Here is a 57,671-nt window from a genome sequence, read left to right as displayed (position 1 = left end):
TCTGGTGGATGAACTGAAAAAAGCACTACCAGAAAAAAACTTTGACCATCTGTTAAAACAACGCGGTATGTTTAGTTACACAGGCTTCTCAAAAGAGCAGGTTGCGCGTTTGAAAGATGAGTTTGCTGTCTACTTAGTGGGTACGGGGCGTGTTTGTATGGCTGGTGTAAACCGTCATAATGTTCAACGTATTGTTGAAGCGTTCGCTGCTGTAAGCAAATAATTCGTGAATTATTGATTAAAAAACGCGGGTTTTGCCCTAATGCTTGCCAGTTAAGTCATTAATATCGCCGTAACGGATACCGTTGCGGCTTTTTCTTTACTGCTCGGGGTAATGCCTTTGTCGCCTACTAGGTAGTACAAAACTTCCAGCCATAGCCAATATCATCATTGATGAATTTCGGTATTTTCCCCGGAGCGACTGCGGGAAGTAGGCTTAGTTGAGCACTCAGGTATAGCGCAGTTTGTTTAAATCCTATCTGATACGGTTCTGTATCTTTCAGGCTGTATGCCATCTGTGCCATCATAAATCGCAGTAAGTTATACGCGAGTACTATTCCCCATAATTCTTGATTTACCAATGCTGGCTTTTTGCTCCTCAATGTGAGTTCATTATTCAACATATGCTGCTTCATTTCCCTGAAGCCATGCTCTATTTCCCAACGATGCCTATAAAGGTCTGCAATATCGGCTTTGGGGTATCGAAGTGGCTCACTCATTGATGTTAATATCTGAACCCCCTTTCCATTGATATTTTTTGTTATCAATCGGGCTTTCAATGTCATTGGGGAGTTAGCCCACTTTTTGCGTGCTTGGGGTGTAAAAGGGTTAAAGCAATCTGGCACAGGGATATTTGAAGAGAGTTATACACCAATGAGAACGCAGTATCCGATCGAACGAGAAGAGGCGTTCACGGTGCCTGTTTCATTCCTGAATTATTTGGATGGTAAGAAGGATAATTTTAATAAGTTTGATGTCATTGAAGTCACAAGTGATTTCCATAAACAGTATCCAAATATCGACAATCTCACGCCATCAGATAAAGGGACTATGATTCTATTTTTTGAATTTGCCACATCGTCAGCGAAAATAGGCGGAGAGGCAACAAGTTTTGATGGTGGTGAAATGGGTGGCGATGTCTTGGGTAGCACTTATGATAAATAGAACGTTTTTAAGATGGTTTTTGACTATTTTGTTGGTTTTATTATTTTATTTAGGCTTGGGCATTTTTGAATTCGGGTTTAGTTCAAGCTTTACATACAACTACACAGTGATAGGTAATGATGATCCAGTTACCGTTTGGCGCGCTTTCGTAGAGAGTTTGCGAATGAATCATGACACTGCAATGGCTTATGTTATTTTTGGCACTCCTATTTTGCTAATATTGTTATTTCTCATTCATAAAAAGATAAGATAGCAACTGTCATGACAGCTTTGGTGAGGGGTCACCCTCATCGGTATCGTTCGACCGCATTGAACCGTTTGATCAGGTCCGGTAACGATTCAGTAAGCCCATGATAGGCAATGGCCTTTTCACTTGCAGTTTTCCCCATTATCCCACTTTCCACAACGAGAAAAGCCACTGTTCCGCGTATATCGTTAACTGAAATGCGCAGGAATATCTCTGGAGCCGTGGAGTATGCGCTCTATGCGCACTTCAGCTTCCAGTACGCGGAAAAATAACAGGTATCGGCCATAAGCACAGCTTCTCAAGCCTGGCAAAATTTCTGGGCGTTCAGCATAGAGGGTCGGAGAGTCTGCAATAAGAAGACATTTTTGATACAGCTCTTCAATAAAACTCAGGGCCCTAATGGGATTATCCTTTGCTATCCAGTCACCGATCGATTCTAAATCCTGTCTGCCAGCGGTGATATACCCAATTTCATTTGCTACCGTTATCCTCAGCCAATGTGGCATACTTACTTGATAAACGGCTAAATACCGCGCTCGCATCTTTACTTTCACCGCTATTAATACCGTCAACTATTGCCGTTTGAAGTGCGGCAAGTTTTAATTGATTTTCCTGCTCTTCTAAAGCGCGAAGTCCTGCACGGATCACTTCACTTGTATTATTATATCGCCCGCTCTTAATCTGACTTTGGATAAATTCCTCAAAGTAAGGGCTTAAAGCTACACTCGTTGACATGGTTAAAATCCCTACTAGTTACCAACTATTATTAACTATGAGTATAAACCCGTTCTTATTTTTATCAATATCGAACAATCAACAATACCGTTCACCTGCATTATAACGGCGGATAAGATCTGGCAAGGACGTTTCCAAACCATAATAGGTGACCGTATGCGCACTGGCGGTCTGGCGCATAAAACCGTTCTCAACAGCAACGAATGCACTGATACGTGCAAAAATGGCGTTTTCGTCATGGTTAACTTCGACGAGAATGCCAGGTTCGATCAGCACACGTCGTTTCTTTCCCGTTTTACGACTCGTTGAACAGTGCTCGCCTTTAACGGTACTGGCACTCCTCGGCATAAATTGACCACCTTTGTAATACTCGCCATTGACGCCTAATTCCCCTCCTTTCTTTGCTTGGCCTTTCATTGGAACCCCCTTATTAAAGAAAGCCGGGGTTAGCCCGTAATGCTTGTCAGTTGAGTCATTAATATTGCCGTAACGGATACCGTTACGGCTTTTTCTTTACTGCTCGAGAGTAATGCCTTTGTCGCCTACTAGGTAGTACAAAACTTCCAACCATAGCCAATATCTCATTGATGAATTTCGGTATTTTCCCCGGAGCTACTGCGGAAAGTAGGCTTAGACTTGAGCCATGGAAAGAGAACGAAAAAGAGAGATTTCCATTACAGCCCATACCATTATTCCCATCGGAAGACGGCGTTTTCTTATTGTAACAGCCCCAGTATCCACGAGACATTCGTCAATGAGTTCAGCGGAAAGGAGCTCAGAAAGGGCTGTAAATTATTTTGGCGAGAAAGCCTGAACAGTCTTGAGAGCTTGACTAAGTAACATAAAAAAATCCGTAATCTTGGGATGATTACGGATTTTTACAGCACTGTAGGATCGTTCAACCTATTATTGAGTTCTTAACTGACTGATCGGCATTAGGGTTTTGCCCGCGTTTTTCGATTTCAAAATAAGGCGCTGTCACGCTTGTGGTTAGTAGCCTCGTGCTAAGATGGGTTTTAAGAAACGAGCAGTATGCGATTTTTCACATTCAGCCACTTCTTCAGGTGTACCAGAAATCAAGATTTCACCGCCACCACTTCCCCCTTCAGGGCCTAAATCAACAATCCAATCAGCGGTTTTGATCACATCTAAGTTATGTTCAATGACGACAATCGTATTGCCTTGGTCACGTAATTGATGCAGTACCGTCAAAAGCTGCTGAATATCGGCAAAATGCAGCCCAGTGGTTGGCTCATCAAGGATATAGATGGTTTGCCCAGTACCGCGTTTCGATAGCTCACGAGCCAGTTTCACACGTTGTGCTTCACCACCGGATAAGGTCGTCGCTGATTGGCCTAAGCGGATATAGGATAACCCCACATCCATCAAGGTTTGCAGCTTACGAGCCAGTGCTGGCACAGCATCAAAGAAATCACGAGCCTCTTCGATAGTCATATCAAGCACTTCGTGGATACTTTTGCCTTTATATTTTATCTCTAATGTTTCGCGGTTATAGCGCTTACCTTTACATTGATCACAGGGCACATAAACGTCAGGTAAGAAGTGCATTTCAACTTTGATAACACCATCACCTTGGCAGGCTTCACAGCGCCCCCCTTTAACGTTAAAGCTAAAACGACCTGGATTGTAGCCACGAGTACGAGATTCCGGTACACCAGCAAATAACTCACGAATCGGTGTAAACACCCCTGTATAAGTCGCTGGATTTGAGCGAGGCGTTCGCCCGATAGGGCTTTGGTCGATATCGATGACTTTGTCAAAGTGTTCAAGCCCTTCAACATCAAGATAAGGTGCTGGTGTAATTGTGGTGGCACCATTCAATTGACGTTGTGCGATAGGGAATAAGGTATCGTTGATCAATGTGGATTTCCCTGAACCCGATACCCCAGTGATACAGGTAAATAGGCCAACAGGAAGCTTTAAGGTCACATTTTTCAGGTTATTCCCTTTAGCGCCAAACAGTTTGAGCATCTTGTCTTTATTGACGGGAACCCGTTTTTTAGGGATATCAATGCGCCGTTCGCCACTTAGGAACTTGCCTGTTAAAGAGTCTGTATTGGCGACAATATCTTCTAAGGTGCCTTGTGCAACGATTTGACCACCATGGACGCCAGCCCCCGGACCAATATCAATGATATGATCTGCGGCGCGAATAGCATCTTCATCGTGCTCTACCACAATAACGGTATTACCTAGATTGCGTAGATGAATGAGGGTTTCCAACAAGCGATCATTATCGCGTTGATGGAGACCGATTGACGGTTCATCCAGAACATACATGACCCCGACAAGGCCTGCACCAATTTGACTAGCGAGACGGATACGTTGCGCCTCACCGCCCGATAAAGTATCTGCCGAACGAGAAAGCGTTAAGTAATTAAGACCAACATTCACCAAAAATTTTAATCGGTCACTAATTTCTTTAAGGACTTTTTCTGCAATTTTTGCCCGTTGCCCGCTGAGTTTAAGATTTTGGAAAAACGCCATCGCATGACCAATACTGTAGTCAGCAATTTCAGGCAACGTGGTATTTTCGACAAAAACAAAACGCGCCTCTTTACGTAAACGTGTTCCGTGACATGTCACACAAGGGCGATTGCTAATGTATTTGGCGAGTTCTTCCCGTACCGCCGTTGATTCCGTTTCTTTATAGCGGCGTTCCATGTTATTGAGCACCCCTTCAAAAGGGTGGTGACGAACCGTAATATCGCCGCGATCATTACGATATTTGAACTCAATCGTCTCTTTACCTGAGCCGTACAGAATAATTTTCTGAATGGAAGGACTCAGAGAATCATAAGGGGCTTCAACATCAAATTTATAATGCTCAGCAAGGGATTGCAGCATTTGGAAGTAGTAGAAGTTCCGGCGATCCCAGCCGCGAATAGCCCCACCTGCGAGTGATATCTCGGTATTTTGGATCACCCTTTCAGGATCAAAAAATTGTTGAACACCAAGGCCATCACAGCTCGGACATGCCCCGGCGGGGTTATTAAAGGAGAATAAGCGAGGCTCTAATTCCACCATGCTATAGCCGCATACCGAGCAGGCAAAATTGGCTGAAAACACTAACTCTTCTGCGTCGGGATCATCCATATCGGCAACAATCGCGGTACCGCCGGATAGCTCAAGAGCGGTTTCGAAAGATTCAGCGAGGCGCTGTGCGATATCATCACGGATCTTAAAGCGGTCAACCACAACTTCAATGGTATGCTTCTTTTGTAACTCCAACGTTGGAGGATCGGACAGATCACACACTTCACCGTCGATACGTGCACGAATATAGCCCTGAGAGGCCAAGTTATCTAACAATTTGACATGTTCACCTTTGCGGTCTTTCACGACAGGGGCTAATAACATCATGCGACGATCAACAGGCTGTGCTAGCACGTTATCGACCATTTGACTCACGGTTTGAGCCGCTAGCGGAATATCGTGATCTGGGCAGCGTGGTTCACCTACACGGGCAAATAATAAACGTAAGTAGTCATGGATTTCGGTGATTGTGCCCACCGTTGACCTTGGGTTATGAGAGGTGGATTTTTGTTCAATCGAAATAGCGGGTGATAACCCTTCTATATGATCAACATCGGGTTTCTCCATCAATGAGAGAAATTGCCTTGCATAGGCGGATAAGGACTCTACATAGCGCCGTTGACCTTCTGCATAGAGTGTGTCAAAAGCTAATGATGATTTCCCTGAACCTGACAACCCCGTAATAACTATCAGTTTGTCTCGGGGGATGATGAGATTGATGTTTTTCAGATTATGAGTGCGGGCACCGCGTACTTCGATATTATCCATTTACCACTTCCCGGATGATTTGATAGTGAACAATCATAAGTGAATCATTATCGCACAATTCAGACTGAATGAATATACAGTGTTTTATTAAAAAACAGATTATAATCATGTGATCTTGAGTTGTCGCGTTGTTGATTATATTCATTCGCACTGAACAAGGCTGGTGTTTGCATTGTCGAATTATTAATGTATCGCGTAGCTGCACAGTAAATTATTCAGGTTGTCAGTTTGTGAACCTTCAAGAACGATACAATTTAAATTTTCAAAGCTGCTCGCAACTTGAGCAAGCTACATCTATTTTAGTATGCAATTCGTATGCATTATGGGTTGGTCGTGCTAAACTTCACGACTAATACAGAGATTAAATTTAATGGATCAGGAGTGTTTAAATGGCCAGCAGAGGCGTAAATAAAGTAATTCTTATCGGTAACTTAGGGCAAGATCCTGAAATCCGTTACATGCCTAACGGTGGTGCTGTTGCAAACCTGACTCTGGCAACTTCTGAAAGCTGGCGCGATAAGCAAACTGGTGAAATGCGTGAGAAAACAGAATGGCATCGTGTCGTGATTTTCGGCAAATTAGCTGAAGTTGCTGGTGAATATCTGAAAAAAGGTTCTCAAGTCTATATTGAAGGTTCTTTGCAGACTCGCAAATGGCAAGACCAAAGTGGTCAAGACCGTTACACCACTGAAGTTGTGGTTAACATCGGTGGCTCAATGCAAATGTTAGGCGGTCGTGGCGGCGAATCATCAGGCCAAAGCCAAGGTGGTCAAAGCGGTTGGGGTCAGCCTCAGCAACCAGCGGCTCAGCAATTCAGTGGTGGCGGCGCCCCAGCGCGTTCACCAGCACCTGCACCACAAAGCAGCGAACCACCAATGGACTTCGATGACGATATTCCGTTCTGATTGGAATAAAAATCGAATTAAAGTAGATCTGAGGTTTTTTTAGCCGTCTGATTTACAAAGTGCAGAAAACAAACTTCAGCCTTCTAAGTGTGAGAGCATTTAGAAGGTTTTTTGTTTTAGACAAATGTTGGGTGTTGAATAAATACTAAAAATATTATTTTTTATTTAGGTAAATAGTGGTCGTTCCCTCTCTTTTCACCAATCAGAATCATTCCATTAGACTGAAAGATAATTCCCTAAAAGAAGCTATATGTAATGGCTAACAATACGGAAAGAGTGTTTGTGCTTTTACCAAATGAATTTATTGTTTCAGAAGCATTTTAATATCAATAAATTGAACAGAAATTTGAGAACGTTCGCAGTTTTTTACCTCCGGCTGGAAAAGGTAAAATGTGGCTTTATTATGCAGTTCATGAAGCGAGAAAATAATAATGGAAGTCGTGCTATTGCCTTTAAATATAAATAATATTAATGCAGTTGATATTTTTTGTTTCCTATTAGCTTGAATGAATACACGTGATATTCAGGTTGAAAATCGATGCTCTAAATTATCAGGCTGTTTGAATATAGCGAACATTATGCAATTTCACGACTTGTTGCTACCCAAACTTATCAACGGTGAACTTACCGAATAAACTAAGGAGTAATAATGAACCGTGCCGAAGCCCTACAACTACTAAGAACCGCTCTAGCTAGCCCTACTGCTGAATTTCGAGATGGTCAGTGGGAAGCGATTGATACACTAGTAAATCATCGACAGAAGTTACTCGTTGTACAGCGAACAGGTTGGGGGAAGAGTTCGGTTTATTTTATCAGTACGAAGATTTTCCGCGATAGAGGTATGGGGCCAACGATTATTGTATCGCCATTGTTGGCCTTGATGCGCAACCAAATTGAATCAGCGGAACGTTTGGGGATTGTGGCTGAGACGATGAACTCAACTAACCAAGATGATTGGCAAAGTGTTACGCAGCGTATTCACAATAATCAAATTGATTGTTTGTTGATTTCACCTGAACGGTTAGCTAATGATAGTTTTATTGAAACAGTACTTCAGCCTATTGCAGATCGTATCGCTTTGATGGTGATTGATGAAACTCATTGTATTTCCGATTGGGGGCATGATTTCCGCCCTGACTACCGTCGCATTGTGAATATTTTGCGTCAGTTACCTGCAAACACCCCAGTATTAGGCACCACTGCGACGGCTAATAATCGTGTCGTCGATGATATTCAGGCCTTACTTGGTCATATCCGGATCCAGCGTGGTTCATTGATCCGAGAGAGCCTTGCATTGCAAACCATGGTTCTGCCCGATCAAAGTTCTCGTCTAGCATGGCTAGCTCAGGTAATTCCCAATTTGCCGGGTACAGGCATCGTTTACACATTAACAGTACGTGATGCTGAACAAGTTGCTGAATGGCTAAATCGTAACGGTATCGATGCGAAGGCTTATCATAGCAGCGTTGAAAGTGATGATTTTGAAAATAGTAATGTTTACCGTCAACATTTAGAGGAATTACTATTTAATAATCAATTAAAGGTGTTGGTGGCGACGACCGCGTTAGGCATGGGTTATGATAAACCCGACCTAAGTTTCGTCATTCACTATCAAGCTCCGGGGTCTATTGTCGCTTATTATCAGCAAGTAGGGCGTGCTGGCCGTGGTATTGACCATGCAGTAGGCGTATTAATGTCTGGTGTAGAGGATCGGGACATTCATGAATTTTTCTGGGGCTCAGCGTTTCCATCTGAAATGCAAGTCAATGAGGTTTTACAGGCGCTAGAACAGGGTGATGGTTTATCAATACGTAATATCGAGGAGAAAACTAACCTGCGCTACGGGCAGATTGAGAAGGTACTTAAATTATTGAGCGTGGAAAACCCGGCGCCCGTCATTAAAAATGGCAGCCGCTGGGTAAGGACGCCTGTACATTACCAAATGGATCATGCGCGTATTGAACATTTAACAGGACAGCGCGTTCAAGAGTGGCAAGAAGTACAGGCCTATTTGAAAGACAGTGGATGCAAGATGACCTTTCTGCGCAAAGCTCTAGACGACCATGACCCGACTCCTTGCGGTAAGTGTGCATCCTGTATAGCACGCCCAGTTGTTAACCAAGCCATCGACCCCGCTTTGGTTCATCGGGCGGGAACTTTTCTTAAGCACGCCGAGATGGCGATTAAACCTAAAGCACAGGTTGCCGCTAATGCTTTCTTGGAGTATGGCTTTAAAGGTAGTCTGCCACAAAATCTCCGTGCTCAAGAAGGACGGGTTTTATCACGTTGGGGGGATGCTGGTTGGGGGCGTTTAGTTGCAAACAACAAATATGCTGGGTATTTTAGTGATGAATTAGTCGAAGCGATGGCAGAAATGATCCAAAACCGCTGGAAACCAACCCCTGCACCACAATGGGTCTGTTGTGTAGCATCGCGAAACCATCCAGAATTAGTACCAAGTTTTGCTCGCCGTTTAGCCTCGCGACTAGGCTTGCCATTTGTGAATTCTGTGAGCAAAATTAAAGATAACCAGCCACAAAAAAGTCAGCAAAATCGTTTCCACCAGTGCCAGAATTTGGATGGCGCATTTGCTATTACAGAATTATTATGTGGGCAGCCCGTACTTTTGGTCGATGACATTGTGGACTCCGGCTGGACGCTAACAGTCATCGCGGCATTATTACAGCAGGCAGGCAGTGGTATGGTATATCCAGTTGCACTTGCCTCTTCTTCGGTAAAAGACTCATGAATGTATCTAGCTCATTGTCACCAACAGCGCAAGCGACTTTATTGCTAACTAGCTATTTTTCCAAGGCGAGTAGTGAAGCCGTCAAGCCGCTCACTAATACGGAGTGGGGGCGGTTTGCGTTATGGTTGAAAGAAAAATCAACGACACCAGCAGACCTTTTAGTCTCTGATCCGAAGGCACTACTCAGTGGGTGGCACGATGCTCGTATTAGTACAGAACGGATTGTGGAGCTATTGAACCGTGGGCATAGCCTTGCTCTTGCCATAGAGAAATGGCAACGGGCGGGTTTGTGGGTGGTTACGCGTTCTGATCCTGAATACCCAAAACGTTTAAAACAGCGGTTAAAAACAGATTCTCCCCCCGTGTTATTTGGTTGTGGGAATAAAGCGTTATTGAATATGGGGGGATTAGCCGTTATTGGTTCACGTAATGCAAGTGTGTCTGATCTCACTTATACAGACCAAATTGGTGCTAAAGCAGCATCCGATAATGTCGCGATTATTTCAGGGGCAGCACGTGGTGTCGATGAAACGGCAATGTTAGGCGCTATGCGGCAAGGTGGCGTAATTATTGGTGTGGTGGCGGATAATTTACTAAAAGCCGCAACGAGTAGTAAATGGCGTAAAGGGCTAATGGAGGGGCATGCGGTATTAGTATCACCTTTTTATCCAGAAGCGGGTTTTAGCACCGGTAATGCGATGGCTCGCAATAAGTATATTTACTGTTTAGCAGATAGCGCTCTTGTGATCCATTCAGGTAAAAAAGGGGGCACGTTAAGTGGTGCTGAAGAAAATCTAAAAAAAATGTGGGTGCCTCTATGGGTCAAGCCGACAATTGACAAAAGTGCTGCTAATGCTGATTTGGTCGCTAAAGGCGCGCGCTGGTTAACGGATGATGTGCAACACTCTAATATTGCAGAACTTATTAGAAATGACGTCAATAGTGTTGAGCAGGTAAAAGAAGAACAGCCTGATCTTTTTTCATCTGCCGTTCCTGAACAACCAGAATTATTTGCAGAGCCTAATCCAATATTAGAAGCCAACCTGCCAGAGATAGAGAGCAATGTATCAAGTGGTGTGGAGCAAACAGACAGTTTGGTCGTTTCAAAGCAGTCTATAGAGATTGAGGAGCTGCGTTCAACACCTGTGGATTTTTATCAATTATTCACAATGGAACTTCAAGGGTTGGCTAAAGAACCAATTTCACTTGATGAACTTATTGCAAAGACAGAATTACACAAATCACAATTAAATGAGTGGTTGAAGCGCGCAGAAAAAGATGGCTTAGTAAAAAAACTCAAACGGCCAGTCCGTTATCAAGCGGTAATTGAGAAAGAGCAGGGCTAAATACCACGTAGTGGAACAAGGATGTTTTACTTAATTGGTAACAATTGAACGAGTGATGGCAGAGTAAGGGGGATTTATAGCATTGATAAACAATATCGCCTAATATGCCGATGATCTAATGGGGGAAGCTATTACAATATAGGAGATTAATACTGAGTATCATATTATTGTGATTTGAATGTAGAAAATGACACTAATATTATCACCGTATGCAATAGGTTTAGAAAAATACCTAAATATAAAAAGTTTCTAATTAATATGGTTTTTTATTTAACCTAATAATGAAAATTTGTCTTTTTATATCAATTATAAAATATTTATCGAGGATGAACATTAAGGGTTTCTTAATATTCAATCAAAAGGAAAAAGGATAACAAATGGATTTAAATAAAAATAAAGCTCCAGCAAGTATTATTACTAGGAGCTTATTAGTCAGTAATACAGTAATGCGTCAAATTTCGATGTCTTTTCATATTCAATGGTTAAGCGACCTTAGGCTCTAGCAACAAGAGGTCATTATAACCAGTGTCGGAAAGACGATATAAAGAAGGTGAAATACCTAAATAAGCCTTAAACCTTTTGGCAAAGGATTGTTGGGAGTCAAATTGGTATTTCAATGCAATATCAATTACTTGAAGGTTTGTGGTTTGTAGCTCTTTTGCCGCTTCACAGATCCGTCGACGGCGTATATATTCCCCTAAAGGCATACCGACAATTTTACGAAATACCCGTTGCAAGTGCCATTTGGTATATCCAGAATATTGTGCAATATCATCTAATGATAATCGATTAGTAAGGTTTCCTTCTATCCAAACTAGGATTTCAGAGATAATAGAGGACTGAAATTGAGTATGTTTTCTGCTATATGAAATGGGTAATTTATTATACATAATACATTTCCTATTTGTTAGATTATAAGCATATTACTCATCGGATAGCTTTTGAATAAATAAAACTTAAACAGGTTATAATACAGTGTATTCCACTATGGCAGACGACGATTACACCTGTATATATAAAATTAAATACCTATCTTATTGTTTAATTCATTGCGTAATATGTTTTTTTAAAGCAATACAAAAAACAAGAATGAAAATTGAAATGACCATTGACAGGACATTCATCAATTGCCAACCGAGCGAGAAAAATAACACACCGGCTGCAAGGCTACCTAAAGCACCAAAAGAATAAATAAGAAAATCTGTCATACCTTGCACTTTTGCTCTTTCGTGATCTTCATAGCCGAGAGGCAATAGTTGGGTGGTACTGATTAAAATAAAATTCCACGCGACACCAACGAATATGCCTGATAGTAGATAGTGATAAAATTGGCTTCCCAGCAGGTTTATTGTGGCAGAGAGAAACAGCAACAAAATACCGATAACGATGATCTTTTTTGTTCCAATACGATGAATAAGGTGCCCTGTAAAAAAAGAGGGTGCGAACATACCGAGTACATGGCACTGGAATACAAGAGCTATTAAAGAGAAGGGGAAATTGTGTTGTTTCATAGAGAGTGGAATGGAAGCGAAAGTCAATACCACTAACGCATAGCCAACCGCACTTACGATAGTAATTAATTTTAATATCGGTTGTGAATACAGTTGTTTATAACTACGTTTCGCTTTGCTATGGTTTTGCCTTTGTTGTTCGACTTTTTTCAAAGGCACTCTTAATAATAAAATAAAAGCGATAACATAGATGAGCGTTAATGCACTAAAGGGGCCAGCAAAAGGGTATTCAGTGAAAAAGCGCTGTGTCATAACGGCCAACGTTGGGCCGATTAAGGCGGCTGCAATTCCTCCACTCATCACTAACCCAACCGCTTTAGCATGTAAAGCTTTAGGAGCTTCTTCGAGCGCTGTAAAACGAAATTGTTGTGCTGTACCAATGGCAATTCCTGTAAAGAATAGGCCAATTGAGAAATAGGTTAAGTTGTAATAAATAATACCAACAATGGATAGAATGGCTCCGATCATCCCAGAAAAACTCCCCAGTATAAAGCCGAGTTTTCTTGAGTATTTCTGCATTAAATATGCAATAGGAATGGTTGCCATAATTAAACCAATATATTGGCTCAGGAGTGGAACCGTAGAGTAAGTCGGATCTACGGAAAGTTTCTCGCCGATCACGACTGCCACTGAAAGTACAATAGCATTCCCCGTTGTAAACAGTGCTAATGCGATAGCTAACCACCAAACATTTTTAGGCATAATACCCTCTAAAAATCAAATAAACTAATAGAAATAATCAGTTAAGCTGAGTTTGCTTTGCCAGTTTATTGTTGTGAAATACAGGAAATGTGCAGCTTACAACTTCAAGTCAACTTGAAGTCAAGAGGGAATATCAGTCAATTTAAGAGCCTGGTTGTTATCTCGGTTTAACGAGAGGATAAAACCAAAAAATAACTAATTGCCAGTTAAATGCTCTGGTAAGTTAGTAGTGTGATATTGATCGCGTTTTAAATGTGAGATGAATAAAAATGGAAAAAATGATTGTCATTGTGAACAAGATGTGTTTTCTTAAATGCACTTACACAAAATAATGATTAATAATTTAAACCAAATTAATATCGACAGACAGGAATAACCCGTGAACATGACTCTTCATCATTCAAACCTACTACTAACCGCGCCACGTGCCGCGGTGGTCGTGCGTGTGGTGGTGGTCGTGGGCTTAGCGCCGTAACGGGAACAATCAACGCAGATTAAAAACCCCGCCGGCGCAAACCGAGCGGGGTTTTTTTATGAATCGCCGCTCGAATCTCACCGGCTAGTGTGAAGGATAAGATTATGAGCGAATCGGGTACAACATCATCAGATAAAACCTGCTACACAGGTGCAGAACTGATAGTCCATTTGTTAGAAAAACATGGCATTACCATTGTTTCAGGGATCCCTGGCGGTGCAGCCCTCCCTTTTTATGATGCTTTAGGTAAAAGTAAGCAAATCCGCCATATTTTGGCGCGTCATGAGCAAGGTGCTGGCTTTATTGCACAAGGTATTGCGCGTACAACCGGAAAAGCGGCAGTGTGTATTTCATCGAGTGGCCCAGGGGCAACGAATTTAGTCACGGCCATTGCGGACGCTAAGCTTGACTCTATTCCACTGGTTTGTATTACAGGCCAAGTTCCTTCTTCAATGATTGGCACCGATGCTTTTCAGGAAGTTGATACTTATGGGATTTCTATTCCTGTCACAAAACACAACTATTTAGTTCGTAACATCAATGAATTACCGCAAGTAATTTGTGACGCCTTCCGAATCGCAGAGTCCGGTCGTCCCGGCCCAGTATGGATTGATATTCCTAAAGATGTGCAGACGGCAACGATCGAATTAGACGCATTGCCAGATATTCAGCCAAAAGATAAGGCGCCGAACTTTGAGATGGAAAAAGTGATCCAAGCGGCGGAAATGATTAATCAGTCGAAACGTCCTGTACTTTATTTTGGAGGCGGCGTGATTAGTTCAGGCTCCACAGAAACGGCGATTGCGTTTGCAGAGAAAGCGACATTACCAACGACGATGACACTGATGGCATTAGGGACTATTCCTATGCGCCACCCGCTCTACTTGGGAATGTTGGGAATGCATGCGGCGCGTAGCACGAATATGGTGATGGAAGAAGCTGATTTGCTAATTGTTATCGGTGCTCGCTTTGATGACCGAGCGATAGGTCGTGCAGAAAAATTCTGTCCTAATGCCAAAATTATTCATGTAGATATTGATAAAGCAGAGATCAGTAAAATTAAACGACCTGATATTGCTATCAATGCAGATGCAGGGCAAATTCTCGAGTTATTACTGCCGTTAGTTGAAAAAAATCAACGTGAAGAGTGGATGACAAGAGTTAATCAATTAAAGCAGGACTACCCATTAAATTTAAGCGAAGCCGATAATCCATTAAGCCATTACGGCTTAGTGCTTGCTGCTGCAAGAGCCGCGGGCGAAGAAGCGATAGTGACCACTGACGTTGGGCAGCATCAAATGTGGGCGGCACAGGTTTATCCGCTATCACGTCCTCGCCAGTGGTTAACATCTGGCGGTTTAGGCACGATGGGCTTTGGCCTTCCTGCCGCGATTGGTGCGGCATTGGCGAACCCAGAGCAAACCATCGTATGTTTCTCTGGTGACGGCAGCTTGATGATGAATATTCAAGAGCTTGCCACCGCAGTTGAGCACCAATTAAATATCAAAATTGTTCTGATGAATAACCAAGCATTGGGGATGGTGTATCAGCAACAAGAGCTGTTTTTTGATAACCGCATATATGCCGCAGCTTATCCATATCAAACAGATTTTATTAAAATTGCGGCGGGGTTTGGTTTGAAAACCTGTGATTTAAATACGGAAGCGGATCCTGAAATGGCATTAGAAGCGATTATGAACACGAAAGGTCCTTGCTTAATTCATGCCCTGATCGATGTGAATCAAAAGGTTTATCCAATGGTTCCACCGGGTGCAGCAAATATTGATATGATCGGAGCGTAATTATGGTTTTTGAACATCACCCAATTGCATTAGAACTTATTGTCCGCAACCATCCTGGTGTTATGTCGCATATTTGTGGCCTGTTTGCGCGTCGTGCTTTTAATGTGGACGGCATTTTATGTATGCCAATAAAAGATAAAGATGAAAGCCGAATTTGGCTATTAGTACAAAAAGATGAGCGCTTGTCACAAATGGTGAATCAAGTTGAAAAACTAGAAGATGTTAGGGAAGTCCGTTTTAGTGATGACCTAAGACTATTTGAGACAATGCAAAACTATTTGCAATAACATTGCATCGCCACTGGCTCTCTATATTCAACCTACATTTATCCTGTAGGTTGAATTTTTTATTTGGTTTGAACGCACAATTTAAGCACATTTGTTTGTTTTAATGTTCTATTGTTTCTTAAAGTGAACAATGGTGATATAACAAACTCAGCATTACGCTGTAAAGCATCAACAAATAAGTGGGGCATTTTATGCAGAATAATATTTATCTGACTGATACTTATCGCTATGAAATTCAAACAACTGTATTTGAAAAAGGCCAAGATGATGAGGGGCAATGGGTTGCGCTAAGGGATAATATTTTTCATCCACAAGGCGGAGGTCAACCAGCCGATGCCGGGTGGATCAATGATCAGCCTGTTCGTATTAAGAAACACCCAAATGGCTGGATAATTGCTTATTTAGCGCCGGATCAGAATTTGAATGTTGGTGATGCTGTCAGTGCGAAAATTGATAAGGCACAGCGCCAATATCATGCGGCTTTGCATACGACGGGGCACTTATTAAGTTGGGAAATGGCTTGTTTTGGATGGAAGGGGCAAAAAGGGCACCATTTTCCGAATGAGTCACGAGTAGAGTTTAGTGCAATTAGTGATAACCCCACCCCCATTGAACAACTAGATGAAAGGGAAATAGAAGCTTTAGTCAATCAACGCTTGCACGGTGACTATCCTGTATCTGTTGAGCAACGAGGAGAGTTACGCCTTTGTCGCGTTTCTGAAGGTGATGAGGTGCCTTGTGGCGGCACTCATGTTGATTCACTCGGTAAAATTTGCCAGTTTGTGATTAAGTCGATGAAATATAAAAAAGGGGTCTTGCGGATCAGTTATGATGCGAAGCATGTCGAAGTTTAGATACTGTCACTAAGATGCGAGTACGTCATCACGACTGTTGCATTTAATTCCCCCTCCATGCAGAGATAGGAGTGGGGAAAATCACAACTAAAGGCATAAAAATCCCCTTCTTCTAATAACACGGTTTGTTCATCTTTTAAGCGTAACATCAATGAACCAGTATGCAGCATGATATGTTCATGAGTTCCGCTCATATGTGCGGGGCTATTAATAATGGCGCCTCGTTTCATATTCAACTGCCATATTTCAGAAATATTGCCCATATTGATACGAAATTTAAATTGTTGTGAATAATCCCCTTGCTGAGGAGCTGACTTCACAAAGTAGGGGTAGGCTTCATGCTGTAATGTAAATAGATCACTCAATGGGAAGCGTAATGCGATGGCGATGGCTTCTAAGGTATCAACTCTTGGGTTTGAATCGCCAGACTCCAGTTTAGAAAGAGCCGCTTTTGAGATCCCTGATAAACGTGCTAGTTCATTCAAGGAGAGGTTCCTTGCTTGCCGGAGTAAGCGTACTTTTTGACCAATTTTAATGTTGATTTTTTTATCCACCCTGTGTCTTCCTTGAAAGTTAAATTATGCTGCTAATTCTACCATCATAACAACGTTATGTCAGAAACGTACTGATAAAGGCATAATATTTCGACAATGGAAGAAAATGAAGATGGCAACCTGATTTAATAATCAATCCGTTCACTTAGGTAATAAAAACAGGGCTTTTTTATTTATTCAGAAAAAATTATAGTGAACAAAAATACTCCCTGTAAGGGCTAATTATGCCGTTTGATTTTTTCTCGCTAGAAATGGCGATCTGTTTTTTTACACTACTGTGCGCTTATTTAGTTTTTGGGATGGCTGGGTTTGGATCCGCTTTGATAGCCACGCCTGTATTAGCAATGTATCTTCCTTTAAATATGATCGTGCCTATATTAGCACTGATTGATTTAACGGCGGCGCTGATCAATCTAGTAAAAGATGGTAAAAACGCGGATTATCAAGAAATAAAATGGATTATTCCACTCATGGTTGTGGGGAGTTTAATTGGTGCGGCTATCTTACTAAAAACACGCCCAGATATTCTGATTTTATTACTTGGTATATTTGTGATTTTTTATGTCATGAACGTCTTTTTTTCAAAGAAAGGCCAATCGCATTTTTCTAAGATATTAGTTGTTCCTTTCAGCTTGATCGGCGGTATTTTTAGTGCGTTATTTGGTAGCGGTGGCTTTATTTATGCTATGTACTTATCAAGCCGCATAGCCGATAAACAGCGCTTTCGCATCACCCAAATGACATTAATAGGCTTTAGCACGTTAACGCGTGTCACAATCTTTTTAGTGATGGGTGTCTATGTGAATGTCGATATTCTGCTGATGGCATTAGCGTTCTCACCCGCAATGTTGATTGGTATTTGGGCTGGGCGCCATATTACCTTGAAAATATCGCGAGAATCTTTCCTGAAAATTATCAATATTATTATTTTAATTTCAGGTATTGCCTTGCTATATCGTTATTTTTTTATTTTGTAACTCACGTCACTGTTAAAGATTTATCAGTATAAAATATAAAGCATGATACAATTACCTTTCGTCATCTCCGGTAATTCCAGATGATGAAGGGTTTTTATATTGTGTTTAACGTTAATAAATAGAATTTAAAATGGAAGCTTTCATTAATGAAAGCAGATTAATATCAAAATGAGCTCTGATAATCAGCGTTTACAGCATTTTCGTCGTACCCCTTCGTTCGCTATTTTTACCATTACAACCAGTATTGCTGTCATTGGTATCGTTATTGGTTTAAGTATCCCAATGGTCGCTTTGCGATTAAATAACTATGGTGTTAGCGAACTCTATATTGGCATTATTTCAGCTGCACCTGCTTTAGGGATGTTTTTAATTGCCCCTATGGTGCAACGGATTGTTCGTTGGTGTGGGAAACGACAAGCAATGCTTATCGCAACCATTATTTCTGCAATAAGTTTGCTACCGTTACTGAGTTCGTTACCATTGTGGCTGCTCTTTCCATTACGTTTGATTACAGGGTTAGCCAGCGGTGTACTGATTTGTTTAGGGGAAACATGGATTAATGAACTTAGCCCTGAAAGCAAGCGAGGCCGTATCCTCGCCATCTACACCACCGTTTTTACCGTGAGCCAACTACTCGGCCCCTCTTTTATTGCTTACTATGGCGTAGAAGATAAATCTCCATTATTGATTTGCACCTTACTTCACCTGATATCTATAGCACTATTTTTAATTATGGAACAAAAGGTGGGTGACCGTATTTCCGCGACAGCCAGTGAATCACGTTTTTCAATTATTCAGTTTGTTAAAGTCGCTCCGGGCATTTGTGCTGGTATTCTATTTTTCGCCTTTTTTGATGGCACGATTTTATCGATGTTCCCTATTTATGGTATGGGAATGGGGCATACTGAGGCGATTGCCGCGATGATGATCAGTGCAATTTTAGCGGGGGATGCGGTGATGCAAATGCCATTTGGATGGTTAGCGGACCATATGAACCGTGAAAAACTGTATCGGATTTGCGGCGTTGTCACATTAGGAGCGAGTTGTTTATTACCTTTCTTGATAACCCACCATTATTTAATTTGGGTCTTGTTATTTGTTTTGGGGGCAACAGCCGGTGCTATTTACACCATTGCGCTCGTGCAAATTGGTCAATATTTTAAAGGCAATGACCTAATTATTGCGAATGCCGCTGCGGCTATGTTATGGGGAATTGGTAATTTGTCCGGGCCGTTATTAGCTGGCGTCGCGACATCTCTTTCGTTGGCGGGGTTACCCGTATTACTCATTTTTATTGCTACAGCGTTTTTGTGGTTTACGCGTGAAAAATATAGCGCCCAAAGCACGCAACAAGCTTAACTAAAAAATAGTGTGCCAGTGGTGATAAACTGGCACAGATTTTTCATTTCTCTACTCAATGCTTTTATAAACAACTAAGTTTTCGGTGAATTCATCGGGGCGGTGGTTGCTCCAAAATAGCGTCATACCTGCGGGAGCTGGCTTGATCTGTTTTGATAACACAATTAACCAGCGGCACTGCTCTGGTTTTTCAAAGCGATCTTGCCGTTGATGTAAGATCTTTGTGTAGTAGTACAGCATAGGGGCTTCGGATTCACCGATATTATCGGATGCCATACAGTCATTAGCATGATAATGGCCTTTTAGATGTTGTTCTAAATCGACAAAGACATCTTTAAACCCTTTGGTATAGTCTATCCAGCCCAAAAATAAGCTGAATGTGATCCCCCATACGATACACATGCCTAGCGTCCAGTTTTGCATGGCACGTAAGGTAATCTGTCGGCTCAATAACGCTCCGCGTAAAAACCAGATGGCGGTGAGGATTGTCGCGACTAGCAAAGCAACTATCGAAAATGGCATTTGGTAACTCATCGGTAGCCATTTACTAAAAGGTGTAAGCCACGCCTGCGTCTGACCCGAAAGGGCGATAAAATAGCAAACCCACAGGAAAATAATAAGTAGTGACCATAGCGTAGCCGCAAAGCATGAGAAACCGCGTAGCACTTTTTCAGGAAGCGCAAGCACGGTTTGGGTCCCTAAGATTGCAAGTGGGGCGATGAAAGGGAGCAAATAGAGCGCTCTACCTGTTGCTGAAATTTGTAAAAATACAATCCCAAGTAGCGGGAAAATGGTGACTAAGTACTCGTTACGGCTACGTAATCGTTTTAACGGATTTCTAATAAAATAGAGGGTAGCCAGTATGCCTGCTGGCAGTGCAAATAGCAGTACGGATGCTGGAACACGTGTTAAGTTCGCTTTGGCACCTAATTTTTCAACAGAGAAGCCTAGAAAACGACCGATATTATTTTCCCAAAACCAAGTCATAAACAGATTGGGATGTTGGCGATAGAGTAAAATAGGCCAAGGTAAAATCAAGATAAGAGCAGCGAGACCGGCGATGATTGCAGGTAGCCAAAAAAGCTTTTGGCGGCAGTGTGGTAGAAAAATCGGGGCTAGCAGTAAGCTTAACCATAACACACCCGGAATAAACACCCCTTTTGATAGCATGGTGATCACTGTGCCAAACATTAGCCATAATGCGGACATCGCAACCTTTTCTTGGCGTATTAGCCCAAGAATGCCGTACAAACCGATAGTAGCACCTGTAATGAGTGCAACATCCGTAAACATATCATGGCTATGCCTTAAAATGCCGGGGGCGCAAAGGTAGAGTGCGAATGCAATCCAAATGCGTTTATCACTAATATGGTCTGTATTGAAGGCACGGCGAGCAAGTAGAATAAAAAATGAAAAGTTAATCACTGAAAATAACAATGTCGCACTGCGCGCCGCATCATAAAGCGGCATAAAGCCAGATAGCAAATGGGCACTGATGGTGGCGACCCAATAGTACAGTGGTGGCTTCTCCATAAACGGTTCGCCAGCATTCGTTGGTACGAGCCAATTACCTGTTTCGAACATAGTTTGGATAATACCAAAGCTATAGTTTTCATCTTGCTTCCACGGAGTGTGCCCGTAAATACCAGGTAAAAGATAGATGGCGAGAAAGCCAATAAATAAAATTAATGACTTTTGATTAGGTGTTAATTTTTTTTGCATTGTTCTTGCAGTGAATATATGTCAGTAATTAATAATTTTATGTGATATTTAATTTTAACGAGATCAAATATAATTAATGTTTACACATAAAAATTGTTAACATGATGAAATTAAAGTTGATTTTTATTTAAATTCTCGTTGTCAGATTATATTTTTGCAGCATTATATTCTATGTAATAAATGCGATTTAAAAAATAAGTTATTTGTCATCCTCTCGCTAATACCCCTCACTATTATTTAGCGAAGCAACACTTAACTCTAACAAAATATTTATTAACTGTAGCTAAACGAAAAGAAAATCCATTCACAATAGAGAGGGTTAATACGTCGGATAGTAAGGATGCCAAATTCGGTAAAACCTCCTCACTGCGCTAGGGATAAAATCTAAAAATTTATGTTAAGTTTGCTTTGTTGTGTGCCATTGCCCCATGTAACTTGAAAACACTTGATCAATACGTCGATTTCGATTGATAATTGCCCGCTTCATAGTCTGCCATCTCTATTGTTAAAGCCAAACGATTGCGTGAGAGTGGGGAGTGAGTAAATTACTCGCTCAATCAGTTTTTTCTAAAAACGTAATCGTTTTCGTCAGTGAGATTAGGCGCTTTTTGTCATATTTAGCAGGGGTATTTCCATGTCTGGCCAACAGGCTTCAACCAATTGCAAATTGGATAAATATTTTAAAATTTCTGCGCGCGGCTCTTCGGTTCGCCGTGAAATTATTGCAGGGTTAACGACATTTTTGGCGATGGTGTATTCCGTCATTGTCGTTCCGGGAATGTTAGGGCAGGCAGGGTTCCCTCCTACAGCTGTCTTTATTGCGACCTGTTTAGTGGCGGGTTTTGGCTCACTATTGATGGGGTTGTGGGCTAACCTGCCAATGGCGATTGGTTGTGCGATTTCACTTACCGCATTTACGGCTTTTAGCTTGGTGTTAGGCCAGAAAATCAGTATCCCTGTTGCTTTAGGGGCCGTGTTTCTTATGGGGTGCCTGTTTACTATTATTTCGGTGACAGGAATTCGTAGCTGGATCCTGCGTAATATGCCTATGGGGATTGCGCACGGTACTGGGATTGGTATTGGGTTATTTTTATTACTGATAGCCGCAAATGGTGTCGGGCTGGTCGTTAAAAACCCAAATGAAGGGCTACCTGTTGCACTTGGCGATTTTACCTCTTTCCCTGTATTAATGGCATTAGCGGGTTTAGCGGTTATTTTTGGCTTAGAGAAGCGTCGCGTGCCCGGTGGTGTTCTGTTGGTGATTATTGCTATTTCAATCATAGGGTTAATTTTTGACCCTGCCGTTAAGTACCAAGGTTTCTTTAAGCTTCCTTCATTAGGTGAAGATGGTTTATCACTGATCATGAGCATGGACATTATGGGGGCCTTGCAACCTATCGTGTTACCAAGCTTATTAGCATTGGTCATGACCGCAGTCTTTGATGCGACAGGAACCATCCGTGCGGTTGCTGGTCAAGCTAACTTGCTGGATAAAGATGGGCAAATTATTAATGGTGGTAAAGCATTAACTGCGGACTCGGTAAGCAGTATCTTTGCTGGAGCGATTGGGGCTTCTCCTGCTGCGGTTTATATCGAATCTGCTGCTGGTACTGCTGCTGGTGGTCGTACGGGGCTTACTGCGGTGGTCGTTGGCCTGTTGTTCTTATTGATTCTATTTTTATCACCTCTGTCTTATTTAGTACCTGCGTATGCGACGGCGCCAGCTTTGATGTATGTCGGTCTGTTGATGTTGAGTAATGTTTCTAAACTGAACTTTGATGACTTTGTCGATTCGATGTCCGGTTTATTATGTGCTGTGTTTATTGTTCTGACCTGTAACATTGTTACTGGCATTATGTTAGGTTTCGCCGCATTGGTGATTGGACGTATCTTTGCAGGTGAGTGGCGTAAGCTGAATATTGGAACCGTGGTTATTGCTGTTCTATTAGTGGCATTTTATGCTGCTGATTTAGCGATTTAAGATTCGTTGTTCTGTGGGGGCTGGCGCATCGGCTGCCCCCTAATGTATTATCGCGATTAATCTTAAAGTTTGAATTATTTTCCCGCCTAGTAGTTAGTTAAGGATAGAATAGACAAAAGGCGGTGAAACATGTGAAATCCGCGGGTTTTCACGAGTTGCTGGCTTTACTGAAAAATTTCATGGCCTGACGAGCTACCTAATATTCTGCTGCGACGGGTCATATTTGGGTTTGGTTCATTTCGTTAATCAGTAAGGGCAACATGGAAATTTTCTTTACTATTCTCATCTTAATTTTGGCAGTTTCTGTTTCAGGTGTGGTGACAAAAGTCATCCCTGTTCGCGTTCCATTACCCTTAATTCAAATCGCGATTGGTGCATTGCTTGCATGGCCTCAGTTTGGATTACATGTCACGTTTGACCCTGAACTCTTTATGGTTCTATTGATCCCGCCATTGCTATTCGTTGATGGCTGGAAAACGCCAACACGTGAATTTTTCCAAAATGGTCGTGAGATTTTCATCCTAGTATTAGTACTGGTATTGGTAACCGTTGTGGGTATCGGTTATCTCATTTACTGGTTAATGCCGGGTATTCCTTTGATTGCTGCATTTGCACTTGCTGCTGTCCTTTCGCCAACGGATGCGGTAGCGCTCTCTTCGATTGTCGGTAAAGGTCGTATACCTAAGCGTATGATGAGCGTGTTGGAAGGCGAAGCATTGATGAATGACGCTTCAGGTCTGGTTGCATTAAAATTTGCGGTTGCGATTGCAATGGAAACCATGATGTTCTCAGTGTCTGGCGTCACGATTGAATTCTTTAAAGTGGCGATAGGTGGTTTGCTATCCGGTATCATTGTGACTTGGGTTTACAGCAAGTCATTGCGCTTAATGAGTCGCTGGAGTGGCGATGATCCTGCAACCCAAATTGTCTTTATGTTATTGCTGCCTTTTGCCTCTTATATGATTGCGGAGCATATCGGTTTCTCAGGCATTTTGGCTGCGGTGGCTGCGGGGATGACAATCACCAAATCTGGGGTGATCCGTAATGCGCCATTAGCGATGAGACTGCGTGCTGATAGCGTATGGTCAATGTTAGAATTCGTATTTAACGGTTTGGTGTTTATCATGCTTGGCTTACAATTGCCGGGGATTTGGGAAACATCAGTACTGCAAGCGGAACTGGATCCTAGCGTAGAAACGTGGATGTTGTTTGCGGCAGTCGCCATTATCTACTTTGCCTTGCTAATTTTGCGTTTTTGTTGGTTATGGCTCATGAAAAGGTTTAGCCGCCTGTTCCTGAAAAAAAGGCCACTGCAATTTGCTAACTATACGGTACGTGAGCTGTGGCTAGCTTCTTTTGCGGGAGTTCGTGGGGCGATTACCTTAGCCGGTGTGCTTTCAGTACCCCTCTTTTTAAGTGATGGTTCACCTTTCCCAGCGCGTTATCAATTAGTCTTTATTGCGGCAGGGGTGATTTTATTCTCAATATTCGCGGGCGTCATCGCGTTACCGCTGTTGCTGCGCAACTTTAAAGTCGGTGATAAAGAAGCGGATATTAACGAAATTCGTATGGCGAAAGCCGCAATGGCTGAAGTCGCCATTGTGAGTTTAAACAAGATGGAAGAGCGTTTATCGGCGGATGTTGATGAAAAATTAGACCCAGAGGATATTAGTGAAGTGGCCTCAAGGGTTACGGGGCATTTGCGCCGACGTACCGCTAGCCAAGATGAAATCGAACATAACTTACAGATTGAAGATTTAGAGCGGCGCTTTAGGCTAACCGCATTACGTGCTGAACGTGGTGAGTTATATCACCTGCGTGCAACGCGTAAAATTAGCAATGAAACGCTGCAATCCTTACTGACGGATCTCGATTTGTTGGAAGCTGTATTGATTGAAAAAGAGCATTAATTGAGAACAATACAATAATGTGGTTACTTGTGATTACGACGCTGCTTTGGGCAGCGTCTTTTAGTCTTATTGGTGAATATCTCGCTGGGCAAGTGGATAGCTGGCTATCCGTCCTAATACGTGTTTCTTTAGCGGCATTGGTCTTCTTGCCATTTTTACGTTGGCGAGGGCTGGGATTCAAAGTGATTGTGCTGTACATGATTGTTGGTGCATGCCAACTCGGTATTATGTATTTCTTTGTGTTCCAAGCGTATCGCCATCTCACCGTCGCGGAATTTTTGTTATTTACGGTACTCACCCCTCTGTATGTGACGCTTATTTATGATCTATTGGAGCGCCAACGTTTACGGATGGGCTATTTGTTTAGCTCGCTACTTGCCGTTATTGGTGCAGCCATCATTCGTTATGACCATCTTAGTGAATCTTTCTGGGTAGGTCTGATATTTGTGCAATTAGCTAATATCTTCTTTGCTGTCGGTCAGGTGGGATATAAGCGTTTGATGGAAATATATCCTATCCCTCAGCATCAAGCTTTTTCATGGTTTTATATCGGTGCAACGCTGGTCGCACTGTTCGGATGGGGGCTATTTGGGGATAAATCGCTAGTGCTAACCACACATGTTCAATGGTGGGTTTTACTGTGGTTAGGTGTTGTGGCTTCTGGCATCGGCTACTTTATGTGGAATTATGGCGCCACAAAAGTAGACGCCGGAACCCTTGCTATCATGAATAATATGATGGTTCCAGCGGGGCTACTGGTTAATTTTGCCATCTGGCAACAGCATCCAGATTGGTTAAGTTTTACCATTGGAGCGAGCCTGATTGTCGCGTCTCTGTGGGTACATAGGCGTTGGATACTTTCACCGGTTTCACGTAAGACAGATTCTCAACGGCATGATTAGTGGCCGTTTTGGTAAAAGCTTCAATAGCGGGTTGGCGTTGCTCTCCTTCACGGCATGCAGCGTACAACCGGCTCCACAAACCACTCCCTAATGTTTTTATACTAATTAACCCCTGTTTTTCAAACGAATCCACCGCCCAATGTGGTAATGCGGCGATCCCCATTTTAGCTGCTACCATCTGTATTAAAATCAATGTATTATCAACGGCTTTCACCTTTGGTGAAACCCCGGCTGGCTGTAAGAAATGGCGCCAAACATCAAAGCGATGACGTTGTACTGGGTAAATTAGTAAGGTCTCATCGGCGAGATCATGAGGCTCGATAATCGGTTTTTTTGCTAAAGGGTGATCATTAGCCACAATTAATTTTACTTCATAATCAAACAGCGGCGTGTAGTGGATCTCTTTATCAGCCAAGATATCTGAAGTCAGTACAATATCCAGCTCTCGTGAAAGTAATTCGGGCTGCGGGTCAAAAGTCACTCCCGATTTAAAATCCACTGAAACTTGCGGCCATGTTTGCCTAAATTGCTGTAATGCAGGTGTTAGCCATTGAATGCAGCTATGGCATTCGATAGCGATACGTAGCGTCGACACGCCCGGTTCATTACAAATACGAATAGCATCTTTCACCATTGGTAATACTTGGTGTGCCAGTTGCAATAGCACTTCCCCTTGCGGTGTAAATCGTAATGGCTGGCTTTTACGAATAAATAGCTTAAAGCCCAAACGATGTTCTAAGTCACTAAATTGATGTGACAATGCTGACTGAGTCTGGTGCAGGTAAGTTGCAGCCGCTGCCAATGAGCCATGTTGGCTGAGCGCATGCAATGTTTTTAGATGTTTTAATTCGATCATGAGAAACCTTCAAGATGACAATGAATAATTTGCGCTTGTGCTTTATACAGTACCTGTTGATTATAGATGTGTAAACATCTAGACGGCTAAAAATTTTAAGGGGTCAATATGTCTGTTATAAATCATACACTTGGATTTCCTCGTGTCGGTCTGAAAAGGGAGCTAAAACGCGCACAAGAAGATTATTGGGCTGGAAAAATTGACCAAGCAGCGCTTTTAGCAACGGGTCGTGAATTACGTGCTCGTCACTGGCAACAACAAAAAGATGCCGGTGTGCAACTATTACCGGTCGGTGATTTTGCTTGGTATGACCAAGTATTAACGACGAGCTTATTGCTGGGGAATGTACCTCCACGTCATCAAAACGAAGATGGCTCAATTGATTTAGATACACTATTTAGAGTGGCTCGTGGCCGCGCGCCAACAGGAAAGCCAGCAGCGGCAGGCGAGATGACTAAGTGGTTCAATACCAATTACCACTACATCGTACCTGAGTTCCAAAAAGGGCAGAAATTCAGCTTATCATGGACACAACTGTTTGATGAAGTCGATGAAGCGTTAGCACTAGGCCATACTATCAAACCTGTTGTAATTGGTCCGTTGACTTACCTATGGTTAGGCAAAGTAAAAGGTGAATCATTCGATTGTTTATCATTATTGAATGATCTGCTACCTGTCTATCAAGAAATTCTTGCACGTTTAGCGCAAAAAGGAATTGAGTGGGTACAAATTGATGAGCCAGCACTGGTGTTAGATTTACCAACAGAGTGGCAGCAGGCGTATCAAACGGCTTATCAAGCGTTAGCTGGGAAAACCAAACTGTTGCTGACAACCTATTTTGATGGCATCAGTCACCATCTGGATCTGATTAAACAGCTACCAGTACAGGGATTGCATGTTGATGTTGTCGCTGGGCAAGATGACATCGAAAAATTACACCAAGCGCTACCACAAGATTGGGTGCTCTCATTAGGCATTATCAATGGTCGTAACGTATGGAAAGCTGACTTAGGTGAAAAGTTTGCACGTATTAAGCCGTTGTTAGGCCAACGTAATTTGTGGGTCGGCTCATCGTGTTCACTACTCCATAGCCCTATCGATCTCAACGATGAGACTCGCTTAGATGAAGAAGTGAAAAGTTGGTTTGCTTTTGCGCTACAAAAATGTGCGGAATTAGCATTACTAAGCCAAGCGTTAAATGAGCCAACGGCAGAGCATCTTGCTGGATTAGAACAATACAGCGCTCCGGTTCGTGCTCGTAAGACATCAACTCGTGTCAATAATGCGGCGGTCAATCAGCGTTTGCAAGGGATCCGTAAAGGGGATGCTGAACGTAATAGCCCATATGAAATACGCGCTCAACGTCAACGTGAACGCTTTAATTTGCCATTATGGCCAACCACAACAATTGGTTCGTTCCCACAAACGAGTGAAATTAGAACACTGCGCCTTGATTTCAAAAAAGGTAACTTAGATAAAACGCACTATCGTACCAGTATCAGTGAACACATTAAGCAGGCGATTAAAGAGCAAGAACTGCTTGATATTGATGTGTTAGTGCATGGTGAAGCCGAACGTAACGACATGGTTGAATACTTTGGTGAGCATTTTGACGGTTATGTCTTTACACAAAATGGCTGGGTACAAAGCTATGGTTCGCGCTGTGTGAAACCCCCCGTCATTATTGGAGATATTAGCCGACCAGAAGCTATCACGGTAGAGTGGGCGAAATACGCACAATCGCTGACTGAAAAGCCAGTCAAAGGGATGTTAACGGGGCCTGTGACTATCCTATGTTGGTCATTCCCGCGTGAAGACATTAGTCGTGAAACAATTGCCAAACAAATTGCTTTGGCGCTACGCGATGAAGTGGATGATCTACAAAAAGCGGGGATTGGCATTATTCAAATCGATGAGCCTGCACTTCGCGAAGGCTTGCCATTACGTAAGGATGAGTGGGCTGAATATTTAAATTGGGCAGTAGAAGCATTTAAACTCAGTGCGGCAATTGCCGATGATGACACTCAGATCCACACCCATATGTGTTATTGCGAGTTCAATGACATCATGGATTCGATTGCTGCGCTGGATGCTGATGTGATCACGATTGAGACTTCGCGCTCTGACATGGAATTGTTGGATGCTTTCGAAGACTTCCATTATCCCAATGAAATTGGCCCAGGTGTATATGATATTCACTCACCAAACGTGCCAAATGTTGAGTGGATTGTGGCGCTACTGAGAAAAGCTGCTAAACGTGTTCCGGTTGAACGTCTGTGGGTGAACCCTGACTGTGGCTTGAAAACCCGTGGTTGGACAGAGACACGTCAATCATTGGCTAACATGGTGGAAGCTGCTAAAAGGTTAAGAAGCGAATACTAAGCTAAATATTGGTGAGTGGTAGGTTAGCATGTTGGTTAACCTACCACTTTTGCTTTGATGAGGCAGTATTAACCAAACAACTTTTCTTTCAGCATATTCATGCCAACTGCAGACAAATCAACGTGTTCTGGCAGAACACCTTCTGGTGTAGCTTGATTAACGAGTTTTGGGAGATATTTGGCGATCAATTCTGTCGTTTCTTGCGGGTCAATACCCACTTTTTGAGCTAATTGTTGGATATCTAAGTTACCAAAAACTTGAATTAATTGGTTAACGCTCACAGGTAGGTTCTCAGAGTTACTGATCCATGATTGAATAATGTCACCTAAGCCTTGTTGGTTAAATTTATCAACAACCCCTGCTAACCCACCTTGTTTATCAATCCATTCAATTACGGATTGAAACTGGCTCATTTTATCACCGGCAACCATGGTGATCAGTTGATCGAACAAACCCATTTAATACTCCTCATTATTTCTCAAACTGTGGGCTTCAACAGCGTGTTCAGTGCGTTAAAGGATCCCTAAAAATTAAGTAATCGGCTATTTTGGTCAATTTCAGCGAGGCGTCAATCAAAAATGATGCTATTGCGATTTAACTGAACGGAAAAGCGGAAAAGTTTTATTTTTTACATTTGATAGGTATAAACCACGCTCTCATCACATTTTTTATCACATTGCGATGTGAATTGTTTTGTGAATTACCAAAAATTAAAAACGCATTAAAAACAATAAATTAAAATAATATTGGTGATTTTTTATATTATTCATAATGTGATATCCATCATGTGTTTGTGAATTTTGTTATGTGAGAATTCACATCAATAACAAAGATTAACAACATCAGGGGTTGTTATGGGAAATTTCGTTAAGAACGTCGGTGTTATTGGCTTAGGCTCAATGGGTATGGGGATCGCTAAATCCCTAATAAAAAATAATATTCCTACCTATGGCTTTGACCTAAACCAAGATGCCTGCCAAACCTTAAAGCAAGCCGGTGCTGTCGCAGTAGGCCAAAATGCGGCGGAGTACGCTCAACATCTGCAAGCTTTACTGTTAGTTGTCGTCAATGGTCGCCAAGTCGAGGCAATCCTATTTGGTGGCGATAAGCCTCTGGTAGAGCAGTTGCAGCCAGGCACTATTATTATGTTGCATAGTACGCTATCTGCTGAGCAAACAAAACAGATTGCTCAGCGTTTGGCGCAATATCAGTTACCACTGATGGATGCACCTATTTCAGGCGGCGCGCTGAAAGCGGCAGAAGGCAAACTAACGGTGATGGCATCTGGCGCTCCGATCTTGTTTGAACAGCTTAACGAAGTTTTTGAGGCGATAGCTGAGCGTTTATATCGTGTCGGTGATGAGGTGGGGTTGGGGTCGACAGTAAAAACCATCCATCAACTACTTGCTGGGGTTCATATTGCGGTTGCTGCCGAAAGCATGGCATTAGCCGCTAAAGCGGGTATCGACCTGAATATGATGTATGACATCGTGACACATGCAGCGGGTAACTCGTGGATGTTTGAGAACCGTATGCAGCATGTTCTTGATGGTGATTATACGCCCAAATCGTCCGTTGATATTTTTGTGAAAGACTTAGGGTTGGTCATGGAAACAGGGAAAGCCTTGAACTTCCCATTACCTATCGCGGCCACTGCTCATCAAATGTTTATCTCTGCAAGTAACGAAGGTTTTGGCCTTCAAGATGACAGTGCAGTGATCAAAACTTTCAAAGGCATTGCTTTACCGGAGAAAAAAGTATGACTGTGAAATTAGGTGTGATTGCCGATGATTTTACTGGTGCAACCGACATCGCAGGATTTATGGTCCAGAACGGCTGGCGAGTCGTTCAATTACTGAATGAACCAGATGACAATACAGTCGTACCACACGATGTTGATGCGATTGTTATCAGCCTAAAAAGCCGTTCTTGTCCTGTAGATGAAGCAATTAACGCATCGTTAAACGCATGTCGTTGGTTAAAGCAACAAGCACACTGCCAACAAATTTTCTTTAAATATTGCTCCACATTTGATTCCACTGACAAAGGCAATATTGGCCCAGTGACTGACGCGTTGATGAAGCAGCTTGATACTCAAGTTGCACTGATTTGTCCTGCACTGCCCATTAATGGCAGAACCGTGGTTCACGGGCATTTATTTGTCAATGGTCAGCTGCTCAATGAAAGTGGTATGCAGCATCACCCCGTGACGCCAATGAAGGATGCTAACTTGATGAGGGTGATGGAAAAGCAATCAGAAGGTAAAGCTGGACTGATCCCATTATCTGATATTCAGCAAGGCAGCACGCTAATTAAACAGCGTTTAGCAACCTTAGCCGAGCAAGGTGCGAGTTACATCGTTGTTGATTCATTAACAATGAATGATTTGTTACCGATCGCCAAAGCGGTAAAAGAGATGCCTTTACTGACAGGTGGCTCTGGACTTGGGGCGGCATTAGCCAATGTGGATACCGGATGTGAATGGGGGGCAGGTGGTAGCCGTGGTGAAACGCCTAGCCGCCAAGGCCGTCAGACTGTGATTTTATCTGGCAGTTGCTCAGCAATGACCAACAAACAAGTGCAAAACTACCAACAAATTGCACCTGCTAAAGTCGTGGATGTCGGGGAGTGTATTGATAACCCTCTCTATGCCCAACAATTAGCAACGTGGGTTCAAGAGCAAAAATTAACAGGACTCGCACCACTATTATATGCGACCCAACCACCTGAAATTCTGAGAAAAATTCAAGAGACGTATGGGGCAGATATAGCGAGTAGCGCAGTGGAAAATGTGTTTGGGGAAGTGGTAAAACTTTTACAAGCACAAGGTTATAACACCTTTATTATTGCGGGTGGCGAAACATCCGGCAAAGTCGTTCAAAGCCTAGGAACCGAGCAATTAAGCATTGGTGCGCCAATCGCACCGGGCGTTCCATGGGTTCAAGATTTAACAAGCGGTCACTGGTTGGCACTCAAATCGGGTAATTTCGGCCAAGAGAATTTCTTCCAGTACGCACAGGAGATGTTTAATGAGTGAAGAAAAGGCACTACGCCAAGAGCTGGCTGATTGGGCTAAATCGATGTTTAACCGTGGCTATAGTAGTGGCGGAGCTGGAAACATCAGTGCCAAACTTCCGGATGGGAACATTATCGTCACGCCAACTAACTCCAGCTTTGGGGATTTAGATCCTGAAAGACTAAGTAAGTTGGATGCAGAAGGGAACTGGATCGATGGCGATAAGCCCACTAAAGAAGTCTCTATGCATATGGCGATGTATCGACAGCGTCCTGATTGCCGAGCGGTGGTTCACTTACACTCCCCTTGGCTAACCGCACTGTCGTGTTTATCAGGGCTTGATAGCAGCAATTGCTTGCCGCCAATCACGCCTTATTACGTGATGCGAGTCGGCAAATTGCCATTAATTCAATACTTGCCACCGGGGGATGACCGTATTGGTGAAGAAATTGAAAAATTGGCTCCTAACCATAACGCAGTACTGCTATCGAATCATGGACCCGTTGTTGGCGGTAAAACCTTAAGGCAAGCTTTCTTCAATGCTGAAGAGTTGGAAGATACGGCGCGTTTATATATCACATTACGCCAGCAAGGTTTTACAACACTCACTGAAGAGCAAGTTAACGAGCTAGAAAGCCGTTATCCAAAGAAATGAGGCACCTGATATGGCTAAATTTGCAGCAAACCTCAGTATGATGTTTAACGAAGTTCCTTTTATTCAGCGCTTTGAACGCGCTGCACAAGCGGGCTTTACTGGCGTTGAATATCTTTTCCCCTATGAAGAACAACCTGAAGCGATAGCTGAACAGTTGGAAAAATATGGTTTAACTCAAGCGCTGTTCAACATGCCAGCGGGCGATTGGGCGGCGGGTGAACGCGGCATGGCATCTATTCCGGGTCGTGAAGATGAGTTCGCACAAGGCGTACAGACGGCACTGAAATATGCCAAAGCGTTGGGTTGTAAGCAGGTGCATGCGATGGCAGGTAAATTGGATGCCCGATTTACCCCTGAACAGCAGCAAGCGTGTTTTATTAAAAATATTCAATATGCCGCAGATATTATGGCTGAGCATGGCATTCGTGTATTAATTGAGCCTATCAATACGCGTGATATGCCGGGTTACTTTTTGACTACGCAAAAGCAAGCTGAGGCATTGCTACCAAAGATCGCACGTGAAAATGTGTTTATTCAATTGGATCTCTATCACTGCCAAATCATGGAAGGTGATTTATTGAAAACAATTGAGCGTTTATGGGGTAAATTTAGTCATATTCAGATAGCTTCAGTTCCTTATCGTCATGAGCCTGATAGCGGTGAAGTCAATTACCCATGGATTTTCAAACAATTAGATGAAATGGGATATCAAGGTTGGCTTGGATGTGAATATCACCCCGCAGGTCGTACCGAAGACGGTTTAGGTTGGCTGAAACAAGCACAGTCTTAAACAGGAGAGCCTATGATCCCTTCAGAGCGTCGTGATTTTATTTACCGTTACGTCCATGAGTACCAAACCGTGTCGATTAACGACTTGGTGGAGCTAATGAATGTGTCGCATATGACGGTAAGACGTGATATCCGCATGCTAGAAGAGGAAGGGAAAGTCGTTGCAATAAGCGGTGGTGTTCGGTTAAACGATGCGTTACGCCAAGAGCTTCCTTGGAGTGAGAAAGCGCGTTTACATCACCGAAGCAAACGTGAAATAGGTAAATTTGCCTCATCGCTCGTTGAAGATGGGCAAGTGGTTTATCTCGATGCGGGAACAACGACATTTGAGATAGCCCGTGTGCTGGGTGAACGGTTTAATTTGACGATTGTGACTAATGATTTTTCCATCATGCAGTATTTGATGAACAAATCACAACTCAATCTGTATCACACGGGGGGGCAAGTGGATAAACGTAACCATTCGTGTGTTGGCAATACCGCCGCAATGATGCTGAAAACCCTAAATGTTGATGTGGCATTTATTAGCACTAGCTCTTGGGATTTACTGCATGGGGTTTCCACGCCTCATGAAGAAAAAGTACAAATAAAACAAACATTACTGGATGTTGCTCGGCGCTGTGTGCTGGTTTCTGACAGTAGCAAATTTGGTAAATATGGCATGTTCCGTGTTTGCCCACTAAATCAATTGCACGACATTATTTGTGATGATCAGCTACCAAACGATGCTGTGCAGCGGATAACAGAACAAAATATAAAACTTCATTTAATAAAGACATAAATAATCTTACCTAATGATGAATAGCTCAAATTAGGGCTATTCAAGGAGAATAACAATGAAAGTTATCATTACAGGCGGCGCTGGCTTTTTGGGTCAGCAGCTAGCCGCTGCTTTACTTAAAAACAGCCAGGGTTTTAAATTTGACCAACTCGTTTTAGCGGATATTCAGTGCCCTACATCGCCAATTGAAGACGCTAGAGTGAGTTGTGTTGCAACAGATTTAACTCAGCCGGGTGCCGCTGATAAGCTGATTGATGCGCAAACCGACATCGTTTATCACCTCGCTGCTATTGTGAGTAGTCATGCTGAAAGCGATTTTGATTTAGGCATGAAAGTAAATTTCGAAGCGACTCGCCAATTATTGGAAGTGGCTCGTGCTAAAAACCCTGCAATGAAGTTTATCTTTACCAGTTCATTAGCAGTATTTGGCGGTGAACTACCTGACGTTATCACCGACCTTTGTGTGGTTAACCCGCAATCATCGTATGGTGCACAAAAAGCGATGTGCGAATTGATGGTTAATGACTATTCACGTAAAGGCTATGTTGATGGACGTGTGTTACGCCTACCAACAATCAGTGTGCGCCCTGGCGTTCCGAACAAAGCCGCTTCTTCATTTGCCAGTGGCATCATTCGTGAGCCATTAAATGGGGTTGAGAGTGTTTGCCCTGTTTCACCTGAACTTGCGTTGTGGCTCTCGAGTCCAGAAACGGTTGTCAGTAATTTCATTCATGCTGCAACCATTTCAGCAGAGCAATTTGGCTTGTCTCGTACGGTTAACTTACCGGGGATCACTGTGACAGTTCAAGGGATGATTGATGCTCTACGTGATGTCGCAGGCCAAAAAGCGGTTGATCTGATCCGTTTTGAACCGGATGAAGCCATTAACCGTATTGTCGCAAGTTGGCCGGGTAAATTCGATATTAGCCGTGCTTTAGGCCTTGGTTTCCGTGCAGATGGTTCGTTTGCTGATGCAATTCGTTCATTCATCACTCACCACGGCTCACAGCAATAGGGGATAAGCTATGTCCTATATTCCTATTATTGGCCTCGCGGTGGCCATATTTGTCCTGATCTTCTTGGTATTGCGAACGCGTATTCATGCGTTACTTGCCATGTTGATTGCAGCAGCTATTGCAGGTATCTCAGGTGGGTTAACCGCCGCAGAAACCGTCTCTGTAATTACAAAAGGTTTTGGTAGCACACTCGGTGGTATCGGTATTGTTATCGGTCTCGGGGTAATGATGGGAAGGGTACTAGAAGTTTCTGGTGCCGCTGAACAAATAGCGTATAGCTTTATTCGTTGGTTAGGGAAAAAACGCGAAGAATGGGCGCTGGCTATCACAGGTTATATCGTCAGTATTCCAATTTTCGTTGACTCCGCATTCGTGATCCTCTACCCATTAGCGAAGGCATTAGCGAAAAATGGTAAGCGTAGTCTGCTGACACTTGGTGTCGCATTAGCTGGTGGCTTAGTGGTTACTCACCACACTGTGCCGCCGACTCCGGGTCCTTTAGGGGTTGCTGGGATCTTCGGTGTGGATATTGGTGCCATGATCTTAACGGGGATGACCCTTGCTATCCCTTGCGTTATTGGGATCGTATTTTACGCGAAGTGGTTAGCTGTTAAATACCCTGAGTTTATGCCCGATGAAAGCAACAACGCAGATCTGAAAGAAATTCACGACCGCTATATGGAAGAAAAGGCGAACAAGCCGTTACCAAGCCTCTTCTTATCTGTATTACCTATCGTAACACCGATCTTGTTGATCTTTATCAATGCGGTCAACGGGTTATTGCTAAAAACCGACGCCTTTCAAGGGATGGAGAATAATTGGTATTTCCAAACCTTTGAATTCCTTGGTGCACCAATAATTGCTCTGTCTATCAGTGTGTTGATTGCCGTTTATACGCTGATGCCAAAAGCGACGAAAGAAGAAGTCATCGACCGCATGGAAGAAGGCTTACAGTCAGCCGGGATCATCTTACTGGTAACAGGTGCGGGTGGTGCGTTAGGTGCGGTTTTACGTGACAGTGGTACGGGGAATATTTTAGCGGAGCATGTGGCGAGTTTACCAATCACTCCAGTGTTGATCCCATTTATTATCGCCACATTGGTACGTTTAATTCAGGGTTCGGGCACCGTCGCGATGATCACAGCGGCATCGATTTCTGCTCCCATTATTAGCCAGATCCCTGATATCAATCTGCTTGTTGCGGCTCAAGCTGCGACAATGGGGTCACTGTTCTTTGGTTATTTCAACGACAGCCTCTACTGGGTTGTTAACCGAATGATGGGTATTAAGGACGTTAGACAACAGATGATGGTTTGGTCTATCCCAACAACGATAGCTTGGGCCATTGGTCTAGTAGGCGTTCTGATCCTTGATGTAGTTCTCTGATAGATAAACTATCTTTTATTTCTGCCAATAATTCAAAGCGCCTTCGGGCGCTTTTTCGTGACTTTCTTTCATATCGTCTATACTGATTGCATATTTGTATTTAAAACAATTAATTTGTGATCTAAATCACCATTTAATGAAATCTAGATAAAATCATTTCCATTAAAAGTGACTACGGTCACTAAATTGACATGGGTTTACCGCTATATTAATCACAACGTATAAATTCAATGATGCCATTGTGTAAAGGAGTTTGATATGTCTGACGTATTCCACTTAGGGCTAAAAAAGAGTGACTTACAGGGTGCAACCGTTGCAATTGTTCCCGGTGATCCAAATCGTGTCGAAAAAATCGCACGCCTGATGGATAATCCGGTACATCTCGCTTCTTTACGTGAGTTCACCTCTTGGCGTGGTGAGCTTGATGGTAAAGCAGTCATTATTTGTTCAACGGGAATTGGTGGTCCTTCAACCTCTATTGCTGTAGAAGAACTTGCGCAGCTAGGTATTCGTACTTTCTTGCGTATTGGTACTACAGGGGCTATTCAAGAAAATATTAATGTTGGTGATGTGTTAGTGACAACCGCAGCCGTAAGATTAGACGGTGCGAGCCAACATTTTGCGCCATTGGAATACCCAGCCGTTGCTAACTTTACTTGTACGAATGCACTCTATGATGCAGCGAAAGAAGCGGGTGCAACAGTCCATGTGGGTGTGACTGCTTCATCGGATACCTTCTATCCAGGCCAAGAGCGTTATGACACCTATACTGGTCGTGTGATGCGCCATTTCAGAGGTTCAATGAAAGAATGGCAAGATATGGGCGTGATGAACTATGAGATGGAATCAGCGACGTTGCTGACCATGTGCTCAAGCCAAGGCCTACGTGCGGGTATGGTTGCAGGTGTGATTGTTAACCGTACTCAACAAGAAATTCCAGACGAAGCACTGTTGAAGAAAACAGAAAGCAATGTATTAAGCATTGTTGTTGAAGCTGCGCGTCGTCTACTTTAATTTCTCCTATTACTGGCTCGTTTACTTTGATGTTCGCTCGGTTGTGAATAAACCGTAGACGAGCCCAGTTTTCTTTCTCTTTTTCGATATTGATTACATTTCAATGCACTCTTTTATGAATACCTGCTTAACGGCGGGTATTTTTTCTGATTTTTTTCCGGTCATAATCTGTTATGGTTTTAGTCATAATCAATATCATAGGTAGCGATAATTATGACAAAAACACCTTATTTACACCCTTCAGTATTACCGTTAAAAGGTGGAATTAACTTCCGTGACCTCGGCGGAAAAAAATTAGCCAATGGCAACAAAATAAAATCAGGCGTGCTATTTCGTTCAGGAGCTTTGAACCATTTAACGACAGAGGATTTGGCCGTTTTACAATCACAAAACCTTTATCAAATCTTGGATTACCGTGATGTGGCGGAAACAAAAGCAAAACCAGATATGATTTGGGATGGTGCTCATTATGTTAATGCCCCAGCGAACCCTATGGCAAAGGAGGTCAGTGCCGACTTAGGTCAACTGACACCAGAGTCACTTGAACAGTTTGACCCTAAAATATTTATGGGGCGCCTTTACGAGCTATTGCCTTTAAATAATCCTGCTTACCATCAACTTGTGAGTATGTTAAAGCAGCCTGAAAAAGGGGGGATCGTTCAGCATTGTGCGGTCGGTAAAGATCGTACTGGTGTTGGCGCCGCTTTGGTACTATTTGCGCTGGGTGCAGACTTAGATACCGTCATGGAAGATTACCTACTGACAAATGAAACCCTCGCGCCATTCCGTAAGCATTTATTGGAAGAGCATGCACAAAGGATGAGTGACAGTGTGGTGAAAAAGTTTGAGTATGTCTATTCTGTGCGTGAAGAATTTCTTATGACAGCCATAAATAGCATAAAAACACATTATGGTAGTATTGATAAATGGCTGGAGAGTGATTTTGGACTGGATAATGCTGGCAGAAGCTTACTTCAAAGTTATTTCCTCGAATAATTAGTTTAAGATTGGTTTATTACATATTAGTTAATGTATTAAACCAATCCATTATAAGGGAGAAAGGCTGTGACGTTGAATGAAATCGTCCATACAGTGACCGAATTTACCCGTGAACATGAAATATGGGCGCTGCCAATCATCTTCTTTCTAGCATTTGGTGAATCTTTAGCCTTTTTATCTTTGCTGTTGCCTGCAACTGTCATCCTGTTAGGTTTAGGTGCCCTCATCGGCGAAAGTGGTATTACATTCTGGCCTGTATGGCTTGCGGCAACGTTAGGGGCATTTTTTGGTGATTGGCTCTCTTATTGGTTTGGTTTTCACTATAAAGATAACGTCCGTAAAATGTGGCCGATTTCTCGCAAACCTCAAATGATTGATAGAGGACAGCACTTTTTCAATCGTTGGGGCATATGGAGTGTCTTTTTAGGGCGTTTCTTCGGGCCATTCAGAGCTGTCGTACCTTTAGTGGCTGGGATTTGTAAAATGCCTAAACGCTATTTTCAGGCGGCAAACCTAGTGTCTGCGATGATTTGGGCATTTGGTATATTAGCGCCAGGTGCATTTGGATTACGTTGGCTAGCTCAGTGGATGGGCTAAGCTGCGAATCGTCTCGCAATTTAGGGCTTGTTTTAAATTACTTCTGGACTGATATACAGTATCCGATTACCTTACCCTAGATCTCGTCATGTAAGGATTTAACAGTGGATACCTCTCTTTTATATGGGGTTATTGGCGCCCTTGGCGGTATATTAATTGGCGGCTTAGCCGTTTGGCTGTTTATTGCGCAAAAACTTAACCAAAAAGAGCAAGAACTCCAACACATTAATCGTCAACTTGCGGCCAGTGATGAAAAAAACATCCATCTTTCTGAGTGGAAAATGGAATATGAACGTCTCGATCAAGAGTTGCGAACACTCAGAGATATTAATCGTGAGCAAGAAGCTGAATTACGAGAAATCACAACACGTTTTGAGCAAAGCCAGCTAGCCAATGAAGAGAAACAGCGCCTGCTGCAAAACAGTGAGCAGCGGTTAACGATTCAATTTGAAAATTTAGCCAACCGAATTTTTGAGCAGAATGAGCGTAGGGCATCAGAGCAGCAGCAAAAAAGCTTGATTGCCATGCTATCCCCATTTCGTGAACAGCTTGAGGGGTTCCGCCAACAGGTACAGCAAAGCTTTGGTGAAGAAGCCAAAGAGCGGCATACACTGGCGTATGAAATCCGTCAGTTACAGCAGCTAAATACTCAAATGACCAAAGAAGCGGTTAACCTGACTCGAGCCCTTAAAGGGGATAACAAGATCCAAGGAAACTGGGGAGAAACCATTCTGACGCGGATCTTGGAAGCTTCTGGTTTACGCAAAGGGAGTGAGTTTGAAACACAAGTCAGTATTAATACCAGCTATAACAGCCGTTATCAGCCTGATGTGATTATCCGCTTGCCTGAAGGTAAAGACGTGATTGTTGATGCAAAAATGTCACTGGTCGCTTATGAAAGATATTTCAATAGTGAAGACCCTGACGAACAAACTCAGGCTATCAAAAACCATGTAGCTTCAATTCGTAATCACATGCGTATGCTAAGTCATAAGGACTATCATCAACTACCGGGGATACGCTCTTTAGATTATGTATTGATGTTTATTCCAATTGAACCGGCTTACTTATTGGCTTTAAAAGAATCGCCTGAGCTACTTGATGAAGGTATAAAACAGAATATCATGTTAGTTTGCCCTTCCACATTATTAGTGGCGGTGCGAACAATTAACAATTTGTGGCGCTATGAACGCCAAGGGCAAAATGCGCAAGAAATTGCCGCAAAAGCCGCAAAAATGTACGACAAATTACGCCTTTTTGTTGATGACATGCAACTTTTAGGGGCAAGCCTTGATAAAGCGGATAATGCTTACCAATCCGCAATGAAAAGGTTGGCTGAGGGGCGTGGTAATTTAATTAGTCAGGCAGAAAGCTTTAAAGAAATGGGGGTTGAGGTAAAACAGCCTATTTCACCACAGCTCGTTGAAAAGTCAGATAAGCCATATTGTGCGGAATCTTAGACTTCTTGATAGGGTTTTACCTCAAAGACTGTTACACTTCCTACAAAAGTTTGAATTATAAACAGGCATAATAGAAATGACAGAACCATCAAAAGAAACTATTGATTTTGGTTTCCGTACCGTAGGCAAAGAAGATAAAGTTGGCCTTGTGGCTAATGTTTTTCACTCTGTAGCATCAAAATATGACTTGATGAATGATTTAATGTCTTTCGGCATTCATCGTGTCTGGAAACGTTTTACGATAGAAGCCAGTGGTGTACGTCGTAACCAACGTGTTTTAGATCTTGCTGGTGGTACTGGTGATTTAACCGCGAAGTTTTCTCGTCTTGTCGGTGAAAAAGGTGAGGTGATCCTCGCTGATATTAACGACTCTATGTTAAAAATGGGACGTGAAAAATTACGTGATCTTGGTATTGTTGGTAATGTTAGCTATGTTCAAGCCAACGCAGAAGAACTGCCATTCCCTGATAACTATTTTGATTGTATCACCATCTCTTTTGGGCTACGTAATGTGACCGATAAAGACAAAGCTTTGCGCTCAATGTTCAGAGTGTTAAAGCCAGGTGGTCGTCTGCTAGTACTTGAATTCTCTAAGCCTGTAATTGAGCCGCTTAATAAGGCTTATGACGCGTATTCATTCCATGTTCTACCTCGTATTGGTCAAGCTGTGGTTGGGGATCCTGATAGCTATCGTTATCTTGCAGAATCTATCCGTATGCACCCAGACCAAGAAACACTGAAATCAATGATGGAAAATGCAGGCTTTGAACAAGTCTCCTATACCAATATGACAGGTGGTATTGTCGCATTGCATAAAGGGTTTAAATTCTAAGATGGAAGCCACATCAGCACAGGCTGAAAGCCAAAATACAGTGTTATATTCTTTAATGACGGCATTCATGGAAACATGTTTGAATCATATGTTATTTAAAGAATCGGTCTTAAAACCCGCTAGAGCACGCTTAGCGGGTAAAGTCATGTCTATCGATTTGAAAGAGCTGAATAAAACATTGACGTTGATTTTCAGTGATAACCATGTCGATGTTTTAAGCCAATGGCATGAGCCTGCTGATTGTACAATCAAAACATCCCTCTTTACGCTAATTAAGCTAAAAGACAAACAACAGTTATCACAGCTAATCAATAGTGGTGAAATTGTTATTGAAGGTGATATGCAGGTTGTACAGCATTGGTCGTCATTATTAGATATGGCAATTTGGGATCCTGCACACTATCTATCCCCTTACTTAGGCGATGTCGCGGCACAAGGTATTAGCCAAGTACTACGCAAGGGCGCGAGTTTAGCTTCACATTTAGCATGCAGGCAAAAAAACTATATCAAAGACACACTGCTTGAAGAGTGGAAAATGGCTCCAAACCCACTCGAACTGGCTTATTTTAGTGATGAAGTAGAACAAGTTTCTGATTCACTAAGTGAGCTAGAAAAACGATTGAGCCAGTTGGAGGAGTATAATGACGCCCGGTGAAATAAAACGTCTCTACTTTATTATTCGGGTATTCCTTTCGTATGGTTTGGATGAGCTCATCCCAAAAGTAAAGCTGACGTTACCGCTGCGTATTGGTCGTTTTGGTTTCTTTTGGATTAAAAACCAGCATAAGGGCAAAGAGCTTGGTGAGCGTTTACGTTTAGCTTTACAAGAATTGGGGCCTGTCTGGATCAAGTTTGGGCAGATGCTATCTACCCGACGCGATCTGTTTCCACCCGCTATCGCTGACCAACTCTCTTTGCTGCAAGATAAGGTCGCTAGCTTTGACGGCAAACTGGCTCGTCGTTACATTGAAGAATCATTAGGCGGCCCACTCGAACAGTGGTTTGATGATTTCGATGAAAAGGCACTAGCGTCAGCTTCGATTGCTCAAGTACATACCGCAAAACTCAAAGAGAATGGTAAGGAAGTCGTTTTAAAAGTTATCCGTCCTGATATCCTGCCGGTTATCAAAGCGGATGTAAAACTCATGTATCGTATCGCTAATTGGGTGCCTTTACTGCCTGATGGTCGCCGTCTACGCCCTAAAGAAGTGGTTCGTGAATATGAAAAAACCTTGATCGATGAGCTAAATCTCTTACGTGAATCGGCTAATGCTATTCAGCTTCGTCGTAATTTTGAGAATAGCTCAATGCTATATGTACCAGAGGTTTATGCCGATTATTGTCGCGAAAACGTTATGGTCATGGAGCGTATCTATGGTATTCCTGTTTCCGATATTGCGGCTTTAAAAGCGCAAGGGACAAACATGAAAATCTTGGCGGAAAGGGGCGTGAAAGTCTTCTTTACTCAAGTTTTTCGTGACAGCTTTTTCCATGCAGATATGCACCCCGGCAATATTTTTGTCAGCTATGAGCACCCTGAAGATCCGCTGTATATCGGCATCGATTGTGGTATTGTTGGTTCACTGAATAAAGAAGATAAGCGCTATCTTGCAGAGAACTTTATTGCTTTCTTTAATCGTGATTACCGCAAGGTCGCTGAGCTGCATGTCGACTCAGGTTGGGTGCCAGCAGATACTAACGTTGAAGATTTTGAGTTTGCTATCAGAACCGTTTGTGAACCTATTTTCGAAAAACCGTTAGCTGAAATTTCATTTGGGCATGTGCTATTAAACTTATTTAATACTGCGCGCCGTTTCAATATGGAAGTGCAGCCCCAACTTGTACTGCTACAGAAAACCTTACTCTATATTGAAGGCTTAGGCCGTCAGCTTTATCCTCAATTGGATCTATGGAAAACGGCGAAACCATTTTTAGAAGATTGGGTACACAGTCAAGTCGGTATTCCTGCAATTACCCAAGCGTTAAAAGAGAAAGCCCCTTACTGGGCCGAGAAAATGCCTGAAATTCCAGACTTAATTTATGGTGCTTTGCGTCAACATAAGTTCTTACAGTCCAATATCGAACAATTGTCAGAACAATTAAAACAGCAACGTAATAAACAGCGTAAGTCTCAATACCTATTAGGAATTGGTGCAACACTGATTCTTTGCGGGAGTTTATTCTTTATTTCCGCTTCAAATAGAATGGCTATAGCATTTATGTCTGCTGGCGCGTTATCATGGATTATAGGCTGGTATAAATCGGGGAAAAGTTAAGTAAACCTTGTTTTGCGACAAGTTTATAAGCCTGTGAATATTTCCGTATTGTGAGCAGGTTGTATATAATGGGATAAATAACTATTGATCCCACTTTTACAGAGGTATAAACAATGGAATCAACTATTGCAACGGCCGCTTTTGGTAGCCCTTGGCAACTTATTATTATTGCTCTACTTATTATTTTAATTTTCGGCACCAAAAAATTACGTTCTCTGGGGTCGGATTTAGGTGAATCATTGAAAGGCTTTAAAAAAGCGATGAACGATGATGAAGCTGCTAAGGCTGCAAAAGAAGAGCAAGAAAAACAAGATGCTGACTTTGCACCTAAAAATATTACAGAACAGCAACAGGCTGCTGACAAGAAAGACAGCCCAGTTGAGAGCAAAAATAAAGAGCAGGGTTAAACCGTGTTTGACATAGGTTTCAGTGAACTGCTGCTTGTTGCAGTTATTGGTCTTGTCGTCTTAGGCCCTGAGCGCCTACCAGTAGCAGTGAGAACTGTTGCTGGTTGGATCCGTGCGATGCGTTCATTAGCCTCCAATGTGCAAAATGAATTGTCACAAGAACTCAAATTGCAAGAGTTACAAGACACGTTGAAAAAAGTTCAGGAAAAAGCGGGTATGGAAACGCTTTCCCCTGAACTGAAACAATCTATGGATGAGCTTCGCCAAGCTGCACAATCATTAAAAACAGGATATCACTCGACAACAGAGAGCGTTGCAAGTGAGCTACAAAAAGCAAAAGAGTTAACTGATAACTACGACAATGCAGTTAAAGATGCTCAAAATAAAGCTTCGCAACCTTCAGAGTCTGAATCGGATCCTGATCCTGAATATGCAGCAAAAATGGCAGCTGTCGTCGATGAGCCGACAAAGCCATCGCTAAACAATGACAGCGACCAGCAAAATGGCGTTACAGAGAAAAAAAATCCTAATCAGACAGAAAGCGAAAAATAGAACATGGCTGTAAATGATACACAACCACTTATTAGCCACCTCATTGAACTCAGGAAGCGGCTGTTAAACTGTTTGATTACGGTTTTGATTGTGTTCGCTGCCTTAGCTTACTTTTCAAATGATATATATCGGCTAGTCGCCGCACCTTTGATTGATAAGCTTCCTGTTGGTTCTCAAATGAGTGCGACAGATGTGGCATCAACCTTTTTCACTCCAATTAAACTGACCATGATGGTATCGGTATTTATTTCGATACCGGTGATCCTATACCAAATTTGGGCCTTTATTGCGCCTGCGTTATATAAGCACGAACGTCGGCTGATGCTGCCTTTATTGGTCTCTAGTAGCTTCCTTTTCTATTTAGGGATGGCTTTTGCTTACTTTGTTGTCTTCCCATTAGCCTTTGGTTTCTTTGTCAAAACAACACCGGATAGCGTCAATTTCATTCCTGATATTAGTAAATATCTCAGTTTTGTAATGACCTTATTTATGGCATTTGGTGCGGCCTTTGAAGTACCGATTGCTATTATTCTGTTGTGTTGGACCGGCGTCACAACCCCTGAATCACTAAAACGCAAACGGCCTTATATTTTAGTCGGTGCATTTATTGTGGGGATGTTTTTAACGCCACCAGATGTACTTTCTCAAACGTTACTTGCCGTGCCAATGTATCTGTTGTTTGAGCTTGGTGTGCTTTTATCTAACTTTTATGTGGGTAAAGGTCGGCGAGATCGGGAAAATAATGAAGAAGACGATGAAGAGAAAGAAGAGTCTTAATTTATCGTTATTCAGTCTATAAAAACTCGATTTATAACTGCACTCAACAGGTTGGTAGCCAACCCAATTAAGGTGCAGTTTTTTTATGTGGGTTAAGATAGCTTTTTAAACTGAGTATTATCGAGTACTTTAGACACATTTTTATTTAAAATATTCAGTAATAAGATTGAGCGTGATTCACCATTAGGCTCATCATAAATTGCCTGAATACCTGCAAAAATGCCTTCGGTAATCAAGACATTATCACCATGAGTTGGCGTTTCGGGATCGACGAGATGCCCAAGGGGCGCTTGTTGCAAAAGTTCGATGATTTCGTCTGGTACAATGGCGGGGTGTAGGCCAAAACGGACAAAATGGCTGACACCGCGAGTGGATTGTATTGTAGTGGTATGGATTTCGTTATGATCGAACTTCACGAACAGATAATTAGGGAATAGCGGCTCTTGTACTTTTGTTCGCTTTCCTCTAACCACTTTTTCTATTTCTGTCATGGGAGTCATGCAGATCACATTTTGCCTATTTAGGTGCTCTATGGCCCTATCAATTTGGCCACGTTTACAATATAGCAGATGCCATTTTTCCATTTCTTAAACCCAATACAACAAAATTATGCTCATCATAACAAATTAAAGTATAAAAATGTGACTAATCGACAAAGTAAGAATAGCATTTAGAATCAGAAATATATACTAACTAAAAATCAATAAATTATAGTTAGTGATAATGTAATAACAGGTTATCTAGGAGACAGCATGGAAATTTTTTTATTGAGTAACGGTAAGCTTCCAAACAATCCAGTATGGCTAAGTTATGCCTTACCTCGTATCCATGAAATGATCGCACGTAGGAACATTACATCAGCGGTATTGGTGCCTTATGCGATATTACGGGATCCTCATGATGAGCGAGCAGAGCAATTAAGCGAAGCTTTAGGTATTAAAGTTACGTCAATTGAACATTTTTCCAGCCCTGTCGAAGCGATTGAACAAGCAGAATGTATCCTTGTAAGTGGGGGCAATACATGGTGGTTAAATAAATGCCTGCATGAAAATGGGTTGATTGTTGCTATCCAGCGCGCGGTTAAAGAGCGTGATGTTCCCTATATTGGTTGGAGTGCGGGTTGTAATGTGGCTACACCAAGTATTCGTACGACCAATGATATGCCTGTGAGTAATGCGGTGATTATGCCGTCTTTGGGGTTGTTTCCCGTACAGATAAATCCCCACTATATCGATTCTCATATCTCAGGTCATATGGGGGAAACGCGAGATGAGCGATTACAAGAGTTTTGTGTCATCAACCCTCATGAAGTCGTGGTTGCACTGAGAGAAGGTAGTGGATTACAGATTAAAGGCAACACATTGACTTATTTCAGTGGTAAAAATGAAGGTTTTAAACTCTTTCAGCACAACCAATCATTCCCTGAACAGTTTGATACTTTATCATTAAAAACATTGGTTCCATTCGATTGCCAGTAAAATAAGATGTTTTTGACTATAACCATATTGATTATGAATAGTTTTTATGGGTAACTTGTAACCTTGGCCGGACGTCTTATAATGAGACTCCCTCTGTAATAGTAAAAGATGACAATGAAATACCGTGACCTAAGAGACTTCATTGCCCAGCTTGAAAAGCAAGGCGAACTAAAACGTATTACGATGGAAGTCGACCCTTACCTCGAAATGACGGAAATAGCTGATCGCACGCTTAGAGCAGGGGGCCCTGCCTTATTATTTGAAAACCCTAAAGGCTATGATATGCCCGTTTTGTGCAACCTATTTGGCACAACCAAACGTGTTGCGATGGGAATGGGGCAGGAAGATATCAAGGCACTACACGATGTTGGTAAGCTGCTTGCTTTTCTAAAAGAGCCGGATCCACCGAAAGGTTTTCGTGACCTGTTTGATAAATTACCTAAGTTCAAACAGGTACTCAACATGCCAGCAAAACGGCTAAGCTCAGCCCCTTGCCAAGAGCAAATTTGGGCGGGGGATGACGTCGATTTAACCAAAATCCCTGTTATGCACTGCTGGCCTGAAGATGCTGCGCCGCTGATTACATGGGGATTAACGGTAACAAGAGGCCCTAATAAAGAGCGTCAAAACTTGGGTATTTACCGCCAACAGGTGTTGGGGAAAAATAAAGTGATCATGCGTTGGCTCTCTCACCGCGGTGGTGCGCTGGATTTTCAAGAGTGGTGCCAACAGCATCCGGGGGAAAAATTCCCTGTCGCAGTAGCGCTTGGTGCGGATCCTGCAACTATCCTAGGTGCGGTGACTCCAGTTCCTGATACGCTGTCTGAATATGCGTTCGCCGGTTTATTACGTGGTAATAAAACGGAAGTCGTTAAATGTATCTCGAATGATCTTGAAGTACCTGCGGGCGCTGAGATTATCTTAGAAGGCTACATTGAACCTGGTGAGCTCGCGCCGGAAGGGCCTTATGGTGATCATACTGGTTATTATAATGAGATAGATAGTTTCCCTGTCTTTACGGTAACCCATGTTACTCAACGCCGTGATGCGATTTACCATTCTACCTATACAGGCCGGCCACCCGATGAGCCTGCCGTACTGGGTGAAGCCCTAAATGAAGTCCTAGTACCTATTTTACAAAAGCAGTTTCCAGAAATCGTCGATTTTTACCTTCCTCCAGAAGGGTGCTCATATCGTCTTGCTGTTGTTACGATGAAAAAACAATACGCAGGCCATGCAAAACGCGTCATGATGGGTGTTTGGTCTTACCTCCGTCAATTTATGTACACAAAATTTGTTATTGTGTGTGACGATGATATCAATGCGCGTGACTGGAAAGATGTGATCTGGGCGATAACCACTCGTATGGATCCTGCTCGTGATACTGTTATGATGGAAAATACACCTATCGATTATCTTGATTTTGCATCACCAGTCTCTGGTCTAGGGTCAAAAATGGGGCTAGATGCAACAAATAAATGGCCCGGTGAGACAAACAGGGAATGGGGTAGGCCAATTGTTATGGATGAACAAGTGAAGTCGCGAATTGATGATATTTGGGATCAATTGAATATTTTTGAAAAATAAGAGGGGAGCCATGGCAACTTTGAGCTGTAAAGTCACATCTGTTGAGTCCATAACTGACACAGTATATCGGGTTATTTTGTTGCCGGATGGTCCTTTTCATTTTAAAGCAGGTCAGTACCTTATGGTGATCATGGATGAGCGTGATAAGCGCCCATTCTCAATGGCATCTACACCTGCTAATAACGAAACAATTGAATTACATATTGGCGCTTCAGAAATCAATCTTTATGCCATGGCGGTGATGGATCGAATTTTAGATCAACGCCGCATCGATATTGATATCCCACATGGCAAGGCATGGTTTAGAGAAAATAGCCAAAACCCAATGATCTTAGTTGCAGGGGGCACGGGGTTTTCTTACACGCATTCGATCCTACTCGCGGCTCTCATGGAAAACCCTTCTAGAGATATTACCTTCTACTGGGGGGGGCGTCAGCTAGAGCACCTTTACGACTTAGGAGAGCTGCAAGCGCTTAGTGAACGTTATCCTAATCTAAAAGTGATACCTATCGTTGAACAACCGGATGAACAATGGAGAGGGCGCTCAGGAACGGTTTTAAGTGGGGTATTGGAAGATTTTGGTGATTTGTCCTCCTATGATATTTACATAGCAGGGCGTTTTGAAATGGCAAAAATCGCCAGAGAACGTTTTTGTGCAGAGCGTAATGCAAAGCCTGAACAATTATTTGGTGATGCCTACGAGTTTATTTAAATGATAATTTACTGAATATTTGAATCGATGGCCTGTGGCATGATTGAGCGTATATGTGCCACTTTCCTTGTTGGTGATGACATTGATTGGTTGTTTTAGACAGTAACTTGTCAGTTAAACTTTGCCCAAATGGATAAACCAAGTGGCAAAAAAGAAAAAGCCCGCCCCTGACTAGGCGGGAATGTTGACAACATACAACAACACTACGGCAACTCGCGGCTATACCCTTTATATTTCAATTGGCGCAGGTTTAGCTGTTTGGCATTGCTCAGATAATACCGTTTTTGAGCTTATCCTTTTGGCAAACATGCGCTTGAACGACTTAGGGTATAGACACACTATACACGCTCAATGATCGTGGCAATGCCTTGCCCAAATCCGATACACATTGTTGCTAGGCCAAATTGTTTATCCTTCAGCTCTAACTGATTGAGCAATGCCGTTGTAATCCTTGCCCCAGAACAACCCAGAGGGTGGCCCAATGCAATAGCACCGCCATTAAGGTTGACTTTTTCATCAATAAGGCTTTCTGGCAGTTTCAGCCCTTTTAAGCAGGCAATGGATTGAGCGGCAAATGCTTCATTTAATTCAATAATATCGATATCCGCTAATGATAACCCCGCGCGTTTTAGCGCTAGCTCTGTAGCAGGAACTGGCCCAAAGCCCATGATTGAAGGATCACAGCCAACAACGGCCATTGAGCGAACTTTGGCACGTGGCTTGAGCCCTCGTTCTTTAGCGTAGCTTTCGCCTGTGATGAGCATTGCTGACGCCCCATCTGAAAGGGCAGAAGAGTTACCTGCCGTGACGGTACCACTTACGGGGTCAAAGGCGGGGCGCAATGATGCTAGGCTTTCGAGGCTTGCATCAAAACGGATAACTTCATCATAATCCACGGCAAAGAGATTGCCTTGGCTGTCATGCCCAGCTACGGGCGCTATTTCATGTTTAAATTGACCATTTTTAGTGGCTTGGGCAGCACGTTGGTGCGATCTAAGGGCAAACGCATCTTGCTCCTCACGGCTAATTTTGTACATTTTAGCCAGCATTTCTGCGGTTAGGCCCATTGCACCAGCCGCTTTTGCGACACGTAACGTTAATTTAGGGTTGAAATCAATACCATGTGTCATGGGAACATGACCCATGTGCTCCACACCACCAATTAAGACTGAGTTTGCATCGCCTGTCATAATAAGTCGGCTAGCATCATGCAGAGCTTGCATTGAAGAGCCACACAAACGGTTAACTGTGACCGCAGGAACTGTATGTGGGATATCAGTCAGTAACGCAGCGTTTTTAGCGATATTAAACCCTTGTTCAAGGGTCTGTTGCACACAGCCCCAAATAATATCATTGAGTTCTTTTTTGCTTGCGTTAGGGTTGCGTTCAAAAATCACATTCATCAGGTGTGCTGAGAGGTCTTCCGCTCGGACATGGCGAAATACACCGCCCTTTGAACGCCCCATTGGTGTACGTATTCCATCGATAATAACGACATTTTCCATACTATTAGCCTCTCGCAACTTTTTTAATATCAATTGCCACTACAGGTGGCTTCGCATAATAACTGGAATTGGCCTGAGATTTTTCTTTGAGACCCGCAGGAATTTGATACAGAGGGCTTAACTGAGCATAGGTCTCCGCTGTCTTAGCATAAGATTGTGTGCCAACGGTATCTAAGTAGCGGAAGACGCCTCCTCGGAAAGGAGGGAACCCAAGGCCGTAAACTAAAGCGATGTCTGCATCGGCAGGGCTTTGAATGATGCCCTCTTCTAAACAACGAACGACCTCATTGATCATCGGGATCATCATACGTGCAATGATCTCTTCTTTTGTAAATGAGCGCTTGCCTTGACTGATTGAGGCGAGTAATGCATCTGTGGCGGGGTCATCAACTTTCTTTGGCTTTCCTTTTTTATCTTTTTCATATTGATAAAAGCCTTTGCCATTTTTTTGCCCAAACCGTTTTTCTTCAAACATAACATCAATAGCATTTTTGCCTGTTTTACTCATGCGCTCAGGGAACCCTAGTGCCATTACATGCTCTGCATGGGATGCGGTATCAATACCAACTACATCAAGAAGATATGCAGGTCCCATCGGCCAGCCAAATTCTTTTTCCATGACTTTATCGATTTCTCTGAAATCCGCACCATCTTGTAGTAGTAAGTTAAAACCTGCAAAGTAAGGGAAAAGAACCCTATTGACGAAGAAACCAGGGCAGTCATTAACGACAATGGGGGTTTTACCCATTTTGTTGGCGTAAGCGACGACTTTGGCGATGGTATCCTCTGAGGTTTTTTGACCACGAATAACCTCAACAAGCGGCATGCGATGCACAGGGTTGAAGAAGTGCATACCACAAAAATTTTCGGGACGTTTTAACGACTTCGCTAGCTCAGTAATCGGTATGGTCGACGTATTAGACGCTAAAATTGTTTCTGGGCTAACTAATGCTTCAACTTCCGTCAGCACAGCGGCTTTAATTTTGGGGTTTTCAACGACCGCTTCCACGATCACTTGTGAATTTTCGATACCCGCGTAAGAAAGCGAAGGATGAATCGATGCGAGTGTTTTCGCCATTTTTGAGGCATTGATTTTCCCGCGCTCAAATTGACCATTTAATAGTTTATGAGCCTCTTCGATGCCTAAATCTAAAGATTTTTCATTAATATCCTTCATGAGCACAGGAACGCCTTTACTTGCGGACTGGTAGGCTATTCCACCTCCCATAATTCCTGCTCCTAGTACTGCGGCATGTTGAGGCGCTTCAACGTGACGAGAAAGCTGTTTGCTTGTTGATTTAACTTGCTGATCATTTAAGAAAATACTAACTAATGAGCGAGCAACATCGCTATGAGCAAGTGGAACAAAAGCTGCTGTTTCATGTTTTAGGGCTTCAGTACGAGCACAGTTGGCTGCTTTTTCAATGGTATTGACTGCCGTCATAGGGGCGGGGTAGTGTTTTCCTGCAACCTTATACACCATACCTTTTGCAACATTAAAGCTCATGCTCTGTTCAATAGGGCTAAGTTGTAATGGTTGTAACTTAGGTTGACGTCTTTGCTGCCAATTAATCGCTCCTGCGATTGCTGATTCAATGAGGGCAAGGGCTGATTCTACAAGTTTGTCCGTCTCAACAACGGCATCAACCAAGCCGAATTTGAGTGATTCTGCGGCACTAATGTCTTTGCCTGCGGTAATAATTTCTAGGGCGCTATCTAAACCGATTAATCGAGGTAAACGAACAGAGCCGCCAAAGCCCGGCATAATACCGAGTTTCGTTTCAGGTAACCCAATACGCGCATCTGGAGTAGCAATACGTAAGTCAGTAGAAAGAATACATTCACAGCCTCCACCTAGCGCATACCCATTAATGGCGCTAAGAGTAGGAACAGGTAAGTCTTCGATACGATTAAAAATACCATTTGCGTAGCCTAACCACTCGCTTAGGGTCTCTGCTGGTGCTTCAAAAAGTGAAAGAAACTCTTTGATATCTGCCCCAACAATAAATGCAGGCTTGTCAGATCTTAGAATAACGCCTAATAGGCCTGATTGCTGTTCAAGTACAGCAACTGCTTCATCAAGTGAAGCAACGGTATGAGTATCCAATTTATTTATTGGCCCAGGCGAGTTAAAAACGAGTTCTGCAATACCTGTTTTCAACCATTGAACATAGATTGTTTCACTTTGATAAAGCATGCCGTTCTCCTTATGATGATTTTATCATCTGGTACGACCAGATAGAGTTGAGTGTGACTAGAATGTTAAGGGAATGCAAATAATTGATAACAAAACTGGAACGTTGATCACAGCAAATAAGTGAAATATAGGAGAGGGAAAATAGTATTCTATTTAATAATCAGTTGATTAAGTGGATTTCCCCTCAGATTGCATACCAGTCAATTCAAGAACGTGCTAAGCTTGGATTTTCTAATAAAACTGAAAGGTTGAATGAAATGGAAAAACTGACTGCACTCTACGCTGACCATATTAAAACTTTGCAAACAACAACTCAGCAGGTCTTACAACGCAGCAAGCTAGACGCCATACTGATTCATTCGGGTGAACCTCAACGTATTTTTCTTGATGACAGCGACTATCCTTTCAAAGTGAATCCTCACTTTAAAGCATGGGTGCCTGTCACCGATGTTCCACATTCTTGGTTATTAGTGGATGGTGTGAATAAACCTAAACTTTGGTTCTATTCTCCCGTTGATTATTGGCACAGCGTTGAGCCATTACCAAATAGCTTTTGGACCAAAGAAGTTGAGCTTATTCATTTAAAAAATGCAGATGATATTAGTGAGTTTTTAGCGAATATACCTAAAGAAAATATTGCCTATATTGGTTCTGCTAAAGCTAGAGCGGAATCACTGGGTATTCGCCTACAAAATATTAACCCAAAACCTGTCGTTGATTTCTATCATTTCCATCGTTCTTATAAAACAGATTATGAAATGTATTGCATGCGTGAAGCGCAAAAAATGGCGGTAAATGGTCATTTATCGGCATTCGAGGCTTTCCAAGCAGGCATGAGTGAGTTTGATATCAACATCAGTTACTTACAAGCGACAGGGCATCGCGATACAGATGTACCTTATGGAAATATTGTTGCACTCAATGAAAATGCAGCCGTATTGCATTACACTAAATTACAGCAACAAGCACCGAATGAAATAAGAAGCTTTCTGATTGATGCAGGGGCTGAGTATAACGGCTATGCTGCTGATATAACTCGTACTTATGCCGCAAAAGGCAAAAGTGAGTTTGCTGCTCTTGTTGCCGATATGAATAAAGAACAGTTGGCCTTGATTGATACCATCAAAGCAGGTGTACGTTATACCGATTACCATGTCGATATGCACCATCGAATTGCTAAACTATTGAAAAAACACTCAATCATTAAGGGAATTAGCGAAGAAACTATGGTGGAGCAAGGGCTAACCACGCCATTCCTACCCCATGGGTTAGGCCATCCTCTAGGTTTACAAGTTCATGATGCTGCTGGTTTTATGCAGGATGAAGATGGCACACTGCTTGCTGCACCGAAAATGTATCCTTTCCTTCGCTGCACTCGCGTACTGGAACCAAGAATGGTGCTGACTATTGAACCCGGCCTTTATTTTATCGAATCGTTACTGTCATCTTGGCGCTCAGGCGAATTTGCTCAACACTTTAATTGGGAAAAAATTGAGCAGTTCAAACCTTATGGGGGTATTCGTATTGAAGATAACATCATCATTCATCATAATCGGATTGAAAATATGACGCGAGATTTGCAACTACCGTAATGAAACCTTATTTAATACCGGCTGAATCTATCTGTTATACAGAAGAAATTAAAAAAAGCCGTTTTATTACCTATCTTGCACATACAGAAGGTATTGATGCCGCAAAGGAGTATATTCAATCCATTAAAGCTCAATACCCAGATGCTCGGCACCATTGCTGGGCATTTGTTGCAGGGCGCCCAGATGATTCTCAGCAGTTAGGTTTTTCCGACGATGGTGAGCCAACAGGAACGGCCGGAAAGCCAATAATGGCACAATTGCTCGGCAGCAATCTTGGGGAGATCACCTGTGTTGTTGTACGTTATTTTGGTGGTATCAAACTAGGGACAGGCGGTTTAGTTAAAGCTTATGGTAATGGTGCTCAGCAAGCACTTAAGTTATTACCAACACAAACAAAAGTACCGCAAAAATTTTTCCAGCTAGTTTGTGATTATGCATTTATTAATACGGTTGAGCAGCTAGTTACGCAGGTCAACGGGATGATTTTACACAGTGAATATAACGAATCTGTTTCCCTACGAATTGCAATTCCTGCTACCTTAGAGCAAGAAGTCAATGATAAATTACGCGATATGAGTCGCGGGGCTTTAGAACTCATACCTGAATCTGAATAGTCAATTGGTTAGCAAGGAACCTGCCGAATGCATTTTCGTGCAATAACCCGTATTGTCGGGCTACTCGTTATTATCTTCTCTTTTACCATGGTTGTGCCGGGTATTGTTGCGCTTATTTATCGTGATGGAGCAGGTCGAGCATTTAGTCAAACGTTTGTTACGGCTTTAGTGCTCGGATTACTGTTATGGATCCCAACGCGCAACAGCAAGCATGAACTTAAAGCAAAAGAAGGGTTTCTTATTGTCGTCTTGTTTTGGACCGTGCTAGGAAGTGTGGGGGCATTACCTTTTATTTTTTCTGAAAAGCCAAACCTTTCCATAACCGATGCTTTTTTTGAATCCTTTTCTGGGTTAACCACAACAGGAGCGACAACGTTAACTGGGCTCGATACGCTCCCGAAAGCCATCTTATTTTATAGGCAAATGCTACAGTGGTTAGGTGGGATGGGGATCATCGTACTTGCTGTGGCGATCCTGCCATTACTCGGTGTTGGGGGAATGCAGCTTTACCGTGCTGAAATGCCTGGGCCGCTTAAAGATAATAAAATGCGACCGCGTATTGCAGAAACGGCAAAAACCCTTTGGCTCATCTATGTATTGCTGACGATTGTATGTGCGATTGCGCTGTGGATAGCAGGTATGGATGTGTTTGATGCCATCTCTCATAGTTTTTCTACAATAGCGATTGGTGGTTTTTCAACGCATGACGCGAGTGTGGGGTATTTCAATAGCCCAGCGATAAATACCATTATTGCGGTTTTCTTAATTATCTCAGGTTGTAATTTTGGTCTGCACTTTGCCGTGCTTACTGGGCGTAGCTTAGGTATCTATTGGCGCGATCCTGAATTTAAAACATTCATTAGCTTCCAGTTAGCCCTCGTCATTATCTGTACACTGGTTTTACTTTATCACTCAGTGTATGGCTCTTTTGGGCAAACATTAGATCAGGCATTTTTCCAAGTTGTCTCAATGGCAACAACTGCAGGTTTTACAACAGATAGTTTTGCCGGATGGCCTTTGTTCCTGCCGATGCTTCTTCTATGTGCCGCATTTGTTGGCGGTTGTGCTGGTTCAACAGGAGGCGGATTAAAAGTTATCCGTATCTTGCTATTGTTTTTGCAAGGATCTCGGGAATTAAAAAGGCTTGTTCACCCAAATGCCGTTTACACCATAAAGTTAGGGCAAAGAGCTTTACCTGAAAGGATCATCGAAGCGGTATGGGGCTTCTTTTCAGCATATGCGCTCGTTTTTATCGTCAGTTTACTTCTATTAATTGCAACGGGTGTCGATGAATTTTCTGCTTTTTCAGCTATCGCAACAACGTTAAATAACCTAGGGCCAGGCCTTGGCACTGTCGCTGATAACTTTACATCGATGAACCCAGCAGGGAAATGGATACTGGTAGTGACTATGCTGTTCGGTCGTCTTGAAGTCTTTACATTATTAGTGTTATTCACGCCAACCTTCTGGCGCGATTAATAAGATAGGATCAAGAATGAGTTACTTACTTTTGCATTCGAGCACAGATGGACAAACTAAAAAAATTGTTTTGAAAATGGCGGAGCAACTACGAAGTGTAGGGCGCCAATGTGATATTCGAGATTTAAATAGCGAAAAAAATATCAATATTACATCGTATGAAAAGGTGTTAGTTGGAGCGTCTATTCGTTATGGTCACTTCAATAAAGCACTGATGCGGTTCGCAACGATTCATCAAAGCCAATTAAATACAATGAAAACCGCTTTCTTTGGTGTGAACTTAACTGCGCGCAAAGAAGGCAAAGATACTCCTGAAACGAATGCCTATACGCGCAAGTTTCTGGAGAAAAGCCCTTGGCAACCAACACTAAGCTCAGTATTTGCTGGCGCATTGTTCTATCCACGTTATGGTTGGTTCGATAAGACGATGATTCGACTTATTATGAAAATGACAGATGGGCCAACCGACCCAAATACAGAGATAGAATATACGGACTGGGAAAAAGTGAGCAAGTTTACACAGGAATTTGACTGTTTATAGCTCATATCTTTAACGATAAGTGGTGTTTTTAAACGATTTGTTTAATGTTTCATCGGTTGAATTAAAAAGTTTAAAAAACACTTGCTAGAATTTTCTGACTCCCTATAATGCGCATCCGTTGTCACGACAAACCGCTTCGGTGGTCAGGTTAGAAAAGAAATCGG

52 protein-coding genes and 2 pseudogenes (1 of these 54 running past the window's edge) are annotated in these 57,671 nt (G+C 42.6%); 39 read left to right on the top strand and 15 right to left on the bottom strand.

Translation table 11 applies throughout. From position 1 onward, the window contains the following. Nucleotides 1-223 carry the end of an amino acid aminotransferase gene (locus PR709_RS16220; RefSeq protein WP_060560918.1) on the top strand. 974 nt of this gene lie to the left of the window's left edge, so only the last 223 of its 1,197 coding nucleotides appear in the window; its start codon lies beyond the left edge, outside the window; the stop codon is at nt 221-223. Nucleotides 224-281: 58 nt separating this feature from the next. On the opposite strand, the pseudogene PR709_RS16215 reads toward PR709_RS16220, so the two are convergent. Then, nucleotides 282-821: pseudogene (locus PR709_RS16215) on the bottom strand (transposase); the annotation flags it as partial. Here PR709_RS16215 and PR709_RS16210 point away from each other — a divergent pair. Continuing rightward, nucleotides 805-1,164 carry a hypothetical protein gene (locus PR709_RS16210; protein ID WP_060560920.1) on the top strand — a complete coding sequence of 120 codons (360 nt, stop codon included), beginning with the start codon at nt 805-807 and terminating at the stop codon, nt 1,162-1,164. The pseudogene PR709_RS16215 and the gene PR709_RS16210 sit on opposite strands and share 17 nt — an antisense overlap. Before the next feature lie 435 nt (nt 1,165-1,599). Here the strand turns inward: PR709_RS16210 and PR709_RS16205 are convergent. The 5 genes and pseudogenes from PR709_RS16205 to uvrA all read right to left on the bottom strand — a co-directional run bounded on the left by PR709_RS16205 (nt 1,600) and on the right by uvrA (nt 5,971). Continuing rightward, nucleotides 1,600-1,886: pseudogene (locus tag PR709_RS16205) on the bottom strand (type II toxin-antitoxin system RelE/ParE family toxin). Continuing rightward, entirely contained in the window at nt 1,883-2,146 is a 264-nt protein-coding gene (locus tag PR709_RS16200; protein ID WP_004924521.1) for a type II toxin-antitoxin system ParD family antitoxin, read from the bottom strand. The pseudogene PR709_RS16205 and the gene PR709_RS16200 overlap by 4 nt, the downstream one beginning before the upstream one ends. A gap of 78 nt (nt 2,147-2,224) precedes the next feature. Beyond that, on the bottom strand, nt 2,225-2,563 hold the full coding sequence (locus PR709_RS16195; RefSeq protein ID WP_004924517.1) for a hypothetical protein: 339 nt from the start codon (nt 2,561-2,563) through the stop codon (nt 2,225-2,227). Nucleotides 2,564-2,776: 213 nt separating this feature from the next. Continuing rightward, the gene (locus tag PR709_RS19620) at nt 2,777-2,887 is read right to left on the bottom strand and encodes a transposase domain-containing protein (RefSeq protein WP_442959597.1); all 111 of its coding nucleotides are present in this window, start codon (nt 2,885-2,887) and stop codon (nt 2,777-2,779) included. 249 nt (nt 2,888-3,136) lie between these two features. Continuing rightward, on the bottom strand, nt 3,137-5,971 hold the full coding sequence (gene uvrA, locus PR709_RS16190; protein ID WP_014656873.1) for an excinuclease ABC subunit UvrA: 2,835 nt from the start codon (nt 5,969-5,971) through the stop codon (nt 3,137-3,139). A 389-nt stretch (nt 5,972-6,360) separates the two neighbouring features. On the opposite strand from uvrA, the gene PR709_RS16185 reads away from it, so the two are divergent. The 3 genes from PR709_RS16185 (at nt 6,361) to PR709_RS16175 (ending at nt 10,971) form a co-directional block, all read left to right on the top strand. Next, complete coding sequence (locus tag PR709_RS16185; RefSeq protein ID WP_004924506.1) at nt 6,361-6,876, top strand: single-stranded DNA-binding protein; 516 nt, start codon at nt 6,361-6,363, stop codon at nt 6,874-6,876. Between the two features lie 649 nt (nt 6,877-7,525). Next, a complete protein-coding gene (locus PR709_RS16180) occupies nt 7,526-9,625 on the top strand; it encodes a RecQ family ATP-dependent DNA helicase (RefSeq protein WP_272571001.1) in 2,100 nt (699 codons plus the stop codon). Then, complete coding sequence (locus PR709_RS16175; protein WP_102780980.1) at nt 9,622-10,971, top strand: DNA-processing protein DprA; 1,350 nt, start codon at nt 9,622-9,624, stop codon at nt 10,969-10,971. The genes PR709_RS16180 and PR709_RS16175 overlap by 4 nt, the downstream gene beginning before the upstream one ends. A 482-nt stretch (nt 10,972-11,453) precedes the next feature. Here PR709_RS16175 and aarP read toward each other — a convergent pair whose 3' ends face one another. Both aarP and PR709_RS16165 read right to left on the bottom strand, forming a co-directional pair. Continuing rightward, nucleotides 11,454-11,861, bottom strand: coding sequence for an HTH-type transcriptional activator AarP (gene aarP / locus PR709_RS16170; protein WP_272571000.1), 408 nt, complete (start codon nt 11,859-11,861; stop codon nt 11,454-11,456). Nucleotides 11,862-12,017: 156 nt separating this feature from the next. Then, nucleotides 12,018-13,184 (bottom strand): MFS transporter, encoded by a 1,167-nt coding sequence (locus PR709_RS16165; protein ID WP_272570999.1) that lies wholly within the window; start codon nt 13,182-13,184, stop codon nt 12,018-12,020. 385 nt (nt 13,185-13,569) lie between these two features. Between PR709_RS16165 and ivbL the strand changes: the two genes are divergently transcribed. From ivbL to PR709_RS16145, 4 genes are all read left to right on the top strand, one after another. Beyond that, nucleotides 13,570-13,659: an ilvB operon leader peptide IvbL gene (ivbL, locus tag PR709_RS16160; RefSeq protein ID WP_154598840.1), complete on the top strand. Its 90-nt coding sequence runs from the start codon at nt 13,570-13,572 to the stop codon at nt 13,657-13,659. A gap of 104 nt (nt 13,660-13,763) precedes the next feature. Next, on the top strand, nt 13,764-15,461 hold the full coding sequence (gene ilvB, locus PR709_RS16155; protein WP_014656869.1) for an acetolactate synthase large subunit: 1,698 nt from the start codon (nt 13,764-13,766) through the stop codon (nt 15,459-15,461). A 2-nt stretch (nt 15,462-15,463) separates the two neighbouring features. Beyond that, nucleotides 15,464-15,748: an acetolactate synthase small subunit gene (ilvN, locus tag PR709_RS16150; RefSeq protein WP_004924476.1), complete on the top strand. Its 285-nt coding sequence runs from the start codon at nt 15,464-15,466 to the stop codon at nt 15,746-15,748. Nucleotides 15,749-15,939: 191 nt separating this feature from the next. Further along, nucleotides 15,940-16,602, top strand: a complete 663-nt coding sequence (locus PR709_RS16145) for a hypothetical protein (protein ID WP_272570998.1) — start codon at nt 15,940-15,942, stop codon at nt 16,600-16,602. On the opposite strand, the gene PR709_RS16140 is transcribed toward PR709_RS16145, so the two are convergent. Further along, the gene (locus PR709_RS16140; protein ID WP_004924471.1) at nt 16,599-17,156 is read right to left on the bottom strand and encodes a helix-turn-helix domain-containing protein; all 558 of its coding nucleotides are present in this window, start codon (nt 17,154-17,156) and stop codon (nt 16,599-16,601) included. The two genes, PR709_RS16145 and PR709_RS16140, sit on opposite strands and share 4 nt — an antisense overlap. A gap of 224 nt (nt 17,157-17,380) precedes the next feature. Here PR709_RS16140 and PR709_RS16135 point away from each other — a divergent pair, with 224 nt between their 5' ends. Both PR709_RS16135 and PR709_RS16130 read left to right on the top strand, forming a co-directional pair. Further along, nucleotides 17,381-18,133, top strand: a complete 753-nt coding sequence (locus PR709_RS16135) for a sulfite exporter TauE/SafE family protein (protein ID WP_004924467.1) — start codon at nt 17,381-17,383, stop codon at nt 18,131-18,133. A gap of 168 nt (nt 18,134-18,301) precedes the next feature. After that, nucleotides 18,302-19,492, top strand: a complete 1,191-nt coding sequence (locus PR709_RS16130; protein WP_004924464.1) for an MFS transporter — start codon at nt 18,302-18,304, stop codon at nt 19,490-19,492. A gap of 51 nt (nt 19,493-19,543) precedes the next feature. Here the strand turns inward: PR709_RS16130 and PR709_RS16125 are convergent, their stop codons facing one another. Next, entirely contained in the window at nt 19,544-21,214 is a 1,671-nt protein-coding gene (locus tag PR709_RS16125) for an ArnT family glycosyltransferase (RefSeq protein WP_154611373.1), read from the bottom strand. A 634-nt stretch (nt 21,215-21,848) separates the two neighbouring features. On the opposite strand from PR709_RS16125, the gene PR709_RS16120 reads away from it, so the two are divergent. From PR709_RS16120 to PR709_RS16110, 3 genes are all read left to right on the top strand, one after another. After that, nucleotides 21,849-23,195 carry an NCS2 family permease gene (locus PR709_RS16120; RefSeq protein ID WP_004924678.1) on the top strand — a complete coding sequence of 449 codons (1,347 nt, stop codon included), beginning with the start codon at nt 21,849-21,851 and terminating at the stop codon, nt 23,193-23,195. Nucleotides 23,196-23,455: 260 nt separating this feature from the next. Next, nucleotides 23,456-25,105: a Na+/H+ antiporter gene (locus tag PR709_RS16115; protein ID WP_004924681.1), complete on the top strand. Its 1,650-nt coding sequence runs from the start codon at nt 23,456-23,458 to the stop codon at nt 25,103-25,105. Between the two features lie 17 nt (nt 25,106-25,122). Continuing rightward, nucleotides 25,123-26,007, top strand: a complete 885-nt coding sequence (locus PR709_RS16110; RefSeq protein ID WP_272570997.1) for a carboxylate/amino acid/amine transporter — start codon at nt 25,123-25,125, stop codon at nt 26,005-26,007. On the opposite strand, the gene metR is transcribed toward PR709_RS16110, so the two are convergent. After that, nucleotides 25,907-26,863, bottom strand: a complete 957-nt coding sequence (gene metR / locus PR709_RS16105; RefSeq protein WP_004924682.1) for an HTH-type transcriptional regulator MetR — start codon at nt 26,861-26,863, stop codon at nt 25,907-25,909. The two genes, PR709_RS16110 and metR, sit on opposite strands and share 101 nt — an antisense overlap. Before the next feature lie 108 nt (nt 26,864-26,971). Between metR and metE the strand changes: the two genes are divergently transcribed. Continuing rightward, nucleotides 26,972-29,245: a 5-methyltetrahydropteroyltriglutamate--homocysteine S-methyltransferase gene (gene metE, locus PR709_RS16100; protein ID WP_004924684.1), complete on the top strand. Its 2,274-nt coding sequence runs from the start codon at nt 26,972-26,974 to the stop codon at nt 29,243-29,245. A gap of 68 nt (nt 29,246-29,313) precedes the next feature. Here metE and PR709_RS16095 read toward each other — a convergent pair whose 3' ends face one another. Further along, on the bottom strand, nt 29,314-29,703 hold the full coding sequence (locus PR709_RS16095; RefSeq protein ID WP_004924685.1) for a YidB family protein: 390 nt from the start codon (nt 29,701-29,703) through the stop codon (nt 29,314-29,316). Nucleotides 29,704-30,099: 396 nt separating this feature from the next. Between PR709_RS16095 and ltnD the strand changes: the two genes are divergently transcribed. The 17 genes from ltnD to tatC all read left to right on the top strand — a co-directional run bounded on the left by ltnD (nt 30,100) and on the right by tatC (nt 45,802). After that, nucleotides 30,100-31,008 (top strand): L-threonate dehydrogenase, encoded by a 909-nt coding sequence (gene ltnD, locus PR709_RS16090; RefSeq protein WP_004924688.1) that lies wholly within the window; start codon nt 30,100-30,102, stop codon nt 31,006-31,008. Next, on the top strand, nt 31,005-32,282 hold the full coding sequence (gene otnK, locus PR709_RS16085) for a 3-oxo-tetronate kinase (RefSeq protein WP_004924691.1): 1,278 nt from the start codon (nt 31,005-31,007) through the stop codon (nt 32,280-32,282). The genes ltnD and otnK overlap by 4 nt, the downstream gene beginning before the upstream one ends. After that, nucleotides 32,275-32,916: a 3-oxo-tetronate 4-phosphate decarboxylase gene (otnC, locus tag PR709_RS16080; RefSeq protein WP_004924692.1), complete on the top strand. Its 642-nt coding sequence runs from the start codon at nt 32,275-32,277 to the stop codon at nt 32,914-32,916. The genes otnK and otnC overlap by 8 nt, the downstream gene beginning before the upstream one ends. 10 nt (nt 32,917-32,926) lie before the next feature. Then, nucleotides 32,927-33,706: a 2-oxo-tetronate isomerase gene (gene otnI / locus PR709_RS16075; protein WP_004924693.1), complete on the top strand. Its 780-nt coding sequence runs from the start codon at nt 32,927-32,929 to the stop codon at nt 33,704-33,706. Between the two features lie 12 nt (nt 33,707-33,718). Further along, the gene (locus PR709_RS16070; RefSeq protein ID WP_004924695.1) at nt 33,719-34,486 is read left to right on the top strand and encodes a DeoR/GlpR family DNA-binding transcription regulator; all 768 of its coding nucleotides are present in this window, start codon (nt 33,719-33,721) and stop codon (nt 34,484-34,486) included. Between the two features lie 55 nt (nt 34,487-34,541). After that, nucleotides 34,542-35,501, top strand: a complete 960-nt coding sequence (gene denD / locus PR709_RS16065; RefSeq protein ID WP_004924696.1) for a D-erythronate dehydrogenase — start codon at nt 34,542-34,544, stop codon at nt 35,499-35,501. A gap of 10 nt (nt 35,502-35,511) precedes the next feature. Continuing rightward, a complete protein-coding gene (locus PR709_RS16060) occupies nt 35,512-36,888 on the top strand; it encodes a GntP family permease (protein WP_004924699.1) in 1,377 nt (458 codons plus the stop codon). A 258-nt stretch (nt 36,889-37,146) separates the two neighbouring features. Further along, entirely contained in the window at nt 37,147-37,902 is a 756-nt protein-coding gene (udp, locus tag PR709_RS16055) for a uridine phosphorylase (protein WP_004924702.1), read from the top strand. 213 nt (nt 37,903-38,115) lie between these two features. Further along, a complete protein-coding gene (locus PR709_RS16050; protein ID WP_004924704.1) occupies nt 38,116-38,898 on the top strand; it encodes a tyrosine-protein phosphatase in 783 nt (260 codons plus the stop codon). A 69-nt stretch (nt 38,899-38,967) separates the two neighbouring features. Continuing rightward, entirely contained in the window at nt 38,968-39,498 is a 531-nt protein-coding gene (locus tag PR709_RS16045; RefSeq protein ID WP_004924706.1) for a DedA family protein, read from the top strand. Nucleotides 39,499-39,602: 104 nt separating this feature from the next. Then, nucleotides 39,603-40,958, top strand: coding sequence for a DNA recombination protein RmuC (gene rmuC, locus PR709_RS16040; protein WP_004924708.1), 1,356 nt, complete (start codon nt 39,603-39,605; stop codon nt 40,956-40,958). Between the two features lie 76 nt (nt 40,959-41,034). After that, nucleotides 41,035-41,790: a bifunctional demethylmenaquinone methyltransferase/2-methoxy-6-polyprenyl-1,4-benzoquinol methylase UbiE gene (gene ubiE, locus PR709_RS16035; RefSeq protein WP_004924710.1), complete on the top strand. Its 756-nt coding sequence runs from the start codon at nt 41,035-41,037 to the stop codon at nt 41,788-41,790. A gap of 1 nt (nt 41,791) precedes the next feature. After that, nucleotides 41,792-42,445, top strand: a complete 654-nt coding sequence (locus PR709_RS16030) for a ubiquinone biosynthesis accessory factor UbiJ (protein WP_004924712.1) — start codon at nt 41,792-41,794, stop codon at nt 42,443-42,445. Beyond that, on the top strand, nt 42,432-44,066 hold the full coding sequence (gene ubiB, locus PR709_RS16025) for a ubiquinone biosynthesis regulatory protein kinase UbiB (RefSeq protein ID WP_004924714.1): 1,635 nt from the start codon (nt 42,432-42,434) through the stop codon (nt 44,064-44,066). Before PR709_RS16030 ends, ubiB begins: the two co-directional genes overlap by 14 nt. A 113-nt stretch (nt 44,067-44,179) precedes the next feature. Further along, complete coding sequence (tatA, locus tag PR709_RS16020) at nt 44,180-44,473, top strand: twin-arginine translocase TatA/TatE family subunit (RefSeq protein ID WP_004924718.1); 294 nt, start codon at nt 44,180-44,182, stop codon at nt 44,471-44,473. 3 nt (nt 44,474-44,476) lie between these two features. Then, entirely contained in the window at nt 44,477-45,025 is a 549-nt protein-coding gene (tatB, locus tag PR709_RS16015) for a Sec-independent protein translocase protein TatB (RefSeq protein WP_004924720.1), read from the top strand. A gap of 3 nt (nt 45,026-45,028) precedes the next feature. Next, nucleotides 45,029-45,802 carry a Sec-independent protein translocase subunit TatC gene (gene tatC / locus PR709_RS16010; protein WP_004924722.1) on the top strand — a complete coding sequence of 258 codons (774 nt, stop codon included), beginning with the start codon at nt 45,029-45,031 and terminating at the stop codon, nt 45,800-45,802. A gap of 92 nt (nt 45,803-45,894) precedes the next feature. On the opposite strand, the gene rfaH is transcribed toward tatC, so the two are convergent. Next, nucleotides 45,895-46,386 carry a transcription/translation regulatory transformer protein RfaH gene (gene rfaH, locus PR709_RS16005; protein ID WP_004924724.1) on the bottom strand — a complete coding sequence of 164 codons (492 nt, stop codon included), beginning with the start codon at nt 46,384-46,386 and terminating at the stop codon, nt 45,895-45,897. A 168-nt stretch (nt 46,387-46,554) separates the two neighbouring features. Between rfaH and pepE the strand changes: the two genes are divergently transcribed. From pepE to fre, 3 genes are all read left to right on the top strand, one after another. After that, complete coding sequence (gene pepE / locus PR709_RS16000) at nt 46,555-47,280, top strand: dipeptidase PepE (RefSeq protein WP_036941971.1); 726 nt, start codon at nt 46,555-46,557, stop codon at nt 47,278-47,280. A 114-nt stretch (nt 47,281-47,394) separates the two neighbouring features. Continuing rightward, on the top strand, nt 47,395-48,867 hold the full coding sequence (gene ubiD, locus PR709_RS15995; RefSeq protein ID WP_036941968.1) for a 4-hydroxy-3-polyprenylbenzoate decarboxylase: 1,473 nt from the start codon (nt 47,395-47,397) through the stop codon (nt 48,865-48,867). A 10-nt stretch (nt 48,868-48,877) separates the two neighbouring features. After that, on the top strand, nt 48,878-49,579 hold the full coding sequence (fre, locus tag PR709_RS15990) for an NAD(P)H-flavin reductase (protein WP_014656858.1): 702 nt from the start codon (nt 48,878-48,880) through the stop codon (nt 49,577-49,579). Nucleotides 49,580-49,917: 338 nt separating this feature from the next. On the opposite strand, the gene fadA is transcribed toward fre, so the two are convergent. Both fadA and fadB read right to left on the bottom strand, forming a co-directional pair. Continuing rightward, nucleotides 49,918-51,084, bottom strand: a complete 1,167-nt coding sequence (gene fadA, locus PR709_RS15985; protein ID WP_014656857.1) for an acetyl-CoA C-acyltransferase FadA — start codon at nt 51,082-51,084, stop codon at nt 49,918-49,920. A gap of 4 nt (nt 51,085-51,088) precedes the next feature. Next, a complete protein-coding gene (gene fadB / locus PR709_RS15980) occupies nt 51,089-53,281 on the bottom strand; it encodes a fatty acid oxidation complex subunit alpha FadB (protein WP_004924732.1) in 2,193 nt (730 codons plus the stop codon). Nucleotides 53,282-53,538: 257 nt separating this feature from the next. Between fadB and pepQ the strand changes: the two genes are divergently transcribed. From pepQ to hemG, 4 genes are read left to right on the top strand one after another with little or no spacing between them, the layout of a single operon-like run. After that, nucleotides 53,539-54,873, top strand: a complete 1,335-nt coding sequence (gene pepQ, locus PR709_RS15975) for a Xaa-Pro dipeptidase (RefSeq protein WP_014656855.1) — start codon at nt 53,539-53,541, stop codon at nt 54,871-54,873. Beyond that, the gene (locus PR709_RS15970; RefSeq protein ID WP_004924737.1) at nt 54,873-55,487 is read left to right on the top strand and encodes an IMPACT family protein; all 615 of its coding nucleotides are present in this window, start codon (nt 54,873-54,875) and stop codon (nt 55,485-55,487) included. The genes pepQ and PR709_RS15970 overlap by 1 nt, the downstream gene beginning before the upstream one ends. A gap of 27 nt (nt 55,488-55,514) precedes the next feature. Then, nucleotides 55,515-56,966: a Trk system potassium transporter TrkH gene (trkH, locus tag PR709_RS15965; protein ID WP_004924738.1), complete on the top strand. Its 1,452-nt coding sequence runs from the start codon at nt 55,515-55,517 to the stop codon at nt 56,964-56,966. A gap of 16 nt (nt 56,967-56,982) precedes the next feature. After that, nucleotides 56,983-57,507 (top strand): menaquinone-dependent protoporphyrinogen IX dehydrogenase, encoded by a 525-nt coding sequence (hemG, locus tag PR709_RS15960; protein ID WP_004924740.1) that lies wholly within the window; start codon nt 56,983-56,985, stop codon nt 57,505-57,507. Nucleotides 57,508-57,671: the final 164 nt, after the last annotated feature.

This window comes from Providencia sp. PROV267 (assembly GCF_028477825.1).
Classification (GTDB): Bacteria; Pseudomonadota; Gammaproteobacteria; order Enterobacterales; family Enterobacteriaceae; genus Providencia; species Providencia stuartii.
Note: the sequence above shows the minus strand (reverse complement) of the source record. Positions and strands in the feature narration are given on the sequence as shown.

Bases quoted from the DNA above. Each gene is read 5' to 3' on its own strand.
- PR709_RS16200 (WP_004924521.1), bottom strand. From the start codon at position 2,146: ATGTCAACGAGTGTAGCTTTAAGCCCTTACTTTGAGGAATTTATCCAA.
- PR709_RS16195 (WP_004924517.1), bottom strand. From the start codon at position 2,563: ATGAAAGGCCAAGCAAAGAAAGGAGGGGAATTAGGCGTCAATGGCGAG.
- uvrA (WP_014656873.1), bottom strand. From the start codon at position 5,971: ATGGATAATATCGAAGTACGCGGTGCCCGCACTCATAATCTGAAAAAC.
- PR709_RS16185 (WP_004924506.1), top strand. From the start codon at position 6,361: ATGGCCAGCAGAGGCGTAAATAAAGTAATTCTTATCGGTAACTTAGGG.
- PR709_RS16180 (WP_272571001.1), top strand. From the start codon at position 7,526: ATGAACCGTGCCGAAGCCCTACAACTACTAAGAACCGCTCTAGCTAGC.
- PR709_RS16175 (WP_102780980.1), top strand. From the start codon at position 9,622: ATGAATGTATCTAGCTCATTGTCACCAACAGCGCAAGCGACTTTATTG.
- aarP (WP_272571000.1), bottom strand. From the start codon at position 11,861: ATGTATAATAAATTACCCATTTCATATAGCAGAAAACATACTCAATTT.
- PR709_RS16165 (WP_272570999.1), bottom strand. From the start codon at position 13,184: ATGCCTAAAAATGTTTGGTGGTTAGCTATCGCATTAGCACTGTTTACA.
- ivbL (WP_154598840.1), top strand. From the start codon at position 13,570: ATGACTCTTCATCATTCAAACCTACTACTAACCGCGCCACGTGCCGCG.
- ilvB (WP_014656869.1), top strand. From the start codon at position 13,764: ATGAGCGAATCGGGTACAACATCATCAGATAAAACCTGCTACACAGGT.
- ilvN (WP_004924476.1), top strand. From the start codon at position 15,464: ATGGTTTTTGAACATCACCCAATTGCATTAGAACTTATTGTCCGCAAC.
- PR709_RS16145 (WP_272570998.1), top strand. From the start codon at position 15,940: ATGCAGAATAATATTTATCTGACTGATACTTATCGCTATGAAATTCAA.
- PR709_RS16135 (WP_004924467.1), top strand. From the start codon at position 17,381: ATGCCGTTTGATTTTTTCTCGCTAGAAATGGCGATCTGTTTTTTTACA.
- PR709_RS16130 (WP_004924464.1), top strand. From the start codon at position 18,302: ATGAGCTCTGATAATCAGCGTTTACAGCATTTTCGTCGTACCCCTTCG.
- PR709_RS16125 (WP_154611373.1), bottom strand. From the start codon at position 21,214: ATGCAAAAAAAATTAACACCTAATCAAAAGTCATTAATTTTATTTATT.
- PR709_RS16120 (WP_004924678.1), top strand. From the start codon at position 21,849: ATGTCTGGCCAACAGGCTTCAACCAATTGCAAATTGGATAAATATTTT.
- PR709_RS16115 (WP_004924681.1), top strand. From the start codon at position 23,456: ATGGAAATTTTCTTTACTATTCTCATCTTAATTTTGGCAGTTTCTGTT.
- PR709_RS16110 (WP_272570997.1), top strand. From the start codon at position 25,123: ATGTGGTTACTTGTGATTACGACGCTGCTTTGGGCAGCGTCTTTTAGT.
- metR (WP_004924682.1), bottom strand. From the start codon at position 26,863: ATGATCGAATTAAAACATCTAAAAACATTGCATGCGCTCAGCCAACAT.
- metE (WP_004924684.1), top strand. From the start codon at position 26,972: ATGTCTGTTATAAATCATACACTTGGATTTCCTCGTGTCGGTCTGAAA.
- PR709_RS16095 (WP_004924685.1), bottom strand. From the start codon at position 29,703: ATGGGTTTGTTCGATCAACTGATCACCATGGTTGCCGGTGATAAAATG.
- ltnD (WP_004924688.1), top strand. From the start codon at position 30,100: ATGGGAAATTTCGTTAAGAACGTCGGTGTTATTGGCTTAGGCTCAATG.
- otnK (WP_004924691.1), top strand. From the start codon at position 31,005: ATGACTGTGAAATTAGGTGTGATTGCCGATGATTTTACTGGTGCAACC.
- otnC (WP_004924692.1), top strand. From the start codon at position 32,275: ATGAGTGAAGAAAAGGCACTACGCCAAGAGCTGGCTGATTGGGCTAAA.
- otnI (WP_004924693.1), top strand. From the start codon at position 32,927: ATGGCTAAATTTGCAGCAAACCTCAGTATGATGTTTAACGAAGTTCCT.
- PR709_RS16070 (WP_004924695.1), top strand. From the start codon at position 33,719: ATGATCCCTTCAGAGCGTCGTGATTTTATTTACCGTTACGTCCATGAG.
- denD (WP_004924696.1), top strand. From the start codon at position 34,542: ATGAAAGTTATCATTACAGGCGGCGCTGGCTTTTTGGGTCAGCAGCTA.
- PR709_RS16060 (WP_004924699.1), top strand. From the start codon at position 35,512: ATGTCCTATATTCCTATTATTGGCCTCGCGGTGGCCATATTTGTCCTG.
- udp (WP_004924702.1), top strand. From the start codon at position 37,147: ATGTCTGACGTATTCCACTTAGGGCTAAAAAAGAGTGACTTACAGGGT.
- PR709_RS16050 (WP_004924704.1), top strand. From the start codon at position 38,116: ATGACAAAAACACCTTATTTACACCCTTCAGTATTACCGTTAAAAGGT.
- ubiE (WP_004924710.1), top strand. From the start codon at position 41,035: ATGACAGAACCATCAAAAGAAACTATTGATTTTGGTTTCCGTACCGTA.
- PR709_RS16030 (WP_004924712.1), top strand. From the start codon at position 41,792: ATGGAAGCCACATCAGCACAGGCTGAAAGCCAAAATACAGTGTTATAT.
- ubiB (WP_004924714.1), top strand. From the start codon at position 42,432: ATGACGCCCGGTGAAATAAAACGTCTCTACTTTATTATTCGGGTATTC.
- tatA (WP_004924718.1), top strand. From the start codon at position 44,180: ATGGAATCAACTATTGCAACGGCCGCTTTTGGTAGCCCTTGGCAACTT.
- tatC (WP_004924722.1), top strand. From the start codon at position 45,029: ATGGCTGTAAATGATACACAACCACTTATTAGCCACCTCATTGAACTC.
- rfaH (WP_004924724.1), bottom strand. From the start codon at position 46,386: ATGGAAAAATGGCATCTGCTATATTGTAAACGTGGCCAAATTGATAGG.
- pepE (WP_036941971.1), top strand. From the start codon at position 46,555: ATGGAAATTTTTTTATTGAGTAACGGTAAGCTTCCAAACAATCCAGTA.
- ubiD (WP_036941968.1), top strand. From the start codon at position 47,395: ATGAAATACCGTGACCTAAGAGACTTCATTGCCCAGCTTGAAAAGCAA.
- fre (WP_014656858.1), top strand. From the start codon at position 48,878: ATGGCAACTTTGAGCTGTAAAGTCACATCTGTTGAGTCCATAACTGAC.
- fadA (WP_014656857.1), bottom strand. From the start codon at position 51,084: ATGGAAAATGTCGTTATTATCGATGGAATACGTACACCAATGGGGCGT.
- fadB (WP_004924732.1), bottom strand. From the start codon at position 53,281: ATGCTTTATCAAAGTGAAACAATCTATGTTCAATGGTTGAAAACAGGT.
- pepQ (WP_014656855.1), top strand. From the start codon at position 53,539: ATGGAAAAACTGACTGCACTCTACGCTGACCATATTAAAACTTTGCAA.
- PR709_RS15970 (WP_004924737.1), top strand. From the start codon at position 54,873: ATGAAACCTTATTTAATACCGGCTGAATCTATCTGTTATACAGAAGAA.
- trkH (WP_004924738.1), top strand. From the start codon at position 55,515: ATGCATTTTCGTGCAATAACCCGTATTGTCGGGCTACTCGTTATTATC.
- hemG (WP_004924740.1), top strand. From the start codon at position 56,983: ATGAGTTACTTACTTTTGCATTCGAGCACAGATGGACAAACTAAAAAA.